42 protein-coding genes, 1 pseudogene and 4 riboswitches (1 of these 47 running past the window's edge) are annotated in these 57,671 nt (G+C 44.3%); of the genes and pseudogenes, 17 read left to right on the top strand and 26 right to left on the bottom strand.

Features of this window, described 5'->3' with window-relative positions:
• Positions 1–442, bottom strand: the start of a protein-coding gene (locus ACVBIO_RS11205; protein WP_447172618.1) for a hypothetical protein. Its footprint begins 2,123 nt before the window's first position; only the first 442 of its 2,565 coding nucleotides appear in the window; it begins with the start codon at positions 440–442; its stop codon lies off the left edge, out of view.
• 416 nt (positions 443–858) lie between these two features.
• Here ACVBIO_RS11205 and ACVBIO_RS11200 point away from each other — a divergent pair, with 416 nt between their 5' ends.
• On the top strand, positions 859–1,224 hold the full coding sequence (locus ACVBIO_RS11200; RefSeq protein ID WP_447162962.1) for a DUF805 domain-containing protein: 366 nt from the start codon (positions 859–861) through the stop codon (positions 1,222–1,224).
• A 93-nt stretch (positions 1,225–1,317) separates the two neighbouring features.
• Here the strand turns inward: ACVBIO_RS11200 and ACVBIO_RS11195 are convergent, their stop codons facing one another.
• From ACVBIO_RS11195 to ACVBIO_RS11160, 8 genes and pseudogenes are all read right to left on the bottom strand, one after another.
• Positions 1,318–3,915 carry a glycosyl hydrolase family 18 protein gene (locus tag ACVBIO_RS11195; protein ID WP_447172617.1) on the bottom strand — a complete coding sequence of 866 codons (2,598 nt, stop codon included), beginning with the start codon at positions 3,913–3,915 and terminating at the stop codon, positions 1,318–1,320.
• A gap of 87 nt (positions 3,916–4,002) precedes the next feature.
• Positions 4,003–4,086, bottom strand: a riboswitch (cyclic di-GMP riboswitch).
• A 417-nt stretch (positions 4,087–4,503) separates the two neighbouring features.
• Positions 4,504–6,546 (bottom strand): prolyl oligopeptidase family serine peptidase, encoded by a 2,043-nt coding sequence (locus tag ACVBIO_RS11190; RefSeq protein ID WP_447162960.1) that lies wholly within the window; start codon positions 6,544–6,546, stop codon positions 4,504–4,506.
• 283 nt (positions 6,547–6,829) lie between these two features.
• Positions 6,830–7,492: a DUF2076 domain-containing protein gene (locus tag ACVBIO_RS11185; RefSeq protein WP_447159482.1), complete on the bottom strand. Its 663-nt coding sequence runs from the start codon at positions 7,490–7,492 to the stop codon at positions 6,830–6,832.
• A gap of 313 nt (positions 7,493–7,805) precedes the next feature.
• Positions 7,806–9,053: a NupC/NupG family nucleoside CNT transporter gene (locus ACVBIO_RS11180; RefSeq protein ID WP_447159483.1), complete on the bottom strand. Its 1,248-nt coding sequence runs from the start codon at positions 9,051–9,053 to the stop codon at positions 7,806–7,808.
• Positions 9,054–9,074: 21 nt separating this feature from the next.
• Positions 9,075–9,632, bottom strand: a pseudogene (locus ACVBIO_RS11175) (NAD(P)H-dependent oxidoreductase).
• Between the two features lie 434 nt (positions 9,633–10,066).
• Complete coding sequence (locus ACVBIO_RS11170) at positions 10,067–10,555, bottom strand: hypothetical protein (RefSeq protein ID WP_447159485.1); 489 nt, start codon at positions 10,553–10,555, stop codon at positions 10,067–10,069.
• A 338-nt stretch (positions 10,556–10,893) separates the two neighbouring features.
• Positions 10,894–13,479, bottom strand: a complete 2,586-nt coding sequence (locus ACVBIO_RS11165; RefSeq protein ID WP_447172616.1) for an acylase — start codon at positions 13,477–13,479, stop codon at positions 10,894–10,896.
• 380 nt (positions 13,480–13,859) lie between these two features.
• Entirely contained in the window at positions 13,860–14,339 is a 480-nt protein-coding gene (locus tag ACVBIO_RS11160; protein ID WP_447172615.1) for an aminoacyl-tRNA deacylase, read from the bottom strand.
• Between the two features lie 511 nt (positions 14,340–14,850).
• Between ACVBIO_RS11160 and ACVBIO_RS11155 the strand changes: the two genes are divergently transcribed.
• Complete coding sequence (locus ACVBIO_RS11155; protein WP_447172614.1) at positions 14,851–16,161, top strand: hypothetical protein; 1,311 nt, start codon at positions 14,851–14,853, stop codon at positions 16,159–16,161.
• A gap of 170 nt (positions 16,162–16,331) precedes the next feature.
• On the opposite strand, the gene ACVBIO_RS11150 is transcribed toward ACVBIO_RS11155, so the two are convergent.
• From ACVBIO_RS11150 to ACVBIO_RS11140, 3 genes are read right to left on the bottom strand one after another with little or no spacing between them, the layout of a single operon-like run.
• Entirely contained in the window at positions 16,332–17,057 is a 726-nt protein-coding gene (locus tag ACVBIO_RS11150; RefSeq protein ID WP_447172613.1) for an amino acid ABC transporter ATP-binding protein, read from the bottom strand.
• Positions 17,050–17,730, bottom strand: a complete 681-nt coding sequence (locus ACVBIO_RS11145; protein ID WP_447159490.1) for an amino acid ABC transporter permease — start codon at positions 17,728–17,730, stop codon at positions 17,050–17,052. The genes ACVBIO_RS11150 and ACVBIO_RS11145 overlap by 8 nt, the downstream gene beginning before the upstream one ends.
• A 7-nt stretch (positions 17,731–17,737) precedes the next feature.
• Positions 17,738–18,475 carry a basic amino acid ABC transporter substrate-binding protein gene (locus tag ACVBIO_RS11140; protein ID WP_447159491.1) on the bottom strand — a complete coding sequence of 246 codons (738 nt, stop codon included), beginning with the start codon at positions 18,473–18,475 and terminating at the stop codon, positions 17,738–17,740.
• A 477-nt stretch (positions 18,476–18,952) separates the two neighbouring features.
• Between ACVBIO_RS11140 and ACVBIO_RS11135 the strand changes: the two genes are divergently transcribed.
• A complete protein-coding gene (locus ACVBIO_RS11135) occupies positions 18,953–19,834 on the top strand; it encodes a hypothetical protein (protein WP_447159492.1) in 882 nt (293 codons plus the stop codon).
• A 132-nt stretch (positions 19,835–19,966) separates the two neighbouring features.
• On the opposite strand, the gene ACVBIO_RS11130 is transcribed toward ACVBIO_RS11135, so the two are convergent.
• The 8 genes from ACVBIO_RS11130 to ACVBIO_RS11095 form a co-directional block, all read right to left on the bottom strand.
• Entirely contained in the window at positions 19,967–20,182 is a 216-nt protein-coding gene (locus tag ACVBIO_RS11130; RefSeq protein ID WP_447172612.1) for a hypothetical protein, read from the bottom strand.
• 253 nt (positions 20,183–20,435) lie between these two features.
• Positions 20,436–20,672: a hypothetical protein gene (locus ACVBIO_RS11125; protein ID WP_447172611.1), complete on the bottom strand. Its 237-nt coding sequence runs from the start codon at positions 20,670–20,672 to the stop codon at positions 20,436–20,438.
• A gap of 356 nt (positions 20,673–21,028) precedes the next feature.
• On the bottom strand, positions 21,029–21,370 hold the full coding sequence (locus ACVBIO_RS11120) for an NINE protein (RefSeq protein ID WP_447172610.1): 342 nt from the start codon (positions 21,368–21,370) through the stop codon (positions 21,029–21,031).
• A 326-nt stretch (positions 21,371–21,696) separates the two neighbouring features.
• Positions 21,697–25,104, bottom strand: coding sequence for a M66 family metalloprotease (locus ACVBIO_RS11115; protein ID WP_447169032.1), 3,408 nt, complete (start codon positions 25,102–25,104; stop codon positions 21,697–21,699).
• 104 nt (positions 25,105–25,208) lie between these two features.
• A riboswitch (cyclic di-GMP riboswitch) is annotated at positions 25,209–25,296 on the bottom strand.
• Between the two features lie 319 nt (positions 25,297–25,615).
• The gene (add, locus tag ACVBIO_RS11110; RefSeq protein WP_447172609.1) at positions 25,616–26,617 is read right to left on the bottom strand and encodes an adenosine deaminase; all 1,002 of its coding nucleotides are present in this window, start codon (positions 26,615–26,617) and stop codon (positions 25,616–25,618) included.
• Positions 26,618–26,711: 94 nt separating this feature from the next.
• A riboswitch (purine riboswitch) is annotated at positions 26,712–26,811 on the bottom strand.
• A gap of 199 nt (positions 26,812–27,010) precedes the next feature.
• A complete protein-coding gene (locus ACVBIO_RS11105; protein ID WP_447166594.1) occupies positions 27,011–27,256 on the bottom strand; it encodes a YdcH family protein in 246 nt (81 codons plus the stop codon).
• 360 nt (positions 27,257–27,616) lie between these two features.
• Positions 27,617–28,933, bottom strand: a complete 1,317-nt coding sequence (locus ACVBIO_RS11100; protein WP_447172608.1) for an APC family permease — start codon at positions 28,931–28,933, stop codon at positions 27,617–27,619.
• Between the two features lie 477 nt (positions 28,934–29,410).
• Complete coding sequence (locus ACVBIO_RS11095) at positions 29,411–32,695, bottom strand: mechanosensitive ion channel domain-containing protein (protein ID WP_447172607.1); 3,285 nt, start codon at positions 32,693–32,695, stop codon at positions 29,411–29,413.
• A 517-nt stretch (positions 32,696–33,212) separates the two neighbouring features.
• Here ACVBIO_RS11095 and ACVBIO_RS11090 point away from each other — a divergent pair.
• Positions 33,213–33,953: a hypothetical protein gene (locus ACVBIO_RS11090; protein WP_447172606.1), complete on the top strand. Its 741-nt coding sequence runs from the start codon at positions 33,213–33,215 to the stop codon at positions 33,951–33,953.
• Between the two features lie 515 nt (positions 33,954–34,468).
• Positions 34,469–35,512 carry a flavin-containing monooxygenase gene (locus ACVBIO_RS11085; RefSeq protein WP_447172605.1) on the top strand — a complete coding sequence of 348 codons (1,044 nt, stop codon included), beginning with the start codon at positions 34,469–34,471 and terminating at the stop codon, positions 35,510–35,512.
• A gap of 177 nt (positions 35,513–35,689) precedes the next feature.
• On the opposite strand, the gene metH is transcribed toward ACVBIO_RS11085, so the two are convergent.
• The gene (gene metH / locus ACVBIO_RS11080; RefSeq protein ID WP_447172604.1) at positions 35,690–39,472 is read right to left on the bottom strand and encodes a methionine synthase; all 3,783 of its coding nucleotides are present in this window, start codon (positions 39,470–39,472) and stop codon (positions 35,690–35,692) included.
• Positions 39,473–39,759: 287 nt separating this feature from the next.
• Here metH and ACVBIO_RS11075 point away from each other — a divergent pair, with 287 nt between their 5' ends.
• The 8 genes from ACVBIO_RS11075 to cobO all read left to right on the top strand — a co-directional run bounded on the left by ACVBIO_RS11075 (position 39,760) and on the right by cobO (position 48,063).
• Positions 39,760–40,380 (top strand): histidine phosphatase family protein, encoded by a 621-nt coding sequence (locus tag ACVBIO_RS11075; RefSeq protein ID WP_447172603.1) that lies wholly within the window; start codon positions 39,760–39,762, stop codon positions 40,378–40,380.
• 264 nt (positions 40,381–40,644) lie between these two features.
• A riboswitch (cobalamin riboswitch) is annotated at positions 40,645–40,799 on the top strand.
• A gap of 164 nt (positions 40,800–40,963) precedes the next feature.
• A complete protein-coding gene (locus ACVBIO_RS11070) occupies positions 40,964–41,872 on the top strand; it encodes an ABC transporter ATP-binding protein (protein ID WP_447172602.1) in 909 nt (302 codons plus the stop codon).
• Positions 41,865–42,929, top strand: coding sequence for a FecCD family ABC transporter permease (locus ACVBIO_RS11065; RefSeq protein WP_447172601.1), 1,065 nt, complete (start codon positions 41,865–41,867; stop codon positions 42,927–42,929). Before ACVBIO_RS11070 ends, ACVBIO_RS11065 begins: the two co-directional genes overlap by 8 nt.
• 49 nt (positions 42,930–42,978) lie before the next feature.
• Positions 42,979–44,007 (top strand): nicotinate-nucleotide--dimethylbenzimidazole phosphoribosyltransferase, encoded by a 1,029-nt coding sequence (gene cobT / locus ACVBIO_RS11060; protein ID WP_447172600.1) that lies wholly within the window; start codon positions 42,979–42,981, stop codon positions 44,005–44,007.
• A 105-nt stretch (positions 44,008–44,112) separates the two neighbouring features.
• Positions 44,113–44,892, top strand: coding sequence for an adenosylcobinamide-GDP ribazoletransferase (locus ACVBIO_RS11055; RefSeq protein WP_447172599.1), 780 nt, complete (start codon positions 44,113–44,115; stop codon positions 44,890–44,892).
• Positions 44,889–45,434 (top strand): bifunctional adenosylcobinamide kinase/adenosylcobinamide-phosphate guanylyltransferase, encoded by a 546-nt coding sequence (gene cobU, locus ACVBIO_RS11050; protein WP_447172598.1) that lies wholly within the window; start codon positions 44,889–44,891, stop codon positions 45,432–45,434. The genes ACVBIO_RS11055 and cobU overlap by 4 nt, the downstream gene beginning before the upstream one ends.
• A gap of 12 nt (positions 45,435–45,446) precedes the next feature.
• Positions 45,447–47,057 carry a cobyric acid synthase gene (locus ACVBIO_RS11045; protein WP_447172597.1) on the top strand — a complete coding sequence of 537 codons (1,611 nt, stop codon included), beginning with the start codon at positions 45,447–45,449 and terminating at the stop codon, positions 47,055–47,057.
• 388 nt (positions 47,058–47,445) lie between these two features.
• Positions 47,446–48,063, top strand: coding sequence for a cob(I)yrinic acid a,c-diamide adenosyltransferase (gene cobO, locus ACVBIO_RS11040; protein WP_447172596.1), 618 nt, complete (start codon positions 47,446–47,448; stop codon positions 48,061–48,063).
• 143 nt (positions 48,064–48,206) lie between these two features.
• Here the strand turns inward: cobO and ACVBIO_RS11035 are convergent, their stop codons facing one another.
• The 5 genes from ACVBIO_RS11035 to ACVBIO_RS11015 all read right to left on the bottom strand — a co-directional run bounded on the left by ACVBIO_RS11035 (position 48,207) and on the right by ACVBIO_RS11015 (position 53,524).
• Complete coding sequence (locus ACVBIO_RS11035; RefSeq protein ID WP_447172595.1) at positions 48,207–49,403, bottom strand: OmpP1/FadL family transporter; 1,197 nt, start codon at positions 49,401–49,403, stop codon at positions 48,207–48,209.
• Positions 49,404–49,478: 75 nt separating this feature from the next.
• Positions 49,479–50,468, bottom strand: coding sequence for an efflux RND transporter periplasmic adaptor subunit (locus tag ACVBIO_RS11030; RefSeq protein ID WP_447172594.1), 990 nt, complete (start codon positions 50,466–50,468; stop codon positions 49,479–49,481).
• Positions 50,469–50,472: 4 nt separating this feature from the next.
• On the bottom strand, positions 50,473–50,979 hold the full coding sequence (locus ACVBIO_RS11025) for a magnesium transporter (RefSeq protein WP_447172593.1): 507 nt from the start codon (positions 50,977–50,979) through the stop codon (positions 50,473–50,475).
• Between the two features lie 28 nt (positions 50,980–51,007).
• The gene (locus ACVBIO_RS11020) at positions 51,008–51,505 is read right to left on the bottom strand and encodes a hypothetical protein (RefSeq protein WP_447172592.1); all 498 of its coding nucleotides are present in this window, start codon (positions 51,503–51,505) and stop codon (positions 51,008–51,010) included.
• Between the two features lie 48 nt (positions 51,506–51,553).
• Positions 51,554–53,524: an alkyl sulfatase dimerization domain-containing protein gene (locus tag ACVBIO_RS11015; RefSeq protein WP_447172591.1), complete on the bottom strand. Its 1,971-nt coding sequence runs from the start codon at positions 53,522–53,524 to the stop codon at positions 51,554–51,556.
• Positions 53,525–53,676: 152 nt separating this feature from the next.
• Here ACVBIO_RS11015 and ACVBIO_RS11010 point away from each other — a divergent pair, with 152 nt between their 5' ends.
• From ACVBIO_RS11010 to ACVBIO_RS10995, 4 genes are all read left to right on the top strand, one after another.
• Entirely contained in the window at positions 53,677–54,609 is a 933-nt protein-coding gene (locus ACVBIO_RS11010; protein ID WP_447172590.1) for a LysR family transcriptional regulator, read from the top strand.
• Between the two features lie 234 nt (positions 54,610–54,843).
• Complete coding sequence (locus tag ACVBIO_RS11005; protein WP_447172589.1) at positions 54,844–55,668, top strand: cobalamin-binding protein; 825 nt, start codon at positions 54,844–54,846, stop codon at positions 55,666–55,668.
• Positions 55,669–56,128: 460 nt separating this feature from the next.
• Positions 56,129–56,686 (top strand): HdeD family acid-resistance protein, encoded by a 558-nt coding sequence (locus ACVBIO_RS11000; protein ID WP_447166580.1) that lies wholly within the window; start codon positions 56,129–56,131, stop codon positions 56,684–56,686.
• Positions 56,687–57,015: 329 nt separating this feature from the next.
• Positions 57,016–57,399 (top strand): MAPEG family protein, encoded by a 384-nt coding sequence (locus tag ACVBIO_RS10995; RefSeq protein WP_447172588.1) that lies wholly within the window; start codon positions 57,016–57,018, stop codon positions 57,397–57,399.
• The last annotated feature ends 272 nt before the right edge of the window (positions 57,400–57,671 follow it).

Raw genomic sequence — 57,671 nt, 5'->3', positions numbered from 1 at the left:
AAAGCGGTTCTGCGCCAAATACCCGAGTATCATCGAGCCACATCTTACTGGTATCGTTTTCAAAGCGGGCGTAATTGACCATGGCTTGCGCGGTTATACGCAGCTGCGGTATTAGCGATTCATGTTCAAGCGCGAGGGCAAATAGCAGGGTTTCAGACAGATAAAGCTCGCGGTCGCTGCTAACGATATAATTGCTTCGATAGCCGCCGTCTGGATTCAGGCTCAGCGCCTTCATTGCTAGCTGTTTATCTTGTAGGTTATCAAGTTGCAGATGCTCACGCGCGCCGCTGCTGTTATCCATAAATACCAAGTTTAATCGACCGCTTTTATCAAAGGCTTGATGAGCTTCTAGTTTGGCTTGATAGATTTGTAAGGCTTGCTCGATGCTAGTGGCTTGGTGGCGGTTAAACTCGATAACTTGCAGGTGGCTGAATGCGTCCATACTTCTGTCCTATTAACATTGAATCCATTCCAAATATGCTGGAATGCCGACGATATTTACATGGGAGGTTAACTGATTTATTGTTTGATAGTAGAGGTTTAGCTAATAAAGTTACTTTATAACTGGAAATGTGTGATGACAGTGGCACAACGTGCTTGTTGCTGGCGAAAATTCATTCGATGCAATGCGATAGCTTGATGAATGCGTGGTCTTCTGTATATGAATGGTACCGATTGAACTATCAGCTACCCCGAGTCATATCTAGATTAAACTGAACTAAAATAGTGACCTTATTTTAGTTCTTTTATTTTAGCTATCTTAACTTAGTTATCTTATGGGGCTTGAAACTGTGGCTTTTGATTGTTTACTATGCGTGCTAATACGATATTTATCGTCATCATAAAAAGGAACTATACATGGATTGGTATCTTCTTGCTTTTAAAAAATATTTTGATTTTTCAGGCCGCTCAAGACGTAAAGAATATTGGATGTTTGCCTTATTCAATATTATCTTCAGTATTGTTCTATCAGTGCTTGATACCCTGTTTGGTACCATGAATTTAGAAACCGGATTGGGACTGTTTAGCGGCTTGTATGCGCTAGCGGTATTTATTCCAGGCCTTGCGCTATCCGTTCGTCGTCTGCATGACATCAACAAGAGTGGTTGGTGGTTGCTGATCTTATTGATCCCATTTATTGGTGCGATAATCCTGTTGATTTTCTTTGTGCTTGATAGCAAGACTGAAGACAATAAGTGGGGCTGCAACCCTAAACTGGCTTAATACTGTTGTAGAGTTAGCGCGTAAATAAAAATGCCTGTCAGAATGTGTGACAGGCATTTTTGTGAGTGCTTTGCACCCATGGCTGGCTAGGGCTTATTTACAGCCTGCAGCGCCTTTATCTACCCATACACTGGCAACGCCAGGCTCATCGCCTTTTGTCCACCACTTTGCTTGCCATTGACGGCCGTTGTGCATAGTGATGTCGTTGCCGTTATAGGCCACGCCATTGCTCCAGCCAAGCTGTACATTGCTGACTAATAACCATTGGTCTGCAGTACGCGATGGCGTATTACCTTGAGTCCAATATTTAGCTTGCCAAACTAGGTTGTCGTGACTAACGGTATCACCACCTGTGTAAACGCTAGCTGATTGCCACGCAGGGTGGTTAGCGGCATCTGGATCGGTTGCGCCGCAGCCGTTATCACCGCCATCATCTTTAACGTTCACTTTTACCAAGCTTGAGGCGCTGGCATCTAAGCTGCCGTCAGACACAGTTACAGAAACGCTAAACTCAGTTGCCTCTGTTACCCTTGGCGCAGTCATCGTAATGCTATGGCTGCCTTGACCTGTAAAGGCTATATCAGCTGGTACGGTCCAAGCATAAGTTAACGCGTCACCATCTGCGTCAGCCGCTTTTGCATTTAGGCTTACTTTCTTAGCAGATTCCACTGCAACACTCGCCACTAAGCTTACGCTTGGTGCTTGGTTAGCTGCAGGGGCTTTATTGGTCACAGTGATGGTATCTGTTGCTGACAAGCCTTCGATATCGGTCACTGTCAGGCTAAATTCATATTCAGTATCAAGCTCAACGAGTTCTAACTCGATATTGGCAATGGCGCTATCGTTGTTGCTGATGGTTAGCGCAGGGCCAGAGACTTGAGTCCACAGATAAGTTAATGCGCTGTTTTCAGGATCTCGAGAGTTGCCACCGTTTAGCTCGGCATCTGCCGGGCCCGTTACTGTGATATCAGCACCGGCGTTAGCAATCGGCGCTTTGTTTACAGGTGGCGTCGTGCCTTCACCGTGACCTAAGCCTTCGTGCATAGCATTAAGTAAATCACCGTTATCGGCATCAATTTCCCAAGAGAAAATACCAGCAAGTTGATTGTCTAATACATATTGGCCTTTGGCTTTAACCGAACGCTCATCATCATAAGTGATTAAATCACCGCTTGAGGCTTTAAATAGGTAAGGCGCTTCAGCTGCAGTGTCGTAACCATATTCCCACTCTGGGCTCATGTGGTTATTAACGATGTCGCGGTAATCAATAACGCCATCTTCCCAAGTACCTTTGATAGGACCTGTGGCAGTACCAGTAAATGGATTGCCATTGCTGTAATCGCTGACGCCCGTCCAGCCGCGGCCATACTTAGCCACGCCTAGAACCAGTTTAGCGGGATCAACGCCTTGCTCTAGTAAGATACGCGTGCCTTTATCGGCGGTGTACTTAGTGTTTTCTTGCCAGTGACCATCGTAAAGGGCAGTCTGATGGCCTAAATCTGTGTTCTGCCATGCGCCATTGAAGTCATAGCCCATCATAAAGATGTAGTCCATGTACTGCTGAGCGTCGGCGTAATTCACGGCCGCTAACTTGTCATAACCGACGTTGATAGCCGATGTTAGCTGGTAAGTACGGCCTGTTTCAGCGCTTAACTCGTCAAGCATTGCGCGCAGTTCACGCATCAAGGTTACGTAGGTTTCGCCGTCTTTGCTGCTACCTAGGTTAGGGTTAGCGCCGCCGCCACCTGGGAATTCCCAGTCGATATCTAGACCGTCGAAGAACTTCCACGTTAATAGGAATTCACGAGCTGACTCAATGAACGTGGCACGCTTAGCTTTGTCATCAAAGAAGAAGAAGGGATCTGACAAGGTCCAGCCGCCGATTGATGGCAAGATTACTAAGTCAGGTTGCGCTTGCTTAAGTGCCATTAACGCGCCGAAGTTACCTTTGTAAGGCTCGTTCCAGCCTGAAAGACCTGATTGTGACATTTGAATCGCCGCCCATGGATCATGGATTGCGACTTTAAAATCTTCGCGACCTTCACAGGCACGTTGCAACGCTTGGAAACTGCCTTCGATAGTTTTTAAGCTGTCGTTGATACCGTCACCACCACAGATTGGCGTAAAGCCATACAATACGTGAGTTAAGTTTTGCGCGGGCATTTTTTCAACCGGGAACTTACGGTCGTATACGCCCCATTCAACGTAATAAGTACCGACGACTTTACCTGTCTTATTTTGGTATGGACGGTTGTTTTCAAGCATCGGGGCATTGAGCGGTTTTAGGTGGCTACCGTCGGTATCTGCAACCACAATTTCTTTGCTGGTACTCATTGAGCAGCCATCAGCATTACATAGGCCAACCTGCATTTGATAGCGGCCACCTTTGCTCACTTTAAATGTGGCTTCACCTGACGCGGCGGCGGGGCCTTGCCAAACTTCATTACCGTCTAAAAATACCTTAGCAAGGTCACCGAAGTCACCGTTCCAAAGGTTCCAGTTAACCGACACATCAGCAGCGTCTTTGACTTTTATTAGTTTATTGTAAGCCGTTGCAGATTGGTCGACTTCGATGATTGAGAATTGTGATTCACCCCAGCCTAAGCTTGGTGTGCCTGGCAGCGCAGCATAGCTGTTAGCCGCGAGCAGTGAAGAAACCACTAATGTGGATATTGAAAGTTTAGCTTGCAAGAGAGTGCTCCTTATTGAGTTTTCAATAAGGCAAACAAAGCATGAGCACAGTTAAACTAGCGCCAAGAGTATTGGTGCTAACTTATGGTTGGCGTCCCCGCTATCTTAGGAAATTCCCTTAGACCGGAAGCTTTGCGTCCCAGCATTTCTACTGGTTTGCCTTTGTCTTTTTAGTCAGTCTAGTGTGCTGACTGGCATGTAGCATAATGCTAAAAATAATAAACGCAATAAGCTGTTGAAAATATAGGGTTTACCGTGCTTTGCGTGCCAATAGGTTGACATGTTTAGCCTGGAGGGGAGGCAATGAGTATGCGCTTGTAATTGATGTTTGATATTGATTTTATTGAGATTATTTTAAGTAAAGTCGCTTCGCTAAATTAGTGATGGCTTTAATAAACGGCAAGCGCCAAAAACTGGTCACTAAAAATATTCTTTTAACCAAAGCCTTAACAGCATGAGAATATCCTTACTCTGGGCGATATGATGATGTAAGCCTGATGAAAATCATTTACCTTCAATGTATTTGTGACCGATTTGGGTTAATAAAAAGGCTGCCATTTGGCAGCCCTTAGTTACTTAAAGCGCAGATTAACGTCCGCCAGGCTCGGCAAAGCGGGTCATCCAGTCTTCTACTTGGTTGTACCAATAGATAGAGTTATTTGGCTTCATGATCCAGTGATTCTCATCAGGAAAATAGATCATTTTAGATTCGACGCCACGGGTTTGTAAGGTGCGGAACAGCTCAAAACCTTGTCCTACAGGTACGCGGTAATCAAGCTGACCGTGGATCACCAAAGTTGGGGTGTTAAAATTCTCGGCAAAGTAGTGCGGCGAGATCGCTTTGTAGATCTCAGGCTTTTCCCAGTAGTTACCAAAGCGAGTACTATGGACCGAGAAATCTGCTGCCATTTGCGAGTACATGTTGTACACCGCTGCGTGGATCATCAAGGCATTAAACGGATGCTCTTGGCCCAAGATTATCGAGGTTAAGTAACCGCCGTAACTTGCGCCCCCAGCCACTAAACGCTCGCTGTCGATCCACTCTTGCTGTTTAAACCAATCCGTAGCTTTAAATACATCTTCAAGTGATTTGTTCTTCCAGTCAGGGTTGATGCTATCGGCAAACTCTTGGCCAAAACCACTTGAACCATGAAAATTTGGCCATGCAGTGACATAACCCCAAGAAGCAAAGGTTTGCGCGTTCCAGCGGTAGTGGAAACCATCGGTAATCGCGCTGTGTGGGCCGCCGTGAATCAGCATCATTAGCGGGTATTTTTTACTGCGATCGAACCCCGGTGGGTAGTGTACCCACATCTGTATATCTTGGTCGTTATAGCCTTTGTAGGTTACCGACTCGTAAGTGCCCATATCGACATCAGCAAGAATGTCATCGTTGAAACTATCTAAACGGGTGGTTTTACCGTTGCGTGGATTAATAGTGACTAGACGTGCTGGATATAAAAAGCTGTCGTTAGTCGCAACGATAGTGCCGTCTTTTGCCATCACAGGTTTACCAAAGTTAGTGTCTTTGGTAATGGCTTTTACTTTGCCGTTGTTAGCATTGATATGATAAATACGGCTGGTGGCTGCATCATCAATTGCGGCGTAAAAGCCTTTGCTGTCTTGAGTCCAGCCAAAGCGTGATACTGAGCGATCCCAAGTGTCGTTAATCACTTTGGGTTGACGCTTTTTCATATCCATCAAGACGAGACGTGATGTATCAGCATAGAAACCGTGAATAAGTTGCTGAGTAAAGGCTAAGGTTTTGCCGTTAGGGCTAAACTGCGGATTGCTGTTTGGCGCTTCATTATCTGGTGTTAGGTTTTGGGCGTTACCGCTGCCGATTTTAGCTAAGAAGATATCAATCTTTGGGTCGACTTCACGGGTTTTAAGTGAGGCATCCCAGCCGTTAGCGGTAAAGGCAATCCACTGCTCATTTGGCGCGATATCGTAGCTTGAGGCGCTTTGTGATGAACGCGGTAGCTGCTGTTTTAATGGCTGAGTAATAGCTTCGATTTCACCGCCTACAGCAGGGATACGAAACACGTGCGCTTCACGGTCTTCATCAATCCAGTGGTCAAAGCTTGAATAGGGCAGAGCGTTCCATTGGTGAGCCGATACCTTATTGTCTTTGTCTGCTTTTAGCTGAGCAATCATTTCATCCCAGTTTTTGCCTGGGAAAATACGGCTAATAAAGTAGATGTGTTTGCCAACCCACCTCATACCATATACGCCGCCTGGCACATCAGTAAGCTTTTGTGCTTCGCCTGGGCCGTTCATTGGCAGCAGGTATACTTGACCTGCTTCATCGTCGTCACGCTTGCTGATAAAAGCCAGTGTTTTACCGTCAGGGGAAAAAGTGGCTTCGCTTGCGCGCATGCCTTTAGCGGTTAATGCTTGTTGGCTATCGCCGTCTTTGTTAAATAACCAAAGCTGGGTAGAGCCTTTATCTTCCGGTACATCATATTGGGTAACAGGCGCGATAATTTTGTCGCCCTGCGGTGAAATAATTGGACTGCCTATACGGTTAAGTTGCCACAGCACATCAACCGAAAGCGGTTTGGTTTGTTCTGCAAATGCGCTTGCCATTGGCATAAGCATACACAGCAACAGGATCCCGGCTTTCTTCACGAGTGGTTCTCCTTGAGAGCAATTTGTTGAGTTTTTTATTAGTGTTTTAACCAGCTTGTTACTGGCGAGGCTAGTATAGCTGCCAATATTACAAAAAGGATATCAATATCAAAAGGCTGTTGCAGATGGTTACACAACTGATTTAAGCCAAGATTAATTACAGGGAATAGAAACAGAATTGAGAAGAGAGTGAGACTCAAATAGAAATGGCGGCTGAACCTTGAGTTCAGCCGCCATTATCTTTTGCGCTTTTAGCTATGATGCTAGCTGCGATTAAGCGAGATTAAAAATCTTCGTCATCGCCACCAAAATCACCGAAACCGCCGTCATCAAAGCCGCCAAAGCTTTCATCACCACCAAAACCGGTGTTAGCAAAGGTGTCTTCACTCGCATACTCAGAAGCGAAACCTGAGTTGTCATCTAAGAAGCTAGAACCAGCTTCTTCTGGCGCAGCGGTATCAGCAGCTGCAGTTTCTGTTGGCGCTTCAGTTTCTGCAGCAGCTTCAGGAGCAACTTCTGGCGTTGCTTCTGCAGTTGCAGTATCTTCACCACCAAATAGTGCATTGCTAATAAGGTTACCGGCAACCATACCCGCTGCAACACCGGCAGCAGTTTGCATAAAGCTACCAAAAGCACTTGGCTGACGTACAGGTTGAGGCTGCACTGGCGCTGGGTTAGTACCGCCCATCATACGGCTTAATGTGCCGCGCTCTGATTCTTTTCTGAAGTGCTCAACTTGTGATTCTAAGAAGTCATTTTTTGACTTCATATCTTTAAGCGCCATCTCTTGCACGATGACCGCTTGAGTTAGCTTGTAAACGATATCTTCTTGAGATGCGATCTCTTGGCCGATTAGGCTTTCAGCTTCTGCATCTTTTGGCTTGTTTGGGCTAGCCTTTAATTTATTGGCTACGTTTTGGATTAGTTCTTGTTCTTGCGGAGTCATGTTTCAATTCCTAATGTAAGGATACGTCTTTACGTATTTGACGCGCATCCTAGCCTAAGGTTCACATCCTGCGTATCACTAATAATTGATTAGCTAATCAATAGCTTGAATAACTATCAGTTAACAACATTTAACAAACAAGCAGCTTTAAATACTTACAAAGATTAAGAGAATTTTATCTAAAAAACAGCAGGGGATTGAGGTAAGTAGAGGTAGATTTGCTGAAGAGAAGAGTATGGCAACCGCAATCGCTCCGGTTGCCATCTGTTATTTCATTCAATCTTGAGTGTTGAGATTGAATGAAAAGGTGATTTTAAAAAGACATAAACAGACCCACAACGGTTGCTGATAATAGGTTTGCCAGCGTCGCTGCTAGTAGCACTTTCATACCGACAGACGCAATGTAGCTAGACTTATTTGGGATCATAGTGCTGAGCGCTGCAACCACCATAGACACAGAGCCGATGTTAGCGAAACCACATAGAGCCACGGTAATAATCGCCACCGATTTCGGTGACATCACTTCACCTGTTGCGGCAACCACAGTTTCACCAGATATATAAGGCGCAAAACCTGCGTAGGCCACAAACTCGTTTAGTACGAGTTTTTGCGCAATAAAGTTACCGGCAACATTGGCTTCAGCCCAAGGTACACCAATTAACCAAGCGATGGGTGAAAATGCGTAACCCATCAATAGTTCAAGTGTTACGTCTTTAAAGCCAAATAGTCCGCCAGCCCAGCCAATCATGCTGTTTAGCATGGCCATTAAGCCGATACAGGCAATCAAAATTGCGCCCACTACCGCGGCAATTTGCATACCGGCAATGGCGCCTTTAGCAATCGCATCGATAAAATTAGATGGCTTTTCATTATCAGGCAGAGCAGGGACATCATTCACTGGCTGCTCTGTTTCAGGGATCATCAACTTTGCAAATAACAGACCCGCAGGCGCACTCATAAAGCACGCCATAACTAAGTAGCGAACTTCGACGCCCATGCCTGCAAGACCTGCTAATACAGAGCCTGCAATGGAGGCTAAACCACCGACCATGATGGCAAAAATTTCTGATTTGGTTAGGTGAGGGTGCCAAGGTTTAACAAATAGAGGCGCTTCAGTTTGGCCGCATACTGTGTTGGCGATAGCGTTCATTGATTCAGCCTTGGAAGAGCCAATAGCCTTTTGCAGTCCGCCGCCGAGTACCTTAACAACAAAGGTCATGATGCCCATGTAGTGCAGCAAGCTGACTAATGATGCGGTGAAGATAATGGCTGGCAATACCTGGAAAGCAAAGATAAAGCCTAAGTTTTCAACCTGGAAGGTGACTAAGTTGCCGAATACGAAACTAATGCCTTTAGCTGCAAAGCCAAGCACGTTGGCGACGCCATTTGAAACGGCTAATAATACGTTAGCGCCAAAGCTGGTGGCTAATACAAAGCCTGCAATGGCGAGCTGAATAATGAGTGCGCCACCGACTGTACGCCAGTTGACTTGTTTTTTAGCATTACAAAAAAGATAACCCACAACTAACAGGGCTGTGATGCCTAATAGAGATTGCAACATTATAAGAGGACCTATTTATGATTAATTCAGTTGGTTGATTACGTTGGTTAAGCGCTCAACATGTTGTTGAGCCAATTGCATAACGGTATTTTGATCGCCACCCTCATCAGATGTTGAATTCATTTCAAAGGTGATAACCGTATCGACAATCTCCATTTGTGCAGCTTTGATAGGGTGCACAGCGGCTTGTAAATACTGCTCTAGAGGCAAGAAGTTAAACTCTCCTGGCTGATAGGAGCTCGCGGTTGCGCCACAGGTGATAGATAGAATCACTTTCTTGTGTTTTAGCTTGTCTCCTTCAGGGCCGAAGGCGAAGTTGTAGGTAAATACTTCATCAAACCAAAGCTTCATTAAAGCGGGTTAGGTGGACCAGTAAAGGGGAAACTGGAACACGATAATATCGGCTTGGCTCAGTAATGCTTGTTCAGCTTGGATGTTAATCTGATAGCTGGGGCAGGCCTCATCGAGTTTATGGATCGTAAACAGGCTTGTTGTATCGAGCCGTTTAAGAATTTCGGTGTTAGCAACGGAGCGACTGAGATCGGGATGGCCCGAAATAAGCAGTATGTTACTCGTCATGTCTTTCATGTTTTCTACACTTAAAATTAGTCAAAAAGTAATGTTAAAGTGCGCGCAGTCTCCTCAGTTTTTTAGGTATGAGGCCACCTATCGCTTTATAAAACAAAGTGATAAACCCTATTAAAAATCAGGTTTATACATTGGGGTTATAAGCGTTTTATTTTTTAGGTCTAGATCTACGGCGCGCTAATATTGCATAGCGGCCAAGTAAAGTAGATTGGCTTAATGAGTTATTGGTATTGGAGTCACATTTAGGCGCCAAGTTGAGTGTGATGCATGCATGTTTTGCAGGTAAATCGACAGGTTTTGGCTCGTGCAATTTTATAAAAGTCTTATTTATTAGTTTGTTAATTAGCTAGTTATTAATTATGGCTAATAGATGTCTTGAGCGAGTTAGTTGTGATTTTATCGCTGTTCAAGGTATGGTTTTGAGACTAATTGAGCGTGTTTCTTAATGAGATATCGCCACTGATGATGTTAGCTTGCTCTCCCGTCAGACTGACCAGTTTAGCTTCGATGTGCATCGACATTGGAAATTGGCTATCGGGTTGTTTGATGATCACTTCAGCATAGGTCCGAACGCGATTCGACAAAAAGTAATAAGTGCCATTCCATAAACAATCAAAGTAAAAATTAGACTCACTTAGATTGATATTCTCTAAGCGATTTTTAGCGTGTCTAAGGTAATTATCTGTAGTGATAATACTGCAGGTATTGTTAGCGCTGCCATTACCAAATTTAAAGATAAGAGCCGATTTTTCTTTGAGTTTTCCCTGAGAACCACCAAGATACTTATTTAAGTTAATCGTGGTGGCAGGCTTATCGATAGCTGTAGTCGTTTTGGTAGTTGCTTGAGTATTTACCGATAAAAACAGCAAGCCGATAGTTACTAATACTGGGCTAATCCAGAGCTGAAGATGCATGGTGCACTCCTTGTCGCATATTCTTTATTGCCAAAGTGTTCTCACTACACTTGAGCAAATCATGCACTTGAATATGTGTTTCAGCAAGTTTTGGAGTGTAATTAAGTTATTGAAAATTAAGCATTCAATTGAATAGCGAACAACAAGGATGACTCTGTGTTGTATATGGGAATGAAAGAAGAGGCTAGCGCTTGTAGTACAAGGACTTAGCTGTAGCGCTATTGTTTTAGGCGGTGATGCTTTACCTAGTAAAAGGGGATAAACCTCAGTTTATCCCCTCTGTATCGCGACGAGAATCTGTATTTAGCTTGTTACAGAGTGCTGACTTTTGCGTGTTATTACTTCTGCGCGCTTAGCTCAATCGTTGACTCAACTGCAGCGGCAATATCGCTTTCATTAAACAAGAAAGGACGGAATTGCTTACTGTTTGAGTAAAGCTCACTTTGGTCATTAAACTGCGGGCTCATAATATTGCTCGATTGCGAGTAAGTTAAGATGCCTTTAGCCACAGGGCCTTGATCGGTAAAGCTCACCGCCATCATCCAGCTTGACCCATAACGAATTGCATAGCCTTGCTCAGATAGACCCGATGCGAGTGGTTTGCCGGTAACGGCGTCCATCACCGCGGCATACTCATGCTGAGGTACTAACGTATCGTCACCCGATAAACGGGTTGAGAATACATTAAATCCGCCTTCTGCATTATGGGTACCGGGCCAAGGTAGCTTGGTGCCTGATGGTGTGCCATCGGGTAATGACTTTTCAACAAATTGCACAGTGCCCATTGCGGCATCAACATTAAAACCTGCAGCTTCTACGTTTAACGCTGCTTTGGCTAGCGCCACTAATGCACTGCCATCTGTGGCTAAGCTATTTGGCGTAGTGGCGGCATTATTGGCATCAAATGGGACAGTCAACATACTTGCTTGATCAAACTGGTGGGCAAACTCACGTACAAGTGCACCAGCAATGCTGTCGTTATCTTGCTTACCGTTCCATTGCTTTAACGCTGCGCAGGCAGCACTGATATCTTTAGATTGAGTCGGGCTGACCACCACTGGATCGCTACCTTGAGCTTCACACTGAGCAATTAAGTCAGTAAATACCAAGCTATCAAGATAGATGTCATTAGCCAGTGCAGCAGCTTCTAGCTCGTCGATATTAAATTTACCGTCTTCACCAGCAGCCTCGCTCATCAGCTTAAGCGCCATACGGGTACGTAGAGACTGTTGCCCACGCTCAGGGCCGTACATTGCAGAGTAACCTTCAAGCGGCGCTTCCAGGTTGGTTGACCAAAATGAGTTGTTAGAGTTTTGCACAAAGTCACTACGCTCAAGCTTAGGGGCGTGCTCGTAGGCCATTGGCTTGTCAAAGGCAAACATAGAGGCATTGCCCGGTAAAATCGTAAACCCAGCTTGCTGTCGTGCGGCAATAATATCGGGGTTTGATTTTAATAGGCTAATGGCGATCCCAGATAAGCCCGGAACGGTCGAGTCATCAATATAGAAAGTGTTACCGTCTTTATCGGCATACATGGTGTTATTAAAAATCACGCCATCGTAATCTTTAAAGGCCTGCTGGAACTCATCTTTGTTGGTTGCGCGGTTCATGGCTAACCAATGATCGATTGGATCTTTGTTAGCCATGTTGGCATCTTGCAGCATAAAGGCTTGGCCATCATCCCAACCAAATGGCGCTTGGTTAGCCGGAGCTTCTGCAATAGGGCCTTTTGGTGTGGTGTAGATATCTTTTTCTGCCACCAACATGCCCGCAGGGCCGCCATTGACTAAGATCTGTACTGTTTCTTTAGTGATGGGCATTGCCTCACCATCAAACAGGTATTGCATGCGATCGCCGCTAACGAGCTCAAGATTGTACAATACAAAGTGTTCAGCGGTTGAGAAGGTATGCGTCCACGCCACATCTTTGTTAAAGCCAATGTTAATGGCTGCTGGCATACCGACTAAAGAGCCTCCCATGACATCAATATGACCAGGAATGGTTAAGTGTGATTGCCAAAAACGCAAGTTACCTGTATGGGGGAAGTGCGGATTACCCAGCACCATGCCTTTGCCGTTTTCAGTCTTATCTTTACCTAAGCCCCAACCATTTGAACCGAGATCTCTAGGGTTAGTTTCTGGTGTCTTAATAGCGTTTTGATAAGCAATAAACTTGCTATTCACGTCCTGAATAAAAGCTGTTTTCGCTTGAGTTGGCGCTGGGCCGACGATGCGCGGAAGGTACTCTTGACCATCACCGGGGTTGGCGTAAAAAATCAGGTCAAGGAAGTTAGCCGCACCCGGTAGCAAGGCGATAGAAAATAGGTAGTTGGCCACATCTACGCCATCAATAGGTTTAACCCAAGGCTGGCCTGAACAAAATGGCTCGCCAGTTTGGGTCCCTGCTTCTACGTCGGCTAGAAATTGGTTGTAACCAGCACTGAAACCTTCCATTAATGCGCGTGAGTTGTAGCTAAAGCTTGGGTATTGCGCTTCAGCTTTTTCACGGATCTTCAGTGCCTTGTAGGCAAAGTCTGAAATTAAGTTGCCGTTGTCTTCAGCCGTTGGCAAACCCGTGGTGAAATCGATAGAAGCATGAGGGCCAAAGTACATCGAGCGTTCAGAGTTAGCCTTGATAAACCCATCAGCGAGCACACATAAGTTGTCTTGAGCCTGAGCATAACCGCTGCCAAAACCTAAGCTTTCAAGATTGTCGGCTTGGATATGGGGGACGCCATAAGCGGTGCGGCGAATTTGGGCTTTAAGCTGCCCTTCGGGAGCAAAAGCTTGCAGCGGAGGGATCACTTCAGGTGTGGGTTCTGGTACAAAGAGTGAGTCACTTTTGTCAGTTTCTTCATAGCCGCAACCGGTTAAAACAACCGTCGAAGCCATCCCCAAAGCGAGCACTAACTTATTTAAGCGCATTAAAAGATCCTTTTTATTGTGTTGTTCCATCAATCATTGTTGATGGATACTTTTATTATTTCGGATGTCTTAATTTTGATAGTAAAACATATACTTACTGAACTAGTGAACGAATAAGTACCCAAAATATTTTTATCAAATACGACAAAGACATGTTGGTTAGTTAACCAGTCATTTAAACGTTTGTCTACATCTTGTTAACTTTTTGGCGTGGGGATCATAGCGGCGAGAAGGGGGCGATTATTCAGACTCCAATTGATTAATAGCGTTAGCGATTAAAAATTAAGTAGGTTTAAAAGCTTTGCTGGAAAAGCAGTGGTTTAAAGGTGTTGGTTTTTAGCCAGAGTGCAGCGCCGAAGTTTATCGGCGCATGCGCAGGCTTAATGAATACTTTGGTGGCTGAAACGTAAGTGCTTAGCGTCTTTTATGAGCTCGATAAAGTTTTGTCTACTCAAATGCACTAAGGTGTTGTGATCGCCGGCCTCGAAATAGATCTCCTTAGCTTCGACCAGTAGATCGTCGTAAACCGCCTCTAGGTTGTAAGCATCACCTAAAGAGGGAATGGCACCTTTGTGACAATCGCTAAACATGTCATAGACCTCTTTCTCCTCAATCAAGCGAAGATCTCGGTTTAGCTTGTCGCCTAATGTTCGTAAACTGACCTTGTGATTGGCTGGCAATACAGCCATGACTCTTCGGCCTTCATGATCCTCTAAAATGACGGCTTTGGCTAACTGTGACGGGGATATATTGGCGGCAATAGCACTGCTCAGCGAGCTAGAACTATGGGGATGGGGAACAAGATCAAATTTGATCTTGTTGTCATCTAGGTAGTCATTCAATCGAGCTGAAATAGACATGGTGTTACCTCATAAAGGCTAAATAATGCTACCTATTATTATAGTTCAGAGAGGGATAACTGGCTTATAAACGCATTAACTACAGCAGGAAATATCTTGGTTTTTCTGGGGAGATAGAGAGTAATGGTTGAGCCTAGATTGGCAAGCGAGTGTGGCGATATTCATTTCAATATCATAGGCAATAGGCTTTGGATTAGCTGCTTATGACCTGGTGTTAATTGGCTATTCTTTCAAGGCTTAAGTAGAGGGGGGGTAAATAATAGACAGTTAAGGCATAACAGGTTACCGTAGCTTGAATGTTTTTTAGTCACACATTTGTAACAATTAAACGTCTGCTTTGCTTGGGGTTTATACAATCCCTTAAGGGAGCCTGTTAACGAATAGCTATTGACTATAGCAAGTAACTAATAAGCAAATTTAATGGGTCATTGACGGCAATTTAACGGGTTTAGACGCAACAAGACTAAATAAGTGACTATTTGGTTTATTTATACATATTCAGGAAGAAGATATGACAACAAGAAAATGGACGCTAACAGCATTATCTGCATTGGTTTTAACCGCATGTGGCGGAGGTGGTGATGATTCATCAGGCTCTGCTGGCAATGGTGGCTCATCTGGCGGTAATGTGCCGCAAATTACATTAAATACAGTTGTGGACAATCAATGTGGAATAGAACAGCCTAAGTCTGGCGTCAAAGTATTTGTGCACAATAATACGGGTGACATTATTGCTGAGTACGTAACAGATGCCGATGGTGCGCTCACTGCAGACTGGCCGAGTAACGCTAAACATATCACGTTAACCGCGGACAACCAGTACTATTACAAAGACCTGCCAACACTCAAGGTTATTTCTAATGTTAATGTTGAAGCTGGCGATTTAGGCATTACCTATTTTCGTGATGACAACAATGAAGAAGGTTGTAACTGTAAACAAGTCGAGTTTCCGGTGCAGTCGCTTATCGAGGATGCGCCAGACAGTTTGCTGTATTTGGGAGGCAGCAGCTATGAGTTAACGCCATTTACTCGTTCCCCCTTAATTGAGTGGTGTGATGGTGTTGGGCCAATAGATGTGCAGTTAATTGCTGCCGATGGCCAAAGTAGCCTAGGTGGCAGTATTGATTTGACCGATAAAACTCAATATACATTGAATATGAGTGACTTTACCCAGCAGGGCGTAGTGGTTGACTATGTTAATCCTTATGATGCACGGATCTTATATGCCCGCTCATTTGAAGGTTGGACCAATTATAGTCAAAACGATCCGGTATTTGTTTACCCAACATTAACTAATAGTAGCTATGTTTGGCCAGCGAGAATGGGTCAAGAATACATTGGTAATGTTACCGCCAATAGTTATAGCTCTGCACGACATCTAGTCACATCAGAGGGCAAGACTTCTCCGATAATGCTTTGGGATCCGGCTAACGGCTTTTCTGATGCGGTCTACTCATTATTCAGTGAGATCTCAACTGGCCAGGCGCCATACCAATATGATTTTAGCAACGTAAGTACTGATATCGCGTTGACTCACATGAGTTTGTCTGGAGATATAGATAATGGGGATGCTGAATGGATTATTTGGGGGGGTGTATCAGGCAGCATGCCAGATATCAAATTGCCAGCGGATTTAGATGCAAAATTTGATTCGCTAAATTACCCAAGACTTCAGATTGGTGTTAGAGGCTACGGCTCAGAAAAGCCACTAAGTGAGTGGCGTAAACTGTTGGCTGAACGAAGCCGCATGGCAGATGGTCAATTGAGCGTACTTGATTATGAAACGAATTATATGCGACTGAGTTTCGATCTTAATCAGTAATTTGAGTTAACAATGAGTTTAATTACCGATAATTAAACTAAAAAGACAGCGAAAGCTGTCTTTTTTATATCGGGGTTTATGCAAACGACGAGCCTTTGTGAGGCTCTTTGGTTATAGCGCTGCTCAACGTTAGTGCTAAACGAGTCTATAAATAGTTGGGTTGATTGAGCTTATCTCAATACTTTACTTAAAAACGCCTGAGTTCTGGCTTCTTTAGGATTGCTGAACAGGGCTTCTGGTTCATTCTGCTCAACGATAAAGCCGCCATCCATAAAGATAACTCTGTCTGAGACATCGCGGGCAAAGCCCATCTCGTGGGTGACAATCACCATGGTCATGCCTTTCTGGGCGAGCGACTTCATCACATCGAGTACATCACCGACCATTTCAGGATCGAGCGCCGAGGTGGGTTCATCAAACAGCATCAATTCAGGTTTCATTGCGAGTGCACGGGCAATTGCTACCCGCTGTTTTTGTCCACCCGATAGGCTCGATGGATACGCATCGGCCTTATCTTTTAGGCCAACCTGCTCAAGTAGAGACTCGGCTTCAATGTCGGCTTGTGCTTGTGTCATCAGCTTTAGTTTTACAGGTGCAAGGGTGATGTTTTGCTTAACCGTCTTATGGGGAAACAGATTAAAGTTTTGAAACACCATACCCACTTTTTGTCTTAGCTTATCGATACAAGCGCCCGCAGCGGTAATCGATTGACCATCGATAAAAATTTCGCCTTGAGTTGGCTGCTCTAGTAAGTTGATGCAGCGTAAGAAGGTACTCTTACCGCTACCTGACGGGCCGATCACACTGACAACCTCGCCATGGTTAATCTGCTCATCTATCCCTTTTAGCACTTGGTTATCGCCAAAGCTCTTATGTAAACCATTAATTTTAATCACTTTGCTTTAACCTCGTTTCAAATCTAGATAGCATAAAGGTAAAAATATACGTCAGTAACAGGTAGATAAGTGCGCAGGTAAATAGCGGCACACTGTCTTCAAAGGTACGGCTACGGATAATTTCACCTGCACGCATTAAGTCCACGCCACCAATAAAGCCAATTACCGCAGTTTCTTTAAGTAACACAATAAACTCGTTACCTAGCGAGGGCAGAATGTTTTTAATCGCCTGAGGCAGGATCACCTCTTTCATGGTCGCTGCTTGCGATAAGCCTAATGAACGTGCCGCTTCCATTTGGCCTTTATCGACGGCTTGAATACCGGCTCTAATGATCTCAGAGATATAGGCGCCGCTATTAAGACCGAAGGCGATAACGGCTGCAGTGATCTTATCCACGTCCAGTGCCGCTAGCACAATAAAGTAAAGGATTACTAACTGCACAACCACTGGCGTACCACGGATCACGCTGACATAAAAACTGGCTGGCCAACGTAGATACCATTTCGATGACATCTTCATCAAGGTGGTTGCCACACCGAGAATTGAACCGATTATCATTGCGAAGAAGGTCACAATCAAAGTGACTTTAAGGCCATTCAGAATAAGATAAATTCCGATTAAGCCATCTTCGCCTATTGGGGTAAACAGTGAAGTATTAATTGCATCAATCATGCTCTACTCACTTCATGTGCTTGTTAACGAGGGCGTCATAGCCACCGTTTTGCTTCATGATGCTTAAGCTGCTGTTAATGCTGTTTAGCAGCTCAGCTTTGTCTTTAGCCACTGCAAAGCCGTAAAACTCGGGTGAAAAATCCAGCTCAACCATTTTTAGCTGTGGATTCTTCTCTAAAAAGCTGATGGCAGGTTCGCTGTCAAACAACACCAGGTCAACCTTGGCATTTTTTAGCTCCATCACGGCTTCGAAGCCTGAGTTGAAGGCGGTCACTTGTTGGCTGTAACTCTTAGCCATAATGTCGCCAGTAGAGCCTAGCTGCACCGCGATATGTTTACCCTTAAGATCATCTAGGCTGTTGATGCTGTTATTGTCTTTATTGACGAGTACCATCTGGGTGGCTTCATAGTAAGGCTCAGAAAAGTTAACGCTAGCCTGACGCTCTGGAGTGATGGTCATGCCCGAGGCGATAAAGTCGACCTTACCAGCATTGAGCGCTACGATAAGCGAGTCAAAATTCATGTTTTCAACTTTTAGGGTTTTGCCTGCATCCTTCGCGATCTGCTGAGCTAAATCGATATCGAAGCCCATAATCTCATCGCCACTAACGCCACCCACATATTCAAAAGGTGGGAATGACGCATTGGTGCCCACTACAAGTACATCATCACTCTTACCGCAGCCAGATAACATTAATGTGCCTGTTAAACCTAAGCTTGCTACAACCAATACTGACTTCTTCACTTTCCACTCTCTTAATCAAAATATTCAACTGGGATTGACTATAAGCTTATACAAAGTTAAATCAATACTTATGCGTTAAATGTGACTAAAAATTCAATTGAAATTGGTTTGACTGATTAGTTATTAATCTGCCGGAAGGTTTTTTAACGTATTTTTAACAGTTTTTTCTTTGTGTTATAAGCTTTCTTTATATTATTTAGTTTTTAATTTAGTAGCTATTGATGAATAAGTATGTGTTAGGGAGGTGTTTTGTTGTATGGCGAGATAACCTTGATCGCGTATCTTTAGCGAGATTACCGCAGAAGGCTAATGGCTCCTCAAGTGACTCAGTATTTTGTCTATATCATTTTTGATTTTTATCGAAAACAGTCGCCTTAAGTAAGGCTTGCCACTGTTTACGTTGCCGGCCTGATTTTATATGAAAATTAATAAAAACAAACATCACATCAACTGATTTCCCGTTTAAGGTTATTACTTATGAAAAAGCTCTTACTTTCAACATTGTGTTTTATTTCTCCTTTTGTCTATTCAGCTAACGAGTCGGTCTATCTGCATTATGATGAGGCATTGGATGGTGTTACTGACTTCCAGAAACAGATCAAATTAAATATCGATCTATCAGGGAACACTATTATTGGTACGACTGATACGGGGTCGGTTATTTCTGGAGAAGTAGAAAACACTAATAGCCAGTATATAGGTTCTGGTGATAAGCCAAGATTTCAGTTTGAGATCCATCAAGGTGAAACCCGTAATTGGTATTTTGGTAACATCAACGGCAAGTATTGGGAGGGCGTGTGGTTTGGTGCGGATGGTGAAAAAGGTGACTTTTCACTCTATAGTGATTTATTGACTAAAGACGTGCCTCAGTTTGAAAATATTATTGCCTATTATGCTGATGATGTATTTCAGTCAGGTGGTAATAACACTCATAACAGCTTGAACTCAACCTTCTTAGTTGACTCTGATAATCTTGAACCTCATTTTACCAATGATGAGTATTTCGACACCAGCAAGGGCATGTTGCTGCAGGCTGATGTACGTGATGCTAACTTGCCAATCTCTTTTTATATCGATTTTGAAAAGCCTATGCCGATGAAAACGTTCCGCTTAGGTTCGTTTAACAATGGTGAAGGCACAAGACTGCGTACCTTTAACTTTGATATTTGGAAAAATGGTGAGTGGCAAACAGTAGGAAACTTTGAGTTTGCGCCGATTTATGCACCAACTTATCAAAGACAGGAGTTTAATTTACCGCGTACAGTCTATGCAGAGCGTATTCGTATTTCTGCCACCGCGACCGATGACTACACCGATGGTAGCAAATTGTTGATGTGGGGGCTTTCTTTTAAGCGTTAGTCCTTATTGGTGACTTTCCAAATACTAGCCTTATGAATCTTGGTTTTAGGCGTTCACAATAATCAAAAGTCCGGCACTGTGTGCAATTGCTGGACTTTAGTTACCTTTATATATGTGTTTTATATATATGCTTTATTCGCTAACCGTAACGGCTTCGTCGACTTCATAGTCATTGAATGAAGGGTTGTTACTGATATCAAGCTGAGTCAGCGGGTTACCTGTTGCCCAAAGGGCTCTTAACTTAGAATTGTGGCTAACATCGATAGCTGTGAGTTGATTGTCTGTTAGGTGCAGTTTGCTTAGTTTGGGGTTATTGCTTACATCTAGCTGTGTTAACTGGTTATACATCAGGCCTAAACTATTGAGTAGGCCGTTTGGTTACATCAATACTTTTCACTTGATTACTGGTTAAGCCCACTTGGACTTGGCCCCGGTTATGGCTACAGTCCAGTGAAGAGAGTTGGTTTTCTTTTGCCCATAGGTATTGAAGTTCTGGGTTATGGCTAAGATTTAACTCGGTGAGTTGATTCCCTACCACACTGAGATCGGTAAGCTTTGGGTTGTTGCTTAAATCAACTTGAGTTAATTGCGGTCTAGATAGCTAAAGCACTTTAAGAGCTGGGAATAGACTGAATTCGTCGACTTTATTTACCTTCGCTTTACGGCAAACTAACTGAGTAATGGCTGCGGGGGCTTGCTCTTTTTGGGCGAATACGCAGCTTTTAAAGTTATTGTCTTGAAACGGAATATCGTTAACGTTTTGATAGTCTGCTACGAAGCAACTGCTACTAACAGCCAGAGCTAAAAAGGTCATGGTTAGCGGTTGGTTAATATGCATCTTGTGGTTTAGTCCTTTATGAAGCAACGAAAAGAAGAGTCATAAAAACAAGGTTTAACTTGTACTTAAGAGCTTACCCCTAAATCTCTGGCTAGGCACAATGATAGAAATTGATATTTACTAAATGGATGATTAAATGGGGTGGAGTGTCATGTTCGATTATGGCAAAAACTGGTTGGCTTTATTCTGTAAGACGGTTTAATCATCGATAGTTGGCAAGTACTTATTTTGCAAGGCTAACACTACACAATATTAGGCTATCTCCATTCGAGCTTAACCAATAATAGAAAAAGACAGTCTAAGCTGTCTTTCTTGAGGGGGAGTGGCGGTAGAGTTTTATATTTACAAACTCTTGCTTAAAATCCCTGAGAAACTCTTTTGCAGTAACGCTGCTCAAAATTAAATGGCGTCATCTTTAAGGTGCGTACGGCATCAACCCAGCCTACAATCATAGGCACAAGTGTCCAGCTAAATGCTAAATACAAGCTGCCTTTTAGGTGTTGACCTAAATAGAACTTGTGTAGTCCTAATCCACCAAATAGGAAGCTAAACCAGATCGCCAATTTTTGATTTTTAATATGCATTTCTGGATCGACGCCAGAAAGGGCTTCTAGTCCCTGGGCGGCATGACATTGGGGGCAGGAAACTACATTTACGTCGATCTTATGGCTGCACTGTGGGCAATCTATGTTTTGCATTGCTAACTCCAACGGTCAAATTACTGATACCTCATTATGTGTACAAGTGTTCGCCGAAACATAGGTGCATAGTTCACAGAATGAAAATAAAACGCACATATTGCGCTGAAAGCCACACTGCTAAAAGTTAGAGCGACTGTTTAACCTTGATTAAAAAACATATATGTTCACGCCATCTACCTTTAGAGGCTTTATTAATGTGAGCTTTTAGCAATGTGTAGAACCGGCTATTGACAGCTTAGGCCAAACGTAAAAAGCCAGTTGCGCGGGCAACTGGCTTTGGTTTCTAAGCGCGTTTGTAGCTGTCGCAAGGCTAGGCTAGCAGTTTATTTGTAGCTGTATTGGCCGTAACCATTGGAGAATAACCAATCATTACCGTTTGACCACTTAATTCCAGATGCTTGTGTACATTGGCCGCCTGCATTGATAAAGCCCGCACCGTAGAAGCCTGAGCGAGTCACACTACACAAGTTCTGCTTACTATCAACTTTCGCTTTGATACGCTCACCAGTATGCAGTGGATTCCATAAAGACAACCACTGGAACTGATTAAGCTGTGACTCAAGTCGTTGCTCATTGTCACCTTGGATCACAGTGATGTCATCACCGCCGCTACAGCGGTAGTCGTTAGTCACGATTTGCTCAACAAATCCATGTACAGTTTGTACTGTGCCATTGATAGCTAGCTCAAAGCGGCAAACGGGGAGATTTTGACCATTTACTTTCATAGTGGCCAAGTTATTCAGTTCGCGTGAGCTTAATGAGTTGTAATCCATTTTAGCGCTATGATCGAACCAGCCATTACCTAGTGTGCTATTGAGCGCGTCGTAACCATGCTCTTGACCTAAGATCACGGCTTCAGGCAGTTCATCGATACCGGTTTCTAATGACGGCGTTAATTGTGCAAGGACATGCACACCTTCATTATCTTCACAGCGTAAGGTGATGTCTGCTAGCTGTTGTTGTGGCAAGTTTAAATGGAACTTATTGCTTTCGACGCTGTTGAAACGTTGGCCTGCTAGATCGTAAGACTTTGTCTGTCCTTGTTTATCAAGCACGTCAAGACGACAGACATTGTGGTGACGATATTGACTCTGCTCGATTTCATTACGCCAAATAGTGTAGGACCAATCATTATTATTGCTGTGCTTAACGCCAGGAATTTGCACGCACTTATCGCCTTGTACAAAGCCTGCACCATTGTGACCTGGGTTATTGAGATCGGTTAACATACAGATATTAACTTCACCGATACCCATGGTAGGCGTATACATAATTTTTCCGCGACCGATTGGGTATAGCAGGGCATAATCGCCACTATCCGATACCATGTGTTGGTTTTGTCCATCAATTTTCCAACGCATATCGTCACTGGTACGACAGCTATTTGTGTCATCAACGTGACCGACTAAGTTGACGTTATCACCTGCAGTCGTGACAAACTCAAATTGGCATAAACGCTTAGTTTTGCCATTGTCCGCAATCGTTTTCCAAGTGCTTAATGCCTGTTGAACCGTGGTTAAACTTTGGTAATGGTGCCAGCCGCTGTTGAGTGTTTCACCAGAGTTAACCGGTGTGTATTCAGTCGCTTCTGGTAATTGAAAGGTGTTACCGTAGTTTCCGTAAAGTACTGGGTAAATCTGGCTTGGATTAAGTCGCATAGGGTCGTAGATTCCCACTAAAGTGGTGACATTGATACCTGTATGCTCTGCTGTGCTAGCGTCTATTTCTGAATCAACATAGCGTTGCTGCTCTTGGCTCCACTTAACGTAGTAATCTGCGCTATCTGGCATTTGATTGAAGCCACTGTTAAGCCAAGTCTGAGTTGCTCTTGCTTGAGTGGGATGCTCAAAAGTGTAGTTGCTGACGACGCCAACTTTCTTGTATTCACCGCCAGCTTGGGCATCGCGTAAAAAGCGGAAGGTATCTAAATACGGTGATGAGACTTCGCCGCCTATATCTAGCTCTTCAGCTGAACCACGCCAATCGATATTACCGATAAAACGCTTAAATACCGCGTCCCAGCCCCAGCCACTTTCCATATCGTGTACTGATGCCATGCTTGGCCAGTGGCCTCGGCCGTAGTTATGGCCTAGTTCATGTGACCACTCATTACCGGTTGTGTCTTCAAGGGTTAAAATGCCACCGCCGCCACTGCCGCCATGAACCACGGTTTCGGTTTGCTGAGTTTTTGTATCAATATATACGCCAACGTTGGTATGGGCGGTAATATGGTTAAAGTAACGGTTATAGGTTTGCGAGTTACCTGCGCTGGTAGTAATGCCGACGTTAGCATTATTAATACCAGTCGAAATCATCGCCTTGCCAATGGCTTCACGCATGTCACCAGAGTGCCAGCCACCGTCTGAGTCACTGCGCTCAGTATAAACCTTACCATTTGGCATGGTCACTACTGGAAAGTAAGCTGATGCGTATTGACCTACTACAAGTTTAGACACGGGGATCTTTTGGAAGTAATCAGCAGCATGTTCAGCCGTATTGTTAGCCATAGTATTACGGCCACGCGGCTCTGTTAGCATACCCATATCGATGTTTTGGATAATGAGCTCTGGCGCACCACCAAATTCAATGTTTTGCTGTAATAACTCGGCATAGCGACCATGATTATCAACAAATTGTAGGGATAAACCTGGTTTTACCCATTGCCACTCTAGTGGGAAACTCCACACATTGTGGCCGAAAATAACCGTTGGACGACCTTCTACTGCATACTGATCGGTTTTTGGTTGGTTGGCTGGTGACAGCATCATTTGGCGACTGACTTGCTCGCCATTTTGATAAACCTCAACCCAGATTTGGTTGATATCATCTTGCTGTGGGCTTAGTAATAGCATGGCTTCGCGGCCAATCACGATGTCTGGCGCGTTGAGCTCGGCATTACCGTATGGCGCAGTAAGACTGTGACTTTGCATAAATGATACATGCGCAGCTATCTCACCATCGAGGTGATTTAAGTTGCGAATACCGTCATGAAAACCCACTTTTTTGGCTTCGGTCGTGAATAGCAATGGCGTAACATCAACACAAGCAGTGGTGTTACAAGCTTGGATCTGCGCTTGATATTCGGTGCTTGGGGCTAGTTGGTTAAAGAAAAATTCAGGTGAGTCGGTTGTAAATAGTTGTGGTGCTATCTTGCTGTTGGTTTGGCTTAAACTGATTTTATATTGATTACCTGCAATATGCCCTTTCCAGGTCAGGTTTGCGCCAGTATCGAATACGCCTGATAACTCAACATCACTCAAACTAGGAGCGCTGTTACATTCTGTTTTTTCAAATCGCATAGCTTGTTCAGCTGAAAAGCTTTGGTTTGGATAATACTCAATAAAACAGCCAAGAGTATCACTACTCATGCTGCCGAATTCATCATGAATAAAATAAAAACCGTAGTCATTATTCATCACGATATCCCATTTTTCATCAAGAAAGGAGAACGTGTCGTAATAAGGTTTTAGGGCTTCATCACCGCCGTAAGGAAACGGAAATTTAGGGTAGTTATTGGGGTGTAGCTCGAAGCGATGGTTGTTGTGAACAATATAACGTTTGTTATCTTCTTCAATTACACCGTCACCAGTTATCCCACGCTGCTGCATACTGGTGATAATGCTGAAGGTTTGTTCAGCAGCTTGTTGCATATTAACTTGTGCTTGCGCCGATAATGGCACAATTGCACTAGCAATCAGCAATGTTAAAGGTCGAACTCTATTTTGTAGCATTAAATAAATCCTTATTGAGATAAATCAATCAATAAGGCAAAACGCGTAAACATGACCCGTCACTCATCGATAACTACAATGAGTTATTTGAGTGGCAAGATACCAATGGCATCCCCGCTATCGTAGGTAAAAATGACCCTTAGACCGGTGGTTTTGCGTCCCAGCCTTTCAACTGGTTTGCCTTTTTCTTTGTTGCAGCGATTGATTGCTGCAGGCGGAATGTATGTTTAACCGTGAAATAAAACAAGTATTACCGTAAATTGCTGGCTGTTTGCTGTGTTTGTGAGCGGATTGTTGCCATTTTGGGTTTAGTGGGCATCTTCTTGATGCTCTAACTTGGCTAGACTGCCTGAAAAGTCAGCAGAGGTTTTCAATCAAGTTGAAATATTATGTTTGTGAGTTGAATACTGACGGAGCAGTATGACGGAGTTGGCTGGGAGAGATAGAAAAGCCTAGCAGCGATAAAGGCGGATAGGCTTTTGGGAGCTAAATTAGCTAGCTTTGCTACGTCTTAAATAGGCTTAATAAAGCTCAATAAATGCTGTTTAACTTGATCTGATGCAAATGAGTTTTCAGCGCTCATCTTGTAGATTTTGAAATAATCAGCTTCGGTTAAGTTAAATTTTTCAACAGATTTTTGCAGCTCTTTAGTCATGGTCGTATCAGATACGGTACGGTTATCTGTATTAATCGTGACCAGTAAGCCATCTCTATAAAAGTCACCAAATGGATGGCTGTCTAAGCTTTCAACGGCTTTGGTTTGTACATTGCTACTAGGGCAAGCTTCAAGCGCAACCGCTTCGCTTTTGACTAAGTCGTAAGCGTCTTTATGGCTATTGATATGGATACCGTGGCCGATACGTTCTGCACCGAGTAGTGAAATGGCATCGTACACGTTTTGCCCTACGCCTTGTTCACCGGCGTGAATCGTGATGCGGTAGCCGCTTTCAAGCGCATATTTTGCGTAGGGGATGTAATCATGACAAAAGCCTGGTTCTTCGCTAGCCGCTAAGTCAAATGCCACTACGCCGTTATTAAGGAACTTAGCACCTGCATCAATCACATCATTAATATCATCTTTTGGTAGTACTTTAATGATGGATAATATGTAGTTACCTTTAATATCATATTGCGCTTCAGCGCGGCGCATCCCTTTGACTACACTGCCAATAATTTGCTCGAAGTTAAGGCCTTGCTTGCGGTGAAGTTGTGGGCCAAAACGTACCTCTAAGTACTTCACATTTTCTTTTGCCGCATCTTCAAATAGCTCGAAGGAAATACGCTCAAGCGCTGCTTCTGTTTGCATAACGGATACTGGCAGGGCAAAGCGGGTAAGGTATTCATCAAGATTAGGGCAAGATTCTGGCGCCACCATTAACGCTTTAATGTCATCAACGTTATCGCTAGGGATTGTAACGCCTTGAATTTGGGCAAGGTCGATAACGGTTTGCGGGCGAACGCTACCGTCTAGGTGGCAATGAAGATCGATTTTGGGTAGCTGTAGATAATTCATGAAGCTCTCCTTTATTAAGTGGGTATACCAATCTAAGTTCATCAGTGCTCAAGTGTCGCACAGCAACAATGCAGCAAACTTATTAAATTAGCATTACATAAAGTAAAGTCTTCATAATCAAGAATTTAGGGTTCTTGGTAGAAACTCTCAAACCATATCATTGAGATTATACGAAGTGTTAAGCGTAAATATTAGCATTCATTTACCCAGTTGCGAAAGATCTCAATAACAAATAACTGCAAAGTATTCTTCATTTAGCCGCAAGATTAGGGTAGGAGTAATAGCTTATGTGGTGAGAGTCATCATAGCCAAAAGACAAAGGAACTTGTTCTTTTGGCTAGTCTTGATTGCATATGACTTCGTTGTTTATGGCTTAGCTGTTTATGAATGAGCTTAGTCGTGATGTGCTTTTAGCCTTTGGAATAAAACATCTTTTAGGGTAGCGCGTTGCACCTTGAGTTGATGCATATGCTCGTCATCGGTAGGGCTACCGGCAATTTCTAGCTGACGAATGTCATAATCGAGCAGGTGGTATTGCTTGGACAGTTTGTCGAACTCTTGGTCGGTATAGTTTAAATAAACAATGTCTTGTTTAAACTCTGGGAAGTCGAAAATAAGCGCATGATTTTCATTTAACATAGATGCTCCTTGAAAGACTGAACTGGTTTATTTTAGAACTGAAATCACTATAGCACCATGAAGCAGAGTAAATAGTTAGCTTTTGGATATTTTAGCGATCCAGTTAACAAAAAAACTCCCTTTCTGCGCTGAGCGAAGCCTGACATAAAGGGGGGAGTGTTATTATCTTTAGGGTCGAGCCGTTCATTGATTCAATTAATAACGATTAAAGCATCTGTCGCGGCCATTAATGCGACTCAGATAGGTGGGAGCCGTAGGCTTAGCTTTTTAACAAGGTTCGAGTACAGAGGTGCAATTCCTCAGTCAGCTAAAAAGGTATAGCTTTCCTGTGTTTTTAATTCCGTTAACGGGTTTCCCCGTTTAACCTGAACGGTAACGGGTATAACCAAAATACAATAGGCTGGCGGCAAGCCAACTGCCAAGAGAAAACAAAATAATTTCCCACCCCGCCATAAGCATCATTAGCAGCGTAAAAGAGACTGAAAATATGGGTATCGCATAGCCAAATGGAAGGTGGAATTGCGCAGGCGCCGCCTGACTTCTGCGTAACTTAATGACGGCTAAAGCGACCGGAATATATTGCAAAAATACGGCCGCGGTCATTAATGTGGCTAGCAGTAAAAAACCACCACTTAAGAAAGTAAGTAGCACCACCGTCGTGGTTAATGTAATGGCTACGCCATAACTACCACGCGGGTTTACCCTCGCTAATCCCATCGGCGCAAACCCCTGCTCAGCTAATGCAGCCAAGAGAATTGGCGTATTAAATATGCCTGAAAAGGCAACGCCTAATATAGAAATTAGCGTCGCTAACGTAATAAACCACAAGCCACTTGCTCCCCAAAGTTGCTGGCTTGCACTGGCAACAGGCACACTCGTATGGCTTAGCGCGGGCCCCAGAATGCCGATGCAGATCCACATAATCAACAGATAAAATAAAGTGCAGACACTCACTACAACCAATAATGCAATCGGTAGATTCTTTTTCGGGTTACGCATATGTGCAGCGGCAATAGGTAGGCTTTCAAAGCCAGTAAAGGCAAAAAACAACACCACAAAAATACTGCCTAATCGCTCACCGTATAAGACATCAGAGTCAAGAGTGACAGGTACAAAGGGGATGAAGTTTGTATGCTGTACTGCCGAAAACCCAAAAAGAATAAAGATCGTTAACGCTAATAATTTTGCGATTGATGAAAAGTCTGACACCCGTCTTGAGCTTTTCACTCCTAGATATGAAATAAAAAACAGCATAACAATTAAGGAACAGCCCACTACATTATAAAGCCATGGCTCAGCTAGCTGGGGGAATAACGGTTTGGCCGCAGTGAGTAATGCCGCAAAGGAACTGGCAATGCCTAGGCATGATGCAACCCAAGTTAGGGTGCCGACGATAAACCCCGCATAATCACCAAATGCCGCACGAACATAAACATAGGAGGAGCCATTTTGGCTGACGCGTGATGATAGCTCTGCAAAACATAGTGCCAGAGACATGACTAACAGTGCGCACAGTAGAAAAACCAAAATGGAAGATGGACCGAGTGCTTGGTAAGCATCGCCAGGTAGCAGAAAAATACCTGATCCAATGATAGCGTTAATGCCTAACAAAATAATCGATTTGAAGCCAAATAGTGTTTTTTCTTTTTGCGGGTTAGTACCAATCCGCGTTGCCATGGTTCATCCTTTTCGTATTAAAGTTTCCCTTTTAAAGCAGGTGTTACAGGCCTAGTTGTGCTTATATACCCAAGTTACCTCAAGATGCAGGATTTAGAGTGATCTCAGCGTGTTTAATTCAAGGAAAATGAGTGCTGGAATGGCATTCCCTTTTAAACTTATTTGACACAGAAGTAGATACGCTGAGTCACTCCCGAAGGGCGAGTTTTATTGGCTTCTACTCTGCGTTGCCGATTTTTAACGTAGAGCGACTATGCTTACAAATCTGCGCCTTGATTAGCAGCCAATAAATTCTCGCTGAAACGAGCATCTTGAAGTAGCTTGGGTATATGATGGCTCTGTCCTTTGCGTTACCACCATGAGCGTTGCTAATTAAATGAACTAAAGTTTAGATAAATATAGTTCTAATTCTGCCCTCTTGTAGGCTAACCATCGCATCTGTTTCGAATACTTAAAATATCGATTTGAAATAGAAGGTTACGTGTCTTGGGGTTTAGGCGGGAAATCACGAACATGCACATCCATTTGTGGGAAGGCAATTTCAATCTCGTGCTCTCGGAACAAGCGATCAATGTTTTTATTGATGATATGAACCGTTGATAGACGTAATTCAATCGCAGTGATATGCACTCTCAATTCAAAATCAAGACTACTTGCCCCAAATGTTCTGAACACCACGGAAGGTTGTGGTTCGGGTAACACCAATGGGTGCTCATCTGCAATTTGGTACAGCAAGGTCTCCACTCGATCGATATCAGAGCCGTAAGCGACTCCAATAGGAATGACGATTCTGGTGATGGGGCTCGTCAATGACCAGTTAATTAGCTTTTCTGTAATAAAGGTCTTATTTGGCACCACGATTTCTTTGTTATCCCAATCAATAATGGTGGTTGCACGGGTCTGAATTTTACTGACTGTTCCCGATAAATCATTAATAGTGACAATATCGCCAATACGTATTGGCCGTTCAAACAAGAGAATCAAACCGGAAATGAAGTTAGCGAAAATTTCTTGTAATCCAAAGCCTAAGCCAACGCCGAATGCGGCGACCAGCCATTGCAACTTAGACCATTGAAAGCCCAAGATGGAAAATGCGGCCATTAAGCCTCCCATCAAGATCACATAGCGCAGCAGGGTTGTTACGGCATAGCCTGCACCTGGAGCCAAATCAAGACGGCGTAGGACCAAGAGCTCTAAAATTCCCGGTAAGTTTCGTACTCCAACAAAGGTTACGATTAATGTCACCATTGCATAAAGCAATGATTGCAGAGTCACATCCACTAGCTTCACACCGGTTTCCGTGATCTCGTTTACCTGCCATACCACGATGCTATCTAACCAGCTGGTCATCTCCAATGCACTTGACCACAGGGTTAACACCGCAACAATTAAGCCTATCAAGGAAAAACCACGTAATAAGGTTAATGATTGATCACTTATCTGCTCACTCGCTAAACTACGTTCTTCCACATCAGGAATCGTTTCTCTTAGCTCGGCAATTTCGGGTATTTCATCTGTTTGCTCTTGTTCTTGCTGCTGGGCAATCAGCTCTTCGCGTCGGGCTAGCAATCGTTGGTAGTTAAGTTGCCTATGCTCTAGCTTTAACCAGCGCTCTCCCATTTGGTAGGTGAATAGCACTGCTAACACCACGTAAATAGTGAGTTGCTGATAGATAAGTAAAATCCATGACGCAATATAGAGCCCCATGACCGCCATAATGATAATGGTGATAAACGAGCCGATAATCACAAAACGAAATAGATAGAGAGAAAATCCTCGATTGAGAGGCGCGGGTAACGTGGAGGGCAAATGGTTTTCCTTCAACAGTGAAATAAACACCGTCATCATGACGCCCATCAGTAATAGGAACAGCACTCGTGATATTTCTGCTTCATGGATACCAGATATAAGCTCTGCAGCAAAAATACACATCAATAAAATGATAAATGGCCAGCGAATGCGTTGCGTTCCTCGGTGCAGGTAGTCACAAATATTTTCAGGCCAATTTAGGTGTAAAGCTAATACGCCCTGCTTATAACTTAGGGCGTTAATGAGTTCGACGACAAACAGGCCTGATGCACTGGCGAAAATGAGTGTACTGAGCTCATTCGAAGTTGGTACAGGCCAAAGCCAATAGACTAACCAAGTCGTTATCACATACCAAATAGGTAAAATAAGCGCACGCAGGATTGCTAATGCAAATAACGAAAAAGTAAAGTAAAAACGGTCTTTTAATGGGTGACCAAAGACCTTATGGAGCTCATCTTTACGTCGTGCTGCGTATCGATTGAGTCGTGCAGTCATATAGATAAGAAGGCTGGTGTATAAAGCAAACACTGTGGCCAAAATTATCGACTGCCTTTGTGTCACTTTATCGAACATGTCTTTAAATGATTTATTGGTTCCAAACCAAATTTCTTCTTTAAAATCGGTAAGGTGCTGCCAGATAGGTACGTTGCTGCGCGTCCATAACTGCTGTTCTTTTAAAAAGCTGCGAGCCTTTTCAACTGTTTGCGCATATTGGTCTTTGACTAATTTTAATTGGCTCAATGCAGAAATAAGTTTTTCATAGTCCTTTGTCAATTGAGCTAATAATTGATCTAATAACGCGGCTAACTTATCAGGGGCTTTATCGCTCGCTTTATCTGCGGCAGTAGTACTTTCTAGTGCATTATCTCTTATCTGACCTATTTCGTATTTGCGAATGTGGGCTTTGGCAATACCGTCTGGGATATATCGAGTGTCCACTTTGGAAGGCAGGCGTTGCAACTGTGCTCGAATGGAAGCGCCAAAAGCGGTGCTGTCACGCAACCAGGCTAGGTTCGTTTTTATCAAGCGCTGTTCATCGGTTAAACTGCTCTGTTCCGACTCTATTTTTTGATAAGCGATCCGAGCTTTATCTATTTCTGCTAATACCTGTTCTAATTCCAAAGTATATTTTTTGAGTTGCTCTATCTGTTGTTGATCTTGTGCATCGCCTAGGGCTGACTCCTCACTAACCTGTCTTGCTTTTTCAATCAGTGTTTTAACTGAAGCTTGTTCAACTCGCGTCAATTTATCTTGTAATTTAATCAGTATTGGCGAGGCTGTTTGAATTTTTTGGTCCAACAATTGTTGTTCTAAACGCAGCAATTCAGTGCGTTCGTCTAAACTTTGTAACTGAGCGGAAGTTACTTGTCGTTGAAGTTTGAGCATGGCCAAATGGGTTGACTCAAGCCACTGATCTAACTGACTGCCTGTATCGCTTTTAATTATAGAGGCTTGTTCGATTTCTCGATCTGTTTGCGCAAGAGATTGGGGCAGAGCCGTTCTTGCATTAACCAGCTGTTTACTTTGATCACTATTGGATTGATAGCTTGAGCGCCACTCAGTCACAGCAGCCTCTAGTGTTGCGATAGATTGAGAAAGATCGCTGTACTTATTTTGTTGTCGAAAATTAAAGATCTCTAGCTGCTCTACGTCGGTTATTTTTTTTAGTAACCGCTCTCGCTGCACCGGAAACTGGCTGACAATATTTCGATATTTGTCGCGTTCGGCTTTCTGTTTTTTGTAGCCATTAACCCGGGAGAGTAAGGTCTCATATTGGTTAATTAAGGCTTCACTTTTTGGGGATTCACTATTAAGGCGAGTGATTTCATTTTTTAAAAAAGTGGCGTCAGGTAGGGTTTGGGCGCTTGAAGGCATAGATAACAGCATTACCGACAAAAATAGGTAAAGCCAGCATAGTCGTCCTTTGCGCTTAAACTTGGTTACTCGACTCACGTTCTTTCCCCATTTTCACTTTATTATCCATAGATATAAGTGTATACGGCTTGGCAAAAGCTGCAGGAAGTATCCCAAGATTTAAGGCGATTAATTTTGTAGTGTCACTAGGCTAGATTGCCACGTTGCGAATATAAAAATTGCAGGCTTAGGTAAAATAGCTTGCTTACCACAGAGGCTTAGCGGCTCAGTGAATAGGGTATGGCTTCATAAACAGATACACTCTCTCAATATCCACTCCTTCACCTCGAAAAATCCTCAACCTGAATAACTGGATTCGATTGAAACGGTTTTATTTCATAACAGGGAACATGGTGTCAGGGGCACTGCTTGTCTTTATTTACAATGGCTTGATGTTATTTCACAGCGGAGCCCGCAGCTAACCTGCTTTAAGGGGGTTTTACAGGGAAATAATTTGTACCTATAGTTAATTCAAAATGTGGTCTGTATTGATGTCGATACTATTTTATTTGTACGGATAACATACTGGAAATGAGTTTGTTGAACGGAGCTGTATATGGCACTTCATAAAAGTAAGGCGGAGCTATTTCCCTTACTTCACCTGCTTGATGATTTTAGCCGTTTTCAACTACACAATGGCTTTATTCAAACATTAGCTGAAAAAGATTTACGCCTTCAGGCTCCACCTTCTGTGGAGCTAGATGAGTCATCTGTTATACCTTGTGTCAGTGTTTATGACGATTCACTTCATGAAAACACCTCTGCTTTGCAGCAATATTTTTGCAGTAAAAGTGCAGACGATAATGCCGCCATCCAGCAGATTTTTCAAACGCTAAGCCCGGTAAGCCACCTATCGGAAAGTCGACATAAAAGACACTATCGGTTGGTCGCTTTCGCTGAAGAGGAAAAGCGCACGCCAGTGGCTTTTGTGACCTTTAATGTTGGCTTACTCGACTCTTGGTATTCAGACGATAATACCTGTCATGACCGGCAAATTGGTGGCTGTTGTTACTTATTATATGCCTATGTGATACCTGAGTGGCGTCACCTAGGTGTGGGGAGTTGCCTGTTTCATCTGATCTCAAACTTTTTTTGGTCCCAGTTACAGTTTATCGATGCGCAGGCTATGTCCCATGATTTAACTATGGTGCCTTTGGTTTATGAGAGCGAAGCGGCAAAAGGAGCAGAAGGATTATTGAGTCAAGTGGCCATGAATATTAATCAGTATAAGGCGTTATCATTAACCCATGATAAATCCTCGACAAGGGTAAAGCCTTGTATGAGTAATATTTCCTAGCTCTTTATTTTAGATCTGCACTTGGTTTCCTCTATGCCCATGCCTTTACGCACTGGGTAATATTCGACTTCATTTCGTTGCTATTGCCCCTTCTATATCACGCCGAAATAGCGTGATAATAGTAGGCTAAATGCTAAATGCTAAATGCTAAATGCTAAACGCTAAACGCTAAACGCTAAACGCTAAACGCTAAACGCTAAACGCTAAACGCTAAACGCTAAACGCTAAACGCTACACTCTAGACTTTAAGATCTAAGCTCCAGCCGCCGGCAATAAGGTTTCTTTTGATTACTGTATCCAAGTCACTCTCGGCTTGCCCTACGGGAGCGCAGAATCGAGCATCTTGTGGTCATTTGGGTAAAGGTATCGATGCACTTACTCGTGGTTTCTATCTGGTTATAAGGAAATGTTTACAGTTAGCGCTTTGGGTGTTTTCTGTATGAGTCAGGCTCTAGGCTTATGTTCTGTTAGAATACTGCGCATAATAATACCTATAAGCACGTTTTTTGGAGCTCATGAAAGAATTTATCATTATTGGCGCGGGTCAGTCTGGACTGTCTATGGCCTATAACTTGTCTAAGCATAATCAAGATTACTTGATTTTAGATGCCAACGAACATATTGGTGCGCCTTGGTTAAAGCGCTGGGATTCTCTAAAGTTGTTTACTCCGACTGAATATAACCACCTACCAGGGATGCCATTTCCGTTCCCTAAAGGGTATTACCCCAATAAATATGAAGTGGCAGATTACTTAAAGAGTTATGCCGAGAGGTTTTCGATACCTATTGAATTCAATCAAAGAATTACTTCGGTAAAGAAAGTCGATGGTATTTTTGAGATCACCAGTGACACCGCCAGCTATCAAGCCAAACAACTCATTATCGCCACCGGCCCTTTTCATACTCCCTATACGCCGCCTTGCCATGTCAATATCGCAGAAGATATTACTCAATTACACAGTGAAAACTACAAAAACCCAGCACAGCTACAAGAGGGTGACTGTTTAGTGGTTGGAGCGGGTGATTCTGGCGTACAAATTTTATCAGAAATTGCCGATACTGGGCGCAAAGTGCACTTCTCTGGTACAGATAAAATCACCGCTATTCCGCAGTCATTTTTAGGTAAAACGCTATGGTGGTGGTTTACTCATATTGGCTTTTTATCGGTTAACCGTTTTAGCAAAATAGGCAAATGGTTGAGTAAGGGCGGGCAGCCTGTTATCGGTACTGATGTGAAATCTCTTCTGGCAAAAGAAAATGTGATTCATATGGGCAAAACATTGTCAGCTGATGCAAGTAGTATCAAGTTTCAAAAAGGCAGTATCAGCAGTATCAAAAACATTATTTGGGCTACCGGTTTTAAACCCAATTTCTTTTGGATTGAAGATATCTCTTTTGATGAGATGAACTACCCGAGTAATTATCGCGGCGTGAGTAAAGACGTTGATGGATTGTATTTTATTGGTCTGCCTTGGTTGTATACCCGCGGCTCTGCAACACTCGGCGGTGTTTGGAAAGATGCTAAATACCTGATGACTCATATTCAGGAAAGTAAGTAAACGTAATAGCAAAGTCCCACTGATAGGGTTATCAGTAGGACAATACTTGAATTCCATCTTACTCTTTCTTCGCCCCTGCACGCTTGGTACAAGCGTGTTGAGGACTCTTATGGCTGTTAGTTTTAGGCCTACGGCCACCTAACAAACAAGTTTGTTTTTCCGCTCAAGGCTGGCTCTTTACTCTGGATCATAGTCAAGCACAGGGGCTAACCATCTTTCCGTTTCTTCAATGCTCATACCTTTACGTGCTGCGTAATCTTCTACCTGATCGCGGCCAATATTGGTGACGCCAAAGTAGCGGGATTTAGGATGGGCAAAGTACCAACCCGAAACAGCAGCCGTTGGGAACATGGCATAACTTTCAGTGATGTTAAGGCCAATGGTTTCATCTGGCTTTAATAAATCCCAAAGCAGACCTTTTTCTGTGTGGTCAGGGCAAGCAGGGTATCCTGGTGCAGGGCGAATACCTTTGTACTTTTCACGAATAAGCGCTTCATTATCGAGTACTTCATCGCTGGCATAACCCCAAAACTCTTTACGTACACGCTCATGCATACGCTCGGCAAAGGCCTCGGCTAAACGGTCTGCTAAGCATTTAAGCATAATGGCGCTGTAGTCATCATGGTCGGCTTCAAAGCGCGCCACATGCTCGTCGATGCCATGGCCTGCTGTTACCGCAAAGCCCCCCATATAATCGGCAACCCCTGAGTCTTTTGGCGCAACAAAATCAGCTAAGCAGAAGTTGTCGTTACCGACGCGCTCAATCTGCATCCGCAGGTGGTGCAGGGTGATGAGTGGTTGCTCGCGAGATTCATCCGTCCCATCGGCAGAGTAAAGCTCAATATCGTCATGGTTAACGGTATTGGCAGGGAACAGGCCGATAACTGCTTTGGCGGTAAGCCACTTTTCACTGATTATTTTATCCAGCATGGCTTTACCATCAGCGAATAATTTACGCGCCTCAACACCCACCACTTCATCATCTAAAATACGTGGGAAGTGACCGTGTAGCTCCCAACTGCGGAAAAATGGCGTCCAGTCGATACGTTCAACCAAATCCTCTAGCGGATAATCATCAAATACCTGGCGACCCAGTACGTTAGGCACAAATGGAGTGTAGTTTGCCCAGTCGTGCTGGCAGCGGTTTTCACGCGCAGCTTCTATAGATGTGATGATTTTACGTTTGGTTTGCGATAGACGCTTTTCGCGCATCATATCGTATTCTTCATAAGCTGCATTGATAGTTGCTTGGCGAGTGTCGTTGTTAATCAGCTTTGACACCATAGGCACGGCGCGCGAGGCATCAGCAATGTAGATGGCCCCCGTTGGTGCGTGCGGCGCAATCTTCACAGCGGTATGAATTTTTGAGCAAGTCGCACCGCCAATGATTGACGGAATCGTTAAGCCGGCTTTGTGGAAACTCTTAACGTTATGCACCATCTCATCAAGGCTTGGCGTGATAAGCCCTGACATGCCGATAATATCGACATTTTCAGCCTTGGCGACTTCGATAATTTTCTCCACCGGCACCATCACGCCTAAATCAATCACTTCATAGCCGTTACAAGCCAGTACCACACCAACGATGTTCTTACCGATATCGTGCACATCCCCCTTAACGGTAACCATTAAAATTTTACCGTTAGACTGGCCTGGGACTTTTTCAAGCTCAATATAAGGGTTTAAATAGGCAACGGCTTTTTTCATTACGCGCGCAGATTTTACCACTTGCGGTAGGAACATTTTGCCAGAGCCAAACAGGTCACCAACAATGTTCATCCCATCCATCAATGGCCCTTCAATCACATCTAATGGGCGAGTGGCCTGCTGGCGTGCTTCTTCAGTATCTGCATCAATAAAGTCGGTAATACCTTTAACCAGCGCATGGGCTAAACGCTCATTTATCGGCTTAGTGCGCCACTCTAAATCTTCTTTCTTAACGGTTTGGCTGCCATCGCCGCGAAATTTTTCCGCAACCTCTAACAAGAGTTCAGTGTTGTTAGTCGGCTCCCCATTTTTATCGACAGCGCTGCAAGGTAAGTTCTGTACGATTGCCTCAACTCGCTCTTTTAATTCGGTGTCGATATCATCGTAAATGGCTAGCTGACCGGCGTTGACAATACCCATGTCCATGCCAGCTTGAATCGCGTGATACAGGAACACCGCGTGAATCGCTTCACGCACCGGGTTGTTACCACGAAACGAGAACGACACGTTCGACACGCCGCCAGAGATCATCGCATGAGGTAGGGTGCGTTTTATCTCGGCGGTGGCTTCGATAAAGTCGACCGCGTAGTTATCGTGCTCTTCAATACCGGTGGCGATGGCAAAGATATTGGGATCAAAGATAATGTCTTCTGGCGGAAAACCGACTTTATCAACCAGCACGTTATAGGCGCGGGTACAAATCTCGATTTTACGTGCTTTGGTGTCGGCTTGGCCCTGTTCATCGAACGCCATGATAATTGCCGCAGCGCCGTAGCGTTTAACTAAGGTTGCTTGCTCGATGAATTTTTCTTCACCCTCTTTAAGCGAGATAGAGTTAACGATGCCTTTACCTTGGATGCATTTAAGGCCCGCTTCAATCACTTCCCACTTAGAGGAGTCGATCATAATCGGTACGCGCGAGATATCAGGCTCAGAGGCGATAAGGTTGAGGAATTTGTGCATCATCTCAACGCCATCGAGCATGCCTTCATCCATGTTGATATCGATGATCTGTGCGCCGCTTTCAACTTGCTCACGGGCAACCGACAGCGCTTCTTCATATTCGCCAGTTTTGATCAGGCGTAAAAACTTAGCCGATCCGGTTACGTTAGTACGTTCGCCGACGTTTAAAAATAGCGAATTTTTATCAATGGTCAGCGGCTCAAGCCCTGATAGACGACATGCAACTGGGATGTCGGGCAGTACGCGGGCCGGGTGCTTAATAACCGCTTCACGGATAGCGCGAATATGCTCAGGCGTACTACCACAGCAACCACCAATGATGTTTAAGAAGCCGTCAGCTGCCCACTCTTCAATAATGTTGGCCATCTGCTCGGGCGTTTCATCATAGCCACCAAACTCGTTAGGTAGGCCTGCATTGGGGTGCGCCGAGACAAAGCACTCAGAGATTTTCGATAACTCTTCAACATAAGGGCGCAGCTCTTTTGGCCCAAGGGCGCAGTTAAGACCAATAGACAGAGGCTTAACATGGCGCAGTGAGTTATAGAATGCTTCGGTGGTTTGTCCGGTTAAGGTACGGCCAGAGGCATCGGTAATGGTGCCAGAGATCATAATCGGTAAGCGGAAACCTTGGGTGTCATATACCGTTTCAATCGCAAACAGTGCGGCTTTGGCATTTAGCGTATCAAAAATGGTTTCGACCATGATGATGTCGCAGCCGCCTGCAATTAGCGCGTTGATTGACTCGACGTAGGCTTCAACCAGCTGATCAAAACTCACGTTACGGTAGCCTGGGTCATTCACATCGGGGCTAATTGAGCAGGTTCGGTTCGTTGGGCCAAGTACCCCTGCAACGTAACATTGGCGACCCGTCTCTGCTTCAACTTCATTGGCCGCTTCGCGTGCAATGCGTGCACCCGCTAAGTTGATCGCAGCTGAATGCTCCTGCATGTCGTAATCGGCCATGGCGATACGCGTAGCGTTAAAGGTATTGGTTTCGATGATGTCAGAGCCAGCTAACAGGTAGTCTTTGTGGATCTGCTTGATAGCATCGGCTTGGGTGAGCACCAACATATCGTTGTTGCCCTTTACATCACAATGCCAGTCTTTGAACTGTTCACCACGAAAGTCATGTTCTTCAAATTTGCGATCTTGGATCATGGTGCCCATCGCACCGTCGAGGATAAGGATCCCATCTTGAAGCTTTTGGGTAAGTACTGCTAAAACCTTGTCGGCAGAGTCTTGAGTATGTGCTACTGCGCTCAAGGCATGTGTTGGGGTACAGGTTGCCATAGATAATTCCTACCAGTTCGCAAATCGTTATTCTTGTAATACCAAGCAAAATAAGTCTCTGAATACTTAACTTACCTAGATCTGGTGTAAATCATGTCCGTTATTTTCAGTTAAGGTCGTTTATTATGAGTGACCTTTTATTTTGTTTGGACATTTATACGTATAGACGTCCATAATACGTGAGAGGCGATAAAAAGTGCAAGTGCTAAAGCATGATACTTTTTCAGCATTAAAAGCCAATGAATTTTAACTAAGTTGCTGATAAATAATGAAGGTCAACAGGTATAATGCAAACCACTAAGGTGATTTTACTTCGGCACGGCGAATGCGATGGTGGCAATATTTTACGCGGCCAAGTTGATGTTGCGTTAACTGAGCTTGGTCAGTTGCAGATGAAAAAGGCATTTTCCGCCTTATGCTTAACCGATTTGTCAGTCGATTTTACCGTTAATAGTGTGATTAGTTCACCGCTTCAGCGCTGCGCCAACATCGCAGAGCAATTGGCTCGTGAGCATGATTTAGACTTTTCTATTGAAGCCGGTTTTAAAGAGCTGAACTTCGGCGATTGGGACGGGCAAACCTTCGACGCGCTTTATCAAACTTGTGGTTCAGCGCTTGATAACTACTGGAAAAACCCTTGGTTGCTATCGCCGCCTCATGGCGAGTCTATGCAAGATTTTGAGGCGCGTATCGATAAAGCCTGGCAGGCGATGCTCAAGCTGCATCAAGGAAAGACGGTATTAGTGGTGACTCACGGTGGCGTAATACGTCATTTAATGAGTAAAGCTCTGAACGTCAGTCAGTGTGCGGGTTTTTACACCTCGCTTAAATTGCCTTACGCGGCCACGGTAGCGATTGATGTGCTGCACAATGATAATAAGCAGTTCATGAGCCTAAATTGGCGGTAGAAGTTTAAAGAAGGACCTAGAACCTAGGACCTAGGACCTAGGACCTAGAGCCTAGAACCTTTTTATCGTAGGTCGGGCTTTAGCCCGTCAATCTTGGTTTTATTTATAAAACAAAGGTGATATCAGCCTTGCTGGTATGATGCTAAACTGCGGCGTTATCTTACTTGAGTGCTACTGTCTGCATTAAGGTTAGTGCTTAATACTCACGGGGATTGTCGCTGGGATAGTCTCGTTAGTATCAGCGCGACTAAGCTAATAATAAGTCAAACAAAATGAAAGTTAGGTGCTTAACAGCATAAAGGGAACCGGAGGCTGGCAGTTATTCGCCGCTTAGTCCGGACTGTACCCGCAACTGTAGGGAAGGTTAGCCATAGGGCTGCGCTTCCAAGTCAGATACCTGCCTAACTTATGTTGTTCATTACGTATCATTCAGTACGTGTTGATAATTAAAAAGTGTATCCATATACACATAAACTCGTGCGGGCGACTCGAGGGAGACAATAAATGAAACTCGATACTGGGTTATTAGACTCTTGCTTGGACACTTGCTTGCTAGATGCCAGTTTTTTCTATGAATGGTTGAATGGCAACAATGGCTAATTCGAAATCACAGCAGCAAATTAAAACCGTGCTAGCGGTTAAAGATTTAAGTTGGCACTTAGACGGTAAAGCGATTTTATCGGCAATTGAGTTTAGCTTAGCTGAAGGCAAAATGCTGGGCATTATTGGCCCTAATGGCGCGGGTAAATCCAGTTTACTTCGCTGCTTATATCGCTTTATTAAGCCTAGCAGCGGCAGCATTAATTTATTCGGCCAAGATATTAGCGCGCTATCGGCTAAAGCTTTTGCCCAGCAAATCGCCGTGGTACTGCAAGACACGCCCCATCATTTTGAAATGACTACAGCGCAACTAATTGCTCTTGGTTTAACGCCTCATAAAAGTGCCTTTGATTTTACTAGCCGCAGCGATCGCGTTGTGGTTGCACAGGCGCTTGGAAAAGTGGGTCTTGAAGATAAAGCCAATCAAGCTTATGAGAGCTTATCGGGCGGAGAGAAGCAGCGGGCATTGATCGCTCGCGCCATAGTGCAGCGCCCTAAACTGCTTATTCTCGATGAACCGACAAATCACTTAGATATTCGTTATCAGATCCAAACCTTGGAGCTGCTACGCAGCCTCAACATCACAGTCATCACCTCTATTCATGACCTTAACCTTGCCAGTGCGCTGTGTGATGAGCTTTTGCTGCTAGATAACGGCTGCGCTATAGCCAGTGGAACACCCAAAATGGTACTCACTGAGCAACGTATCGCCAAGGTGTTTGATGTGTGCTGTGAAATCAGGCCGCACCCTCAACATGGCAATCCACTTATCAGTTATTTCTATGGTTACGAGGGCGTGTCGGCAAGTGGTGAGAAAACCGCCGCGGATATAAAGGCGTCAGTTCAAGCTGAAGCTTTCGTTCAAATAAAAGCGAGAGGTACAGATGTTTAAGGTGAGTAAGGCCTCAATCGCGAGTCTGCCGTTAGCCATTAATTGTCGTCGCCGAACTGAGCATCTCGTTCTGCTTATACTCACTTTGGTGGCGCTAATCACCCCATTTGCTGCCACCAGTTTTGGTGCTGCCAGTATTAGTACCTTAGATGTGCTAAATGTGTTTAGCCACAAGCTGTTTAGTATCGGCGATCCTGTTGGCGTAAAAGAGCGCATTATTTGGGAGCTACGTTTACCGCGAGTCTTATTAGCATTTATTGCTGGGGCTGGACTGTCGATAGCGGGCAGTGTGCTGCAAACTGTGACGCGAAATCCGCTGGCAGATCCTTATCTATTTGGGATCTCATCGGGCGCCTCTTTTGGCGCTGTAGTGGCGTTAACCCTCTTTAGCCAAAGCATGCTTTGGCTCAGTCTGCCGGTTGGCGCATTTATCGGTGCCAGCTTATCGGTATTGCTGGTATTGAGCTTATGTGGCCGTAACCTAAGCACCCAGGTTGAGCGCATGTTGCTTTCTGGCGTGGCAACCTCGTTTATGTTTGGCGCACTCGCCAGTTTGATGTTGTACTTTTCCAGTCCACAAGCTGCTGCATCGGTACTGTTTTGGACCTTAGGCAGCTTTGCTAAAGCCAGCTGGCAAGGCTTGTGGCTGCCAGCTTTAGTCGTGCTGATTTCATTGCTGGTTATCTTGTTGAATAAGCGTCAAATTGTCGCTATGCAGGCGGGTGATGAAACGGCTCATACTTTAGGGATCAATGTGGGTCGCTTACGTTTATCTATGCTGCTTATCTGCTCACTTATCACTGCTATTTTAGTGGCTAATTGCGGTGGCATCGGCTTTATAGGCTTGATGGTACCGCATACCGTGCGTTTACTGTTTCCGGGGCGATTCCCATTGCTGTTAACAGCGTTAGTCGGTGGATTATTTATGGTTTGGGTCGATGTATTAGCGCGAACCTTATTGAGTTATCAAGAGCTGCCAGTGGGGATTATTACCTCGGTGATGGGCAGTATTTTCTTTTTGTTTATTTTAGGCGGCCGTCGTGCCAAACGTATTTAACAATTAATGTTGAGTAAGCACCTAAGTTGAGTGGTCTAGGGGACTATACATGTTTGATATAAAACCAATAAATACTGAGTTCGATGCTGAGATTCAGCAAAAAATAGATACTAAAACTAAGCCCCTTGGCGCCTTGGGAGATTTAGAAACCTTAGCGTTACAGATTGCCCACGTATTAGGTAAAGACAAGCCGCAGATTAAGCACCCTAAGATGATGGTGTTTGCTGCAGACCATGGTATTGCTGAATCGGGCGTGTCAATTGCGCCCAGTGAAGTCACCACGCAAATGGTGATTAACTTTATGCAAGGCGGCGCGGCAATTAACGTGTTTACTCGCCAGGTGGGTTTTGACTTAGAGGTAATTGATTGCGGGATCTTAAAGCCGATTGAAAACCTAGAGGGTGTGATTAACCAACGTTTAGGCTCAGGTACTGGCCCTATTCATAAGCGCGCGGCGATGACGCTCGGTGCGGTTAAGCAAGGCTTTAAGATGGCGACAGAGCGAGTCGAGTTCCACCATCAAAATGGTTGTAATTTGATAGCGCTTGGTGAGATGGGCATAGGTAATACCTCGTCTGCTGCTGCGATTATGGCGGCACTAACAGGCATGAAGGCTGAAGATTGTGTCGGCCGAGGTACAGGGATCGACGCGGCGACCTTTAAGCGTAAGAAGATGTTAGTCGAGCAAGCACTGCTTGTGCATCATAGCGAGCTTGACGAGCCTATGCAGGTACTGGCTTGTCTCGGCGGCTTTGAAATTGTGCAGATGACAGGTGCAATGCTGGCTGCAGCAGAACGTAATATGCTGATTGTTGTTGATGGTTTTATTGCTAGTGCAGCAGCACTTGTGGCGGTAAAAATTAACCCTAACGTGCGTGACTACATGATTTTTGCCCATCAGTCAGATGAGAAAGGTCACTTTTTAATGCTAGAGTTTTTGCAAGCTAAGCCTCTGTTAAAGCTCGGTATGAAGCTCGGTGAAGGCACGGGCGCTGCATTGGCGTTACCGCTTATTCAAGCGGCGACCAACTTCTATAACGAAATGGCCAGCTTTGAAGATGCAGGCATAGAGATTTAGTTTTAGAAAAGAAGGGGCTAGGTTCTAGGAAAAGAAAAAGCTAGGTACTAGGGCGTTACAGTTAGCCTCTTTTGTAGGACCTAGGACCTGAAATCGGAGATTTACATGCAAGCTTGGCAAAAACAACTGAATCTATTTTTTATCGCGATGGGCTTTTTTACGCGTATTCCGATGCCGAAATGGATTGAGGTTGACGCAGATAAGCTGAATAAAGCCAGTCGATACTTCGGCTTGATAGGTCTGCTGGTGGGCGTAATTAGTGCGCTGGTTTACAGCTTAATGCTGCACTGGGTATCGCCATCTGTTGCAATTGTGTTTGCCATGATAACCAGCGTGATAGTGACAGGGGGCTTTCATGAAGATGGTCTTGCCGATACGGCTGATGGCCTAGGTGGTGGCTGGACGGTAGAGGCCAAACTTAACATCATGAAAGACTCACGTCTGGGTAGTTATGGCGCGTTGGCTTTGGTGTTAGCATTATTGCTTAAATGGCAACTGCTGACAGAGCTTGCGCTGTTTGACCCCCGCAGTGTCAGTTTGGCATTGATAGTCGGGCATTGTCTAAGCCGCATTGTGGCCGCGAGTTTTATCTTTTCTGAGCAATATGTCAGTGACTCTGACACCAGTAAGAGCAAGCCCCTAGCCCAGCAGCAAGGCATTAATGAGTTATCGATATTGTTAGCAACTGGCGTATTGGCACTGTTGTTAGTCGGTGTTTTTCCTGCGCTCATTTTAATCGTGGGGCTTTTTCTGGTGCGATTTGGCTTTGTAAGACTATTCAGAAAGCAGATCGGCGGCTATACCGGCGACACCTTAGGCGCAGCGCAGCAAGGTAGTGAACTGGCTTGTTATCTATTGTTACTCATCTTAGGAGTTAGCTGGTGATCCATCTGGTATTAGGCGGCGCCCGTAGTGGTAAAAGTGGCTTTGCTGAGTCGCAAGTAAAACAATTTTTAGCCGAGCAGAGTAAGAAACAGCAGGCAATAGATTGCTTGTACTTTGCAACGGCGCAGGCGTTAGACACTGAAATGGATGAGCGTATTTCTCATCATCAAACTCAGCGTGAGTCAGATACCATTCCATGGCGCACTATCGAATGTCCCCTCAAGTTAAGTGCTGGCTTAAAGGATCATGCATCTGAAAATAGCATCATCTTAGTGGACTGTTTAACCTTATGGTTGACCAATCATTTATTAAAGCCTGGGGACGACTGGCTACAGGTGAAGGCGGAATTTTTGCACACTTTGACTATGCTGCCAGGCAGCGTGATTTTGGTCAGTAATGAGGTCGGTTGCGGCATCGTGCCGCTCGGCGAGATTAACCGCCGTTTTGTCGATGAAGCGGGCTGGCTGCATCAAGATATTGCTGCGATTGCAGACAGGGTGACTTTGGTGACAGCAGGCTTACCGTTTAATTTGAAAGGTTAAAAAAACAATCTCATGGCAACAATAAATAACACTGAGTTATATAAGGCTGAGCTAGATAAGACACAGTTTGATAAAAATAAAGCCAAAGTGCTGATGGTGCAGGGCACTACTTCCGATGCAGGTAAAAGCACGTTAGTAGCAGGTCTATGCCGACTGTTCGTTAGGCAAGGCGTAAAGGTTGCGCCGTTTAAGCCGCAAAACATGGCGCTTAACAGTGCGGTAACCATTGATGGCGGTGAAATAGGCCGTGCTCAGGCGCTGCAAGCAATCGCTTGTCATTTAGAGCCGAAAATCGATTTTAATCCGATTTTGTTAAAACCTAGCTCAGACACTGGCTCGCAAGTCATCGTGCATGGAAAAGCGTTAATGCAGATGGAAGCTGAGGACTACTTTGGTAAAAATGCCGAGGGTTACCGCGTTAAGGCTATGGCGGCAGTGCTTGAGTCTTATCAGCGCTTAACCGCCGGTTACGAGATGCTGCTGGTAGAGGGCGCGGGCAGCCCTGCCGAGATTAATCTGCGTGAAGGCGATATTGCCAATATGGGCTTTGCCGAAGAGGTGAACTGCCCAGTCATTATCATCGCTGATATCGATAAAGGCGGCGTATTTGCCCACTTGGTTGGCACTTTGGCGCTACTGAGTGAATCTGAGCAGGCGCGAGTGAAAGGCTTTGTGATCAACCGTTTTCGTGGTGATGTAAGCCTATTGCAAGGCGGCCTAGACTGGTTAGAAAACTACACCAACAAGCCTGTGCTTGGCGTATTACCTTACTTGCACGACCTGCACCTCGACGCCGAAGATGCATTGATTGCCGCGCCTGAAAAAAGCAGTGAAACCAAGCTTAAGGTGTTAGTTTTGGTATTGCCGCGCATTAGTAATCACACCGATTTTGATCCCTTAAGGCTTAATCCGCAGATCGACTTTAATTACGTGTCGATGCAGACACAGGCTGAAGCGAGCAGACTGAACAGCTTGCAATCACTCCCTGCTGCGGATTTGATTATTATTCCGGGCAGTAAAAACGTGCGCGCCGATCTCGAGTTTATTCGAGATCAAGGCTGGGACAGTGCGATAGATAAGCACTTGCGCTATGGCGGCAAGGTATTGGGTATTTGCGGTGGTTATCAAATGTTAGGTCAATTGATCGACGACCCAAGTGGCATTGAAGATAGCCCCGGGTCCAGTGAAGGCTTAGGTCTACTGCCAATAGTGACTGAATTAACCAATAACAAAGTATTGCAGCAGGTTGAAGGTTATTTGAGCTTGTTAGGCGAAACTGCACCGCTAGAGGGTTATGAGATCCACTGCGGCCGCTCTAGAACGCTTTTGCCATTAACTCAACCAATAAGTTTAACGGTTAAAGCATCTAGCGAGCAGCAAGCAACAGCAGCGACCGAAGCTGATGGCATGTTATCGAGCGATGGCAATATTTTAGGCAGCTACGTACACGGCCTATTTGATTCTCCGCAGGCATGCCAGCTGATTTTAAAATGGGCGGGGATGCAAGACGCCGAAGTGGTCGATGTTAATCAGGTGCGTGAGCAACAACTCGATAGATTGGCTGATATGCTCGAGCAGCATTTAGATCTTGATCGCCTCGTTCAGATCTGGGATCCCAACTGATGTTAGCCCTAATGTTAGCCCTAATGTTAGGGCTAACATCAGAACTAACGCTTATATCAGTGCTGGGTATTTTTGCTAAGAAGCGCTAAATGTATTTATAGGCTGTTAAAGCACGAAAATCACTGAGTGCTATAAAAGTCGTCTTTTTGACTGAAACTTAAACGTTAATTGCGTGCAAACTAAACATACAAGATATGATGTACAGTCACTATAATTTAACTTGCTAAAAGCCTCGCCAATGCTGGGTTTGCTTAGGTTTCTTGGTAACTCATGAGTATGGGGTGATTGGTTGCAAAAACTGACGATTTCACAGTGGTGCTTAATTGAAGTATGTAAAATAATCCAGCAAAAATAGATCGGTATTTAAGGGATAAAATAGGAACATAATATGGAAGATAATAAGTCAGCGGATACGATAAAAGCAGAGCGTCATAAAGCGCGTCAGCAGCGAATTAAAGAGGGCGTAGATGCTAAGATCGCTCGCGCCCAAGAAGAGAAAGGCATCTTGTTGGTATTAACCGGTAATGGCAAAGGTAAATCGACTTCTGGTTTTGGCACCGTAGCCCGCTCAGTCGGTCATGGTAAAAAAGCGGCGGTCGTGCAGTTTATTAAAGGTAACTGGGATTGTGGCGAGCGAACTTTACTTGAAGGCGCTGGCGTAGAGTTTCACGTGATGGGCACAGACTTTACCTGGGAGACCCAAGATCGAGAAAAAGACACCGCAGCCGCTGTTAAAGCTTGGGAAGCCACCGAGAAGTTACTGCAAGATGAAAGCATTGATTTAGTCATGCTAGATGAACTGACCTACATGGTGAGCTATCACTACCTAGAGGTAGAACGAGTTATTGAAGCGCTAAAGAATCGCCCGCCAATGCAGCATGTCATCGTCACGGGCAGAGCCTGTCACCGGGCGATAATCGAGCTGGCCGATACGGTGAGCGAGGTGCAAGTTGTAAAACACGCGTTCGAGGCAGGGATTAAAGCCCAGCCAGGCTTCGATTACTGATCTTTCTTCGCTTTCTTTTTTGTGGCGTTATTGTCTGCGCTTTCTCACCCAATCACATGAGCCTTCAGCGGTTTTTGGGTGAAAAGTGCGTATGCTCATGGGCTGAGAAAGTTTGACGGATTAGCCATTAGTTAGAGCTGATATTAGAAGCGATAGTTTGTCATCACACCAAAGAAATGGATCGCTGCAGAGTAGTCTCCTCTAAGTGTTGAATTCGCTAATTGAAATTCAATACTGGGTGTACCGGCATCAATAAATTCATAGTACACATTTATGCGCCATTGTTGGTTCATCTCATAAGTTGCACCAATGGCATACTTCCAAAGCTCACCGGTTGGCACATCTGGATACTGCATTGTGGGATCATCTTGTGGTGTTGACTCGTAAGATACGCCGCCTTCTAGTCGCCATTTATCATTGAGTCGATAATAGCCACCTATACTCGCAGTTACTGTGTCATCCCACTGTCTTTGGATCTCGATAACCCGAGAGTCCAGTGCAATATTGGTGGTCTCGACAGTGCTAAATTGTGTCCAACCTAAGCTCCATAGCAAAGCCGCGTTGTCGGTGAGACTGTGATAACCACTCAAGGATGCATTGGCTGGCATAATAATGCCAACGGACGAGTCTAGTCCTTGATGAGCGATGGTTAAATTGCCATCCATATCGTGTTCAATTTCAGAGCGATATGAAAAACCGAGTCGGTTATTATCGTTAAACTCATAGAAGGCACTGAGTGTATAACCAAAGTCCACATCACTGCCGGTCGCTTCGGTTTGAAACTTATCTGTTCCTGCAAAACTTTGTTCTAGTTTGCCGTATTCAGCGACAAGCCCAACTCCGAGTGATAATTGCTCATTAATCTTGTAAGCGACACTTGGGTTTAGCTGTGTGGTAATGAGTTTGGCATTTTGTAATAACAGTGCGCCTGAAAAGTCAGCGCCATAATCAATCACTGATCCGCCAGTTGATACTAACGCAATACCTGCGCTCCACTGGTCATTAATAGGGGCTACATAATACATGGCTCCTGCAGGCATGGCTGTTCCAGCTTGAGTCGTTGGCTCTCCGCCAGAAAATATGCCATCGGATCCGGTGTCGGTGTACTGAATATCAGACGCCATACCTTGTACATTAAATGCCAAGGTGGACCCTGTAAGTTTTGTCATTGCTGCTGAGTTTGCAAAAGCGGTTTCGGCGCCTTCAGCCAGAGCTTGGGCACCAGCGCCCGCAGTACTCACATTAACTCCACCCAGCTCAGGGAACATGTAAGCGCCCGCCATTGCATTGTGGGCAATCAGCAGTGAAACAACTAACGGAACTGTGATTTTGGTATTCATGGATAACCTTAATAAATTGTCAGCAAAATTTGAGGTAAAAGTGACTCGCCTCCGGTTAGAGGCGAGCCAGCAAATTTACATCGCGTTTAAGTAAGACTTGTAAGAGTGAAGACGGACCGTTGCGGCGCCAATGACATCAATGAAGCTGAAGAATGGATGTGGTTTATTTGCTGCAATCCAGGCTGAACCCGTTGCACCAATAGGGATAACCTTGCCTTCTGGCTCAAAAATTTCGAGGATCACAGTACGGCCATGACTACTGGTATTCGCGCCAACATGTTGTCTAACACTTTGCGGACCTTGGATTGGTGAAATAGAAGACTCGCCTGTGCCTGTGGTAAAGCTGTGGACGCGAGCGCGAAATACTTCACCTGGGTAGGCATCGACATAAAATTCAGCAAATTGGCCTTTTTCTACATAGCGAAAAGTCTGATCGGGTATGCGCATTTCAAGAAACTTTTTTCCTGTGTCGTAAATATGCATATTACCGACACGGCTACCGTCAGCGACATTCACTACCGCAACTTGGCCATCAAATTGCGCTCGAACAGTTTTGCGGTTCTGCTCAAAGTGGGTAGCCTCTAAGTCGGCATTAAGTGAGTTGAGAGTCGCCTCGGCAATGCGCAGTTGCGAATGGTAATACTCAACATCTCGTTTTTTGAAAATCTCTGGCGATGTTTTTGTGCGCTCTAAATCCCTAAGAAACTGAGCAATAGCTTCTTCTTGAGTAACTATTGAGGATTTTATTTTCTCAACCTCAGCGTTAGATTTAGTGTCGACAAGGGAGTAGATGACATCGCCTTGTTTGACGATTTGGTTATGCACAACATGAACATCATCGATTTCTTCTCCGAACAAAGGCGATAGCACTGAATGTGGCGCTTTTATAGTTGAGGAATACGTTAAATCAACGGGTGCCCAAAGGCGGGAAAGTACCCCCAATATAACCAGAATAAATACGCCGCCCGACACAATCCAAAAGCCGTTGCGTAAGCTCCACTTGACGACACCTGTCGAAACGAGGATCCACATGATTAAAATGTAAGGGATCATGACTTCTTTCATAGTGTTACTCCTCTACCTTGTGCAGTTCATTGGCGTTGGCTTTTAACTCATTGCTTTTATTACGGCTATTTCTTATTACGCTGCTTAACGCTTCTCCAATTTGGGACCAGTTAGCAAAAGCGATGATGATGGCTAATACCCACCAAGCTTTATGAATAAATAGGCCACACAATGACAGTGCAAACACCAACTGAACGTGGGAACTGTGCTTTTTTTCTGCACGGTGAACCGCGACTTCATGCAGTGACCACAGTAGGTATAAGATAAAGACCACAAGGGCTATGGTTACCGAGAATAGGTAGCCACTGAAATACTCAGAGTTAAAGATCACCATCATGGTGTCGTTTGGAGTATTAGTAAAAAGGCTCATATCGATATCTTTAGAGTTGATGACTCCCATCGGCGCGAGTAAATAAGCACCGCAGAGCATCAATGCCATAAAAGACAAGAATTTGATAAGTACCAATAAGATGGTAGCGATTTTGGATAAAATGGTTTTAATAAGGTTCATAATATTCCTTAGCAAAATGCAATATGCATTAATTAACGCGAGTCGATGAAAACAGAGCTGCTAACCATCGTTCGAGCATTGCTATGTCTTGGGCTTGTCCATTGATGCGTACTAAACCGAGTGTCTTTGCATCAGTCCAACTCAGCTGTTTAATGGCTAACGCCTCAAGCACGTCTAGTTCTGCAATCAATAAAAGTTCTGTAGACGAAGGTCGTGTTTCTCGGTCTTGTACTTTGGCTTGTTCAGTAAGCAATACGTCGCTGTAATGGCCTTTTACGGGTTGAAATAGACTAAAAGGTATTTGCTGAGCGCTGTTTGTTAGTGCATTGATGAAATGCTCAGCCTTGACGTTTTCAGGACTGGTTAAGTGACTGAGCGTGCCGTTTTGTCTTTCGTAAACGGTGCGTTCAAATACTGGCAGCGATCCGGGCTCTGTAACTAGGAATAACCCCGTATTTTGATGTACTCCACATGCATTGGCGAAAAACGGCATCAAGCATATAAGCATTAGTAATAGACGAGACATAGTGACCACCTAAAACGGAGGGGCTGAGTCGCCCCTCGGGTTAACGTATTATCGAACGATTAGTTTTAACTCATCGGGCGTCATCGGTTTGTCGAAGTAGCTCATAAACAACCCAAAGGCTTGTATGTCACCGTTAGCAAAGTTGAATTTGCCGGAGGTTAAGTTTTTACCAATAACCTGCTGTGACTTAGGGCCTGCAATCAGGATTTGGTTTAACACTTCACGAGTGGTTTCAATCTGCACATCTGCACCGGTATAAGGCGTTGTATGTAGTTGGGCTATGCCGTTACGGATCTCGATAGTCATTGACTCATTGGTGTCGGCAAAGTTGTAGGTCATTGCCATTTCAACATCGAGAGTTTTCTCTGCTATCAATGTTGCGGTCATCATGTCGAAAATCTGCGCGCTAGGCAGCGCGGTTAATACATCGACCGAAGCGAAGCTGATCATGTTAGAAAAGTCACGTGTGCCCTCTAACTCTGCCGCGGCATTAAGTGCCCAGTTACGCCAGTTGATGTTTACTTGATTTGCAGCCCATGTTTTATAGGCTTTAGCTTTCAATTCGCGTACTTCAGTATCTTGCTTATTGATGGTGATGGGATACGACAAGATTTCTGCTGCAAAGGTGTAGTTTTCGGCATCGATTGCAGCTTTTGCGGTTGTGATGATGTTGTCTCGGCCACCCATGATCTCAACAAATGCCTTGGCGCGTTGCTGGTATGCCATAGGCTCTAGCTGCCACGGGTCAGCTTCAAAGAAACCCACATAGCCAACGTAAATCTGGCGTACTGCGTGAGCAACGGTGCCATAGTGCTCGCCTAACCAAGGGTGCTCAGCTAAATGCTTAGGCAGCTTTACAACTTCAACTAACTCATCCGGTGTCATGCCTTTATTCATGTAACGAATAGATTGGTCATGGGTAAACTGAATGGCGTCACGGTATGCGGTTAATACGTTTTCGACCGCAGCCTTACCTTCTACTGGTCGGCCGTGAGAGTTGATCATCACTTCGGTATCAAACTGACGCATAACATCTATGCCTTTGAACCACATTGCAGGGTCGCGGAACTTAGTACCACGAATAGTGTGTAAGTTTGGAAAGTTCTCACCTTGTAATACTTCAGCAGCGTGAAGAATTTTTTGCTTAGGTAGGTAAACAACCACCTCATCTTTTGTCTCTGAAGGCACATTGACGATTTGTAGTTCCACGCCTGCAATGGTGATGTCTAACCGATCTTTAAGGGTGATGTTTGGCTCAATGAATGAGATATCACCTTGCATGAAACGAGGTCCTAAACCATCGTTCACTGTGCCATGCTCACCTTCTTCCACGTGCTTTGCGCCGGTGTAAGACGTGCGGTGACCAAACAGCGTACCTAGGTTAGATGACCAGTTAGCCACGGCAGCTGTCAGTCCTTCTTGGGCAATGATCTTTACCTCACCAGATGCCACTTCTTCATCGGTGACCCATGCACGAACGCCAGAAATATGGTCAATGTGATTATGAGAGTAGATAATGGCTTTGACAGGTTTGTCGGTGATTTTTCTAAACTGCGCTTTAACAGATGCTGCCATTTGTACTGACTCACCGGGATCGACGATGATAATACCATCATCACCCTCAATCATAACTGGCGTATCAAGGCCAAAACCGTAACCTAGGTATACGTTATCATCTACTTGGATAATAGCTTGGTCCATCTTACGGCCATGCTTTGTCAGTGCGTCATGAACAAGTGGAGAGTCTTGCACGTAAGCCAGTGTGTCGCCTGTTTTTGAAAGCACTTTGATGCGCTCGCCTTTACCCCAGAATAGGTTTGATTCATGTTCAAACAACACGCCATTGTTATAGCGCTTTTCGAAATCAATGTTCTGATAATGTGCCGCTGAGCTTGTTTGCAGTGATTGGCCTTTAGTTGATGCTGCTTCAATCGTTGGTGTTGCAAATGATGCCGATGCAGGAACTAAAGCTGCACTTATCGCGACAGAAAGTAAAAGTTTTTTCAGTGAAGAAGTCATGTAATACCTCGGTGTTTTGAATTGATGTGAATCTCTTTTACTTAATGTTAATTGGGTAGTAGTCTTCGATATATAGGCTATTACGATTTCGTAATATCGATATTACGATGTATTGGGCAACACCTTATTAAACTCGAGATCTTGGACTGCATATGAAAAACGATATTCCTAACTTCAATTTGCTAGCGGTATTTTCTCAGGTCATGGAAGATGGCAGTTTGAGTAAAGCGGCAGAAAACCTAAACACCAACCAATCGACGGTGAGCACCATGTTAGGCAGGCTGAAGGAAGAGATTGGCCAAGATCTTTTTATCAGGAAAGGGCGTGGAGTGGTGCCGACGAGCTACTCAATCAGCTTATATCAACAAATTCAACAGCCAATAAATCAACTTAGTGGTGTTTTCACTTCTTTTAGAAAATTCGATCCATCCAGTTCTCACCGCCGATTTGTCATCACTGCCCCAGAACATTTACAAGGGGTATTGTTAAAGCAGTTCTCGTTAATTGAAAATAAAGACATATCGCTAGAAGTCTTTGATCAAATGGATAATGACGAAGGGTTTTACGAAGTGTTGTTACAGCAAAAATTCGACTTGATGATTGATATTTTGCCGTTTGATCACCCCAATATTGAGAGCTTAAAACTGTTTGATAGTGAGTTCGTGGTGATATGCAGTGAGGACCACCCTAGAATTCAAGGGAGTATTACTGTGGAGCAGTACATGCAAGAGTCCCATGCTATTTTGGAAAGAACCCGTAACCACCTGTACAGCTTGAGTCATTATACAAATCTTGATTTGTCTAAGCGCAAGGTCGCTTATCATGGGCGGTCACTATTCAGTAATTTATTAGTTGTTAGTCAGTCTGAATACATCAGCGCTGTTCCGCTTTCTTTAGCGCTGCAGTTTAAAGAACAGTTAAAGCTGCAGGTATTTCGCCCACCTTTCGAATATAAAAAAGTCACTAACTATCTTATATGGTTGAAAAAACTCAATCAGGATCCTGCCCACACTTGGTTGCGTGAAGAGCTGGTGACGCTATCCAATAAGATTACAAATTATCTCCATGAGAACTTCTCTAGTTAAGTTGTTGATTGTGTGTTTTTTTTATTTGGCGGAGTGAAGGCTCTTTTAAGTAAATAGGTTCACTTTGCTAATCTAGTTGTGGGAGCATGCTCGGTACTTTACCATTCCGTCAACAGTTGTGAGTCTATGAGTTATAGACTCCGGCGTTTGATGGATACATATTTTATGACTTAGCTATAAGTTTAAATGCTGTGAAATACGGCTGTAAGCGGTACTTAATCTAAAAAGGATTTCATGAACATCTTATGTAAATTGTTATTGGCGACTAGCCTATTTATCTCGGCCTCAGTGCTTGCGGGTGAACCTGCTAAACGTATTGTCGCACTGTCGCCGCACTCGGTTGAGATGCTGTATGCCATTGGGGCGGGGGAGTCAATTGTGGCGACTACAGACCATGCCGATTTTCCAGAGGCCGCGCTGCAAATCCCGCGCATTGGTGGCTATTATGGTGTTCAAATTGAGCGGCTGTTGGAGCTAGAGCCTGACTTGGTGGTGGTATGGGGCAGTGGCAATAAAGCTGAAGATATAACGCGTATCAAAGAGCTGGGTTTTCGGGTGTTTGATAGTAACCCGAGTACACTCGAAGCGGTGGCCGACGAGCTTGTCTCTCTTGGTGAGCTAACGGGGCATCAAGCAAAAGCTGCAATAGTTGCCAATGACTATCGTCAGCAGTTAACCCAGCTGCGCAGTAATAACTCTGCCAAGCCTGAAGTGAAAGTGTTTTATCAACTCTGGTCGATACCATTAATGACAGTGGCTAAGAATAGCTGGATCCAACAGATCATCGGTGTATGCCACGGTGATAACGTATTTGTTGATGCCGCCAACGACTACCCACAAGTTAGTCTAGAAACCGTAGTGCTAAAACAGCCTGAAGTGATCTTACAAAGCCAAGATGAAGGCAACATTATCGGTGTCGATTGGAGTCAATGGGCCGAGATCCCCGCGGTTAAAAATCAACATATTTACCAGCTCAATGCAGACTTACTGCACCGCGCCGCACCAAGAGCGCTACTTGGTGTAGAAGCCCTATGCAATGCGTTAGATAAGGCGCGATAAAAGTCAGTGATTCAAAACTCGCAAGCCAGCCGAATCAGGCTTGCGTAGGCTATTAAGTCATCCGCTAACGGCATTCAAGCTTATATTGATATGAAAAATATAAGCTTGGTGAGCATAGCTAATGTCATGTTTTTGGGTTGTTTGTGATATGGGTCACATTTGTTTTTTGTGTCGAACTTTACCATATCAGCTTATCTGGGTGTATATCGCTAATAGTGGATGTATATCCCGAGTTAAAAACCTATAAAATCTCACTAAGTGCTAGATTACACCAATAAATAATCACCTTACCGCTAGTCATATTTTTATTGATGACCGATACTTGAGGTTGTATCGCCAATTCACATTTTTGTAATTGGTTATTGAGTAAGCTATCCCAACAGAAGATAAACTCTTAACTCAACCCTTAATGCTCAATATTCAACTGCAAATTAATTACTTGATTATTAAAGGAAATAATATGGAAAACCCAGTAAATACCATGCTCACTAAAGGCTGGAAATGGTTTATCATGGTTGGCGTCGTTGTTACCCTTGCCGGCTTTTTTGCCATAAGCCTACCAGTAGCAGCAGGAATGACGATTACCACCATTATTGGCGTAATCTTTTTAGTTATTGGTTTAGTGCAGCTATACCACACCTTAAGTATTCCAAAATGGAAAGCCAAGTTTTGGTATGTCGTTAGTGCTCTTTTTTATCTTATTGGTGGCATACTCATCCTGGCTGAACCCTTTGTAGGTCTGTTTACTATTACGGTCATGATGATTGTTATCATGCTGTTTAACGGGGTGACTAGGATGTTTTTTGGCTTCAATAGTCGTGGCAACTTAGAGGGATGGCGTTGGATTGTTTTCAGTGGATTGTTATCCACGGCTATTGCCGTTTACTTTTTTACTCTAATGAATAACCCTGAATTTTCACTATCTCTATTAGGGATCTTTATGGGGGTTTCATTCATCTTTGAAGGGATTAGTTTTATCTTCATCGGTATGCAGATGAAAAATGTGGTCGCTAAATAATCCTCTAAATCAACATAGTGTTGGCACTGCTAGATATCTGCTAGCTGTGCCTGCATTATGCCTATAGTAAAAGAGACACAAGCTAAGCTTGTAGTACTTCTTTCTTTGGCTTGTGCCATCTTAAATGTAACTCACTCTTCGGTAAAAATGACGGCATAAATGCCGACCTACAAAAGCATCTTCGCTGTCCCGTAGCTGTTGCTTTTCCCGCTTTTCTAGAACCTTCTTTTATTATGCGGTAGTGTTATACCAATCGTACTAACGATATGATTAGTATTAACTAATAAAAACATGACAGATAAATAAAACAATAAGAAAGGACTTCAATTATGACGACGCTACTCATCTGCCTATTTATCGCTATGTTGCTACCTTATGCAGCAAAAGGCCCAGCTGCGGTGGCAATGGCTAAGCTCGGTGGTTACGACAATAATCACCCTCGTGAGCAACAGTCTAAATTGACAGGCTTTGGCGCAAGAGCGGTTGCAGGGCACCAAAATGCCTTTGAGTCATTACTGATTTTTGGTTTGTCAGTATTAGCCGTTATAGCGACAGATAAAGTTAACGCAATTGCTGAAACTGCGGCGATAGTGCATGTGCTGGCTCGCATTGCTTATCAGTATTTGTACTTGGTGGATAAAGGTACGCTGCGTTCACTGTCTTGGTTTGTGGCAATCTTGGCCTCATTTACCGTGTTTTGGCAGGCGGTTTAAAAGAAGATACTAGGTCCTAGGAAAAGCAGGTCATAGGAAGAGCTAAGACGGTAAGAGGCCGAACGGCCTGCGGCCTAGGGAACGAGACTTCGTCACTACGGAACGCTGCGCTTACGGAAAGGCAAAGAAAGGTACTAGGTCCTTATTTTGAAGCTAAGACGGTACAGAAAGAATTGGAAGGTTGTAGCTTGTTCGTCGAGGGTGTAACAGATTCTGTGTAACTGCAGTTTTAGTTAATATGTTTCACAAGTCTGTCTTCAAACTCAATAATA

It is taken from the genome of Shewanella sp. 0m-8, from assembly GCF_052977265.1.
This window is presented reverse-complemented; position numbering and strand designations above follow the sequence as displayed.

Bases quoted from the DNA above. Each gene is read 5' to 3' on its own strand.
- ACVBIO_RS11200 (WP_447162962.1), top strand. From the start codon at position 859: ATGGATTGGTATCTTCTTGCTTTTAAAAAATATTTTGATTTTTCAGGC.
- ACVBIO_RS11185 (WP_447159482.1), bottom strand. From the start codon at position 7,492: ATGACTCCGCAAGAACAAGAACTAATCCAAAACGTAGCCAATAAATTA.
- ACVBIO_RS11180 (WP_447159483.1), bottom strand. From the start codon at position 9,053: ATGTTGCAATCTCTATTAGGCATCACAGCCCTGTTAGTTGTGGGTTAT.
- ACVBIO_RS11170 (WP_447159485.1), bottom strand. From the start codon at position 10,555: ATGCATCTTCAGCTCTGGATTAGCCCAGTATTAGTAACTATCGGCTTG.
- ACVBIO_RS11165 (WP_447172616.1), bottom strand. From the start codon at position 13,479: ATGCGCTTAAATAAGTTAGTGCTCGCTTTGGGGATGGCTTCGACGGTT.
- ACVBIO_RS11160 (WP_447172615.1), bottom strand. From the start codon at position 14,339: ATGTCTATTTCAGCTCGATTGAATGACTACCTAGATGACAACAAGATC.
- ACVBIO_RS11155 (WP_447172614.1), top strand. From the start codon at position 14,851: ATGACAACAAGAAAATGGACGCTAACAGCATTATCTGCATTGGTTTTA.
- ACVBIO_RS11145 (WP_447159490.1), bottom strand. From the start codon at position 17,730: ATGATTGATGCAATTAATACTTCACTGTTTACCCCAATAGGCGAAGAT.
- ACVBIO_RS11135 (WP_447159492.1), top strand. From the start codon at position 18,953: ATGAAAAAGCTCTTACTTTCAACATTGTGTTTTATTTCTCCTTTTGTC.
- ACVBIO_RS11130 (WP_447172612.1), bottom strand. From the start codon at position 20,182: ATGTATAACCAGTTAACACAGCTAGATGTAAGCAATAACCCCAAACTA.
- ACVBIO_RS11125 (WP_447172611.1), bottom strand. From the start codon at position 20,672: ATGCATATTAACCAACCGCTAACCATGACCTTTTTAGCTCTGGCTGTT.
- ACVBIO_RS11120 (WP_447172610.1), bottom strand. From the start codon at position 21,370: ATGCAAAACATAGATTGCCCACAGTGCAGCCATAAGATCGACGTAAAT.
- ACVBIO_RS11115 (WP_447169032.1), bottom strand. From the start codon at position 25,104: ATGCTACAAAATAGAGTTCGACCTTTAACATTGCTGATTGCTAGTGCA.
- add (WP_447172609.1), bottom strand. From the start codon at position 26,617: ATGAATTATCTACAGCTACCCAAAATCGATCTTCATTGCCACCTAGAC.
- ACVBIO_RS11105 (WP_447166594.1), bottom strand. From the start codon at position 27,256: ATGTTAAATGAAAATCATGCGCTTATTTTCGACTTCCCAGAGTTTAAA.
- ACVBIO_RS11100 (WP_447172608.1), bottom strand. From the start codon at position 28,933: ATGGCAACGCGGATTGGTACTAACCCGCAAAAAGAAAAAACACTATTT.
- ACVBIO_RS11090 (WP_447172606.1), top strand. From the start codon at position 33,213: ATGGCACTTCATAAAAGTAAGGCGGAGCTATTTCCCTTACTTCACCTG.
- ACVBIO_RS11085 (WP_447172605.1), top strand. From the start codon at position 34,469: ATGAAAGAATTTATCATTATTGGCGCGGGTCAGTCTGGACTGTCTATG.
- metH (WP_447172604.1), bottom strand. From the start codon at position 39,472: ATGGCAACCTGTACCCCAACACATGCCTTGAGCGCAGTAGCACATACT.
- ACVBIO_RS11075 (WP_447172603.1), top strand. From the start codon at position 39,760: ATGCAAACCACTAAGGTGATTTTACTTCGGCACGGCGAATGCGATGGT.
- ACVBIO_RS11070 (WP_447172602.1), top strand. From the start codon at position 40,964: ATGGCAACAATGGCTAATTCGAAATCACAGCAGCAAATTAAAACCGTG.
- ACVBIO_RS11065 (WP_447172601.1), top strand. From the start codon at position 41,865: ATGTTTAAGGTGAGTAAGGCCTCAATCGCGAGTCTGCCGTTAGCCATT.
- cobT (WP_447172600.1), top strand. From the start codon at position 42,979: ATGTTTGATATAAAACCAATAAATACTGAGTTCGATGCTGAGATTCAG.
- ACVBIO_RS11055 (WP_447172599.1), top strand. From the start codon at position 44,113: ATGCAAGCTTGGCAAAAACAACTGAATCTATTTTTTATCGCGATGGGC.
- ACVBIO_RS11045 (WP_447172597.1), top strand. From the start codon at position 45,447: ATGGCAACAATAAATAACACTGAGTTATATAAGGCTGAGCTAGATAAG.
- cobO (WP_447172596.1), top strand. From the start codon at position 47,446: ATGGAAGATAATAAGTCAGCGGATACGATAAAAGCAGAGCGTCATAAA.
- ACVBIO_RS11035 (WP_447172595.1), bottom strand. From the start codon at position 49,403: ATGAATACCAAAATCACAGTTCCGTTAGTTGTTTCACTGCTGATTGCC.
- ACVBIO_RS11030 (WP_447172594.1), bottom strand. From the start codon at position 50,468: ATGAAAGAAGTCATGATCCCTTACATTTTAATCATGTGGATCCTCGTT.
- ACVBIO_RS11025 (WP_447172593.1), bottom strand. From the start codon at position 50,979: ATGAACCTTATTAAAACCATTTTATCCAAAATCGCTACCATCTTATTG.
- ACVBIO_RS11020 (WP_447172592.1), bottom strand. From the start codon at position 51,505: ATGTCTCGTCTATTACTAATGCTTATATGCTTGATGCCGTTTTTCGCC.
- ACVBIO_RS11015 (WP_447172591.1), bottom strand. From the start codon at position 53,524: ATGACTTCTTCACTGAAAAAACTTTTACTTTCTGTCGCGATAAGTGCA.
- ACVBIO_RS11010 (WP_447172590.1), top strand. From the start codon at position 53,677: ATGAAAAACGATATTCCTAACTTCAATTTGCTAGCGGTATTTTCTCAG.
- ACVBIO_RS11005 (WP_447172589.1), top strand. From the start codon at position 54,844: ATGAACATCTTATGTAAATTGTTATTGGCGACTAGCCTATTTATCTCG.
- ACVBIO_RS11000 (WP_447166580.1), top strand. From the start codon at position 56,129: ATGGAAAACCCAGTAAATACCATGCTCACTAAAGGCTGGAAATGGTTT.
- ACVBIO_RS10995 (WP_447172588.1), top strand. From the start codon at position 57,016: ATGACGACGCTACTCATCTGCCTATTTATCGCTATGTTGCTACCTTAT.